Raw genomic sequence first — 56,453 nt, 5'->3', positions numbered from 1 at the left:
CTGGCGGAAGCTGAACCGGGCGCCGCGCACGCCGGCGTCATGCAGCTTGGCGAGATAAGAGTCGCTCGCTTCGGCGAACACCAAGGCATTGGCGCAGCCGCGATAGTTCGGGCCCATCGCTTTGAGCCCGTCGAGCACGACGGCGTGGTCGGCGCCGTAGGTCGTGGTCTGCACGATGATGCCGCGCTCGATGCCGAGCGCCTTGTGCATGCGCAGCGCCGCTTCCCAGGTCGCGGTCGGCATCCGATAGGCGGCGCCGGGACGCTCCGGATATTTGTCGATGGGACCCAGCACGTGGAACTGGCTGTCGATGGTCTTGGGCGGCGGCGCCTTCACCGGCCGGCGCGGATTGGGATCGAACGGCAGATAGGTCGGCATGCAAACGCTCCTTCAGTCGATCACGGCGGTGAAGTCGCACTGCACCAGCGCGCCGCCATCCATGTTGTCCATCGGCAGCGCATGGCGCGCGGGCCGGGAATGCTCGTCCGGAAACATCTTCAGCCATTCGACATTGATGGGCCCGCGGTTGCCGCGGTCCTTCAACCACACCGTCATCTTGATGATGTCGTCGGTGGTGCCGCCGGCGGCCTCCACCGTCGCCTTCATGTGCGCGAACATGTTGGCGCACTGGGCGTCGAGGCTCTCCGGCATCGCATTGGTCGCAGGATCGCGGCCGAGGATGACGCCCGACATCACGAGATTGCCGATGCGGCAGGCGTTCGGGATCGGATTGACGTGCTTGAAGCCGCCGATGTGAATGCTCTTGCGCCGCGTTTCACCCGTCATGGTGCGCTCCCTGCTTGTTGTTGCTTCAGACGAACTGGCACGACACCGAGCCGAAGGCACCGTAGTCGGCATGGAAGGTGTCGCCGCGGCGGATGTCGACCGGACGCGTGAACGATCCCGCCAGCACCACCTCGCCGGCGGCGAGATGTTCGTCGTGCGGCGCGAGGCGGTTGGCAAGCCAGGCGATGCCGTTGGCGGGGTGATTGAGCACGCCGGCGGCAAGCCCGGTCTCCTCGACCTCGCCGTTGCGGAACAGCAGCGCGCCGATCCAGCGCAGGTCCGCATCCATCGGGCGGATCGGCCGGCCGCCGAGCACCAGCGCGGCGTTGGCCGCATTGTCCGAGATCGTATCCATGACCTTTCGCGTCTTGCCCGTTTCAGGATCGACGCGATGCATGCGCGTCTCCAGAATCTCCAGCGCGGGCGTGACGTAATCGGTGGCGTTGAGTACGTCGAAGATGGTGCAATCGGGCCCGCGCAGCGGCGCCTTCAGCACGAACGCGAGCTCGACCTCGATGCGCGGCGCGTGGAAGCGGTCGAATGGAACAGGCGTGGCGTCGGCATAGAACATGTCGGCGAACAGCACGCCGTAATCGGGCTCATTGATGCCGACCGCATTCTGCATCGCCTTCGAGGTCAGGCCGATCTTGTGGCCCTTGATGACGCGGCCGCGGCCGAGCTGGAGCTTCGTCCAGGCGCGCTGGATGGCGTAGGCATCCTCGATGCTGAAGTCGGGGTACTCTTTCGAGAACATCGGGATCAGCGCCTTGGTGCGCTCGGCTTCGTCGAGGCGCGCGGCAAGGCGTTCGATCGTCGCAACATCCAGCATGATCTATTGCTCCGCGGCCACGGTGTTACGGAGCACGCCGATGCGGCTCGACTCGACCTCGACGACATCGCCGACCTTCAGCCAGCGCGGCGGATCGAAGCGCGCGCCCGCGCCGGTCGGCGTGCCCGTCACGATCATGTCGCCGGGCTTGAGCGTGGCGAAGGTGGAGAGATAGGAGATCAGGAAGTCGAACGGAAACATCAGCCGTTCCGTCGTGTCCTGCTGCCGCACCTCGCCGTTGACGCGCGTGACGATGTCGTGCGGACCGCGCGGATCGAGCTCGTCCGCCGTGACGATCCACGGGCCGATGCTGCCGGAACGGTCGAAGTTCTTGCCCTGCGTGACGTTGAACTTGCCGTGGCGCAGCCAGTCGCGAATCGTGCCCTCGTTGCACAGCGTCATGCCGAAGATGTGCGACCAGGCTTTCTCCCGCGGGATGTGGCGACCGCCCTGCCCGATCACGATGACCAGCTCGCCTTCATAGTCGAGCTGGTCCGAAACCTTGGGCTTCTCGATCGGCTGGCCGGAGCCGGTCATCGAGGACATGCTGCGGACGAACAGGCTGGGATATTTGGGCAGGTCCGAACTGTCTTTATATTCGGCATTGCGCTCGGCGTAGTTGACGCCGATGCACCAGAGCTTCTCCGGCGCCAGCACCGGCGGCAGCAGGACGAGCTTGTCCAGCGTATAGTCCGGCTTCTGTCCGGCGACGACCTCCTGCGCATCGGCGAGCGCATTCGCCGCGATCAGCGCCTTCACATCGGAAAAGTCGCGGCCGATGCGCTTGGTCAGATCGACCACGCCGCCTTCGACGGCCGCGCCGTAGCGCGGCTCGCCGTCCACGAGATAGCTCAGGAGTCGCATTGTATTTCCTCCAATGATCTTGAGGCAGCTGGGCCCGAGACAGACCCGCGCGCTCAGTCTTTCGATTTGGGCGTCTGGAAGACGGTGTTGAGCGTCACGATCTCGCCGAGGCGGGCGTAACGCGGGCCGCCGATGCGTGCGATCGGGTCGAGCGCCTTGGTCTCGACCTTGCCGTCATTCACGAGGCCGTCGCGGATGTGGAACATGACGACCTCGCCGACGATGAGCCGGCTCTTCGCATCACCGAATTCGAGGCACTGCCGGAAACGGCACTCCATCGCGACCGGCGCGGCGGCGAGCCGGCGCACCTTGATGCGCTCGCAGGGCAGCGTCTCCAGCCCGAGATGCTCGACCTCGCTGATCTCAGGCGGATGCTCGACGGAGCTGTCGTGCACCGCCGACATCAGCGGAGTGTCGGCGATGTGGATCACATATTCCTCGGTATCGAGGATGTTGTGCGCGGTGTCCTTGTAGTCGGCGCCCTTGCGGCCGACGCTGATGGCGAGCATCGGCGGCTTCTGCGAGACGAAGGTGAAGGCGCTGAAGGGGGCGAGGTTAAGCACGCCGCTGCGCGACAGGCTCGCCACCCAGGCGATCGGGCGCGGCACCACGATGCCGGTCATCAGCCGGTAGATGCGCTCGGCACCGAGCTCGGTGGGATCGATCCGCATCGATCAATCCGCCCTGATATTGGCCTTGCGCACCACCGGAATCCACTTGGCGTCCTCGCGCTCGAGATAGGCCTTGAATTCGCCCGGCGTCATCGGCGTGGCTTCGCCGCCGAGCTTTTCGAACTTGTCGATCACGGCGGGGTCCTTCAGGATCGCAACCAGCGTCTCGTGCAGCTTGTCGACGATCGGCGCCGGCGTGCCTGATGGCGCGAACAGGCCGGTAAAGGTCTGGCCGTCGAGATCCTTGTAGCCGAGCTCGGCGAAGGTCGGCACGTCCGGCAGCGACTTCAGGCGATGCGGTGAGGTGACGGCGAGCGCGCGGAACAGACCGGCCTTGATGTGCTGCAGGCTGACCGTGAGCTGGTCGAACGCGAACTGCACCTGGCCGCCCAGGAGATCGTTGATGGCCGGCGCATTGCCGCGGTAATGCGCCGTGACCCATTGCAGCTCGAGGCTGGACTGCATCAGCTCGCTGAGCAGATGATTGGTGGTGCCGGGGCCGGGCGAAGCCATGGTCAGCTTGCCGGGCTCGCGCTTGGCGAGATCGAGAAACTCCTTGAGCGTGGTCGCCTGCACCGACGGATGAACCTCGAGCACCAGCGGCGTCATCGAGATCGTCGAGATCGGCATGAAGTCCTTTTTCCAGTTATAGGCTTCGCGCTTGTTGATCTCGGTCGCGAACAGCACCGGGCCGTTGGCGCCGACGAACAGCGTGTAGCCGTCGGGCGCCGACTTCGCGAAGGCTTCGCCCGCGATCATGCCGCCGGCGCCCGCCTTGTTCTCGATGACGAAGGGTTGGCCGAGCTTTTCCTGGAGCTTGTCGGCGACGATGCGCGCGGCGCTGTCGACGTTGCCGCCGGCGGGATAGGGCACGATCAGCTTGACGTTGCGCGCCGGCCATTGCTGGCCCGACGCCGGCGCGGCCAGCATCGCAGTGACGGCAGCTATGGCAATCCAGATTAATCTCATGTTAACCTCCCGGCAGCGCTTCCAACTCACTTCGAACGCCCTGACGTCGCGCAAGACAGCTCAAAAGGCATTCCGATTCGAGCGCAATCTCCAGATGCGCGCTTGCCCTGTCGAGCTAATTGTGGCGTTCTTGTCCATATTATGGACAAGAGACGTTCAGCGAAATCCGCCCGCAGCGCCGTGGAACCGCGACAGGGCGCACAGGCGATCCGGCGCGCGCTCGCGGTGCTGCGCATCCTTGCTGCGGGTCGCGAAGACGGTGTGCCATTGGCCGAGGTGGTCCGGGCGACGGGCCTCACCCGCCCGACCGTACATCGGATCGTCCACGTGCTGATCGAGGAAGGCATCGTCGAGCGACATGGCAGGAGCGGCCGCTACGCGATCGGCAACCAGGTGCCGGAACTGGCGCTGGCACGGCCGCGGCCGTCGCGGCTGCAGATCGCCGCCAATCCGTCGCTGCAACGTGCCTCCACCGAAATCGGCGACACGCTGTTCCTGACGGTGCGCACCGGCAACGACACGCTCTGCGTCGATCGCCGGATCGGAATCTATCCGATCCAGGTGCTGTCGATCGAGATCGGCGCGCGCCGGCCGCTCGGCGTCTCCAGCGCCGGCGTCGCCATCCTCGCCGCGATGCCGGCGCCGGAGGCGCGCAAGATCGTCGCAGCGAACGAGAAGCGGTTCGAGGCTTACCGGACCGACGTCGCGACGGTGCTCGGCGAGGTCACCGCCGCGCGACGGCTGGGATACGGCATGAGAGAGATCGGCCTGGTGCAGGGGACGAAATCGATCTCGACCTGGATCAAGACTCCGGACGGGCAGCCCGCCGCGGCGATGACCGTCTCCGCCGTTCGCACGAGGCTTGGGCCAAGGCGCGAGCAGGAGGTGGCGGAGATTCTGCTGCGGGAGGCGCGGATCATCGAGCAGGCGATTGGGGGGTAATCACAGTCCAGCGCTCAGCCGGCGGTCCTTCGCCTCTCCCCGCAAGCGGGGCGAGGGGGCGCACCGCGAACGCGGCGCTGTCAATGGCTGACTTCATACGCATTTTTGTGGCACAACGCCCCCTCCGCCGACCGACCAACGAGGCCACGCATGCCCGCACCAAAACCGCCTGCCTTCGAGACCCTGAGCCTGCATGCGGGCCAGCATCCGGATCCCACGACCGGCGCCCGGGCGGTGCCGATCTACCAGACCACGTCCTACGTGTTCCAGGATTCCGACCACGCCGCCGCGCTGTTCAACCTGGAGCGCGCCGGCCACATCTATACCCGCATCTCCAATCCCACGACCGGCGTGCTGGAGGAGCGGCTCGCCGCGCTGGAAGGCGGCGTCGGTGCGATCTGCACCGCAAGCGGCCAGGCGGCGATGCACCTGGCCATCGCGACGCTGCTCAATGCCGGCGACCACATCGTGGCGTCGAGCTCGCTCTATGGCGGCACCATCAACCTCTTGGCGCACACGCTGCCGCGCTTCGGCATCACCACGACATTTGTGAAACCACGCGATCTCGACGCGTTCCGGTCGGCGATCAAGCCGAACACGAAGCTCGTGATCGGCGAGACCATCGGCAACCCCGGGCTCGAGGTGCTCGACATTCCCAAAGTCGCGGCGATCGCGCATGAGGCCAAGATTCCGCTGCTGATCGACAACACCTTTGCAACGCCCTATCTCAGCCGCCCGATCGAGCTGGGTGCCGACATCGTGATGCATTCGGCGACCAAATGGATTGGCGGCCACGGCATCGCGATCGGCGGCGCGATCATTGATGGCGGCCGCTTCGACTGGCGCGGCTCCGGCAAGTTCGGCGTGCTGACCGAGCCCTATGGCGGCTATCACGGCATCGTCTTCGACGAGCAGTTCGGCACGGCCGCCTTCATCATGCGCGCCCGCACCGAAGGCCTGCGCGATTTCGGCGCCTGCCTGTCGCCGACCAACGCATTCCAGCTATTGCAGGGCGTGGAAACGCTGGGCGTCCGCATGGATCGCCACATGCAGAACACGCACCTGGTGCTGGAGGCGCTGAAGTCCAACAAGGCTGTCGACTGGGTGCTGCATCCGTCGCTGGAGACCCATCCCGACTATCAGCTCGCCAAGACGCTGCTGCCGCGCGGCGCCGGTTCGATCGTCTCCTTCGGCATCAAGGGTGGCCGGCCCGCGGGGCGCAAGTTCATCGAACAGCTGCGCATGATCAGCCATCTCGCCAATGTCGGCGATGCCAAGACGCTGGTGATTCATCCCGCCTCGACCACGCATCAGCAGATGGACGCCGAGCAGCTCAAGGCCGCCGGCGTCGGCGAGGAGCTGGTGCGGCTCTCGGTCGGCATCGAGACGGCAAGCGATATCATCGACGACCTCAACCAAGCGCTGCGCATCTCGCAAAAGGCCTGACACCATGAAGCTTTCCGTCAACGGCACCGATGTGTTTGTCGCAACCGGCGGCCGCGACTTCGACAAGTCCCTGCCCGCGGTCGTCTTCATCCACGGCGCCGGGTTCGACCATTCGACCTGGGCGCTGCACACGCGCTGGTTCGCCCATCATGGTTTTTCCGTTCTCGCGCCCGATCTGCCCGGCCACGGCCGCTCGGCCGGACCTTCACTCGGCAGCATCGCCGAGATGGCCGATTGGACGGCGGCGCTACTCGATGCGGCGGGAGCTGCGAAGGCGCATCTGATCGGTCACTCCATGGGATCGCTGATCGCGCTGGAGACCGCGGCACGCCATCCCGACAAGGTCTCGGCGCTGAGCCTGATCGGCACCGCCGCGACCATGACGGTGGGTCCGGATCTCTTGAAAGCCGCCGAAGCCAACTCGCAGGATGCCAACGACATGGTCTCGATCTGGGGCCTCGGCTTCAACGCGGAACTCGGCGGCAGCCTCGCGCCGGGTCTGTGGATGCATGGCGGCGCGCAGGCGGTGCTGAAGGCTTGCGAGCCGGGCGTCCTGTTCAAGGATTTGTCCGCCTGCAACTCCTATACGAATGCGCTCACCGCTGCGGCGAGCGTGAAGGTGCCGACGACGCTGATCCTGGGCGAGCGGGACATGATGACACCGGCCAAGGCCGGCAAGGCGCTTGCGGCCGCGATCCCGCATGCAAAGACAGTCGTGGTGCCCGGCGCCGGCCACATGATCATGGCCGAGCGCCCGGATGAATTGCTGGCGGCGTTGAAGGGCTAGGCGCCGCTCACGACCCCGGCGTCCACTTCCAGACGATGTCGGAGACGTTGACCGGCTTCGGGATCAGGCCAAGCTTTGCGAAGCGATCGGCGACCGCCTGCTGGCTTGCGACAATTTCGGCATCCAGCGGCACGACGCGGAAGTTGGAGCGATCCACGAAACGCCTGACGGCCTCGATGTCGACGCCGGTCGCGTCTGCCTGCGCTTTGGCGACGTCCTCGTGGTGTTCGTTGGCCCAGATGCCTTCGGACGCGAAGGTGGTGTTGAGCTTCGCGACCAGCGAAGGATATTTATCAACGAAATCCGTGTTGGCGATGTAGAAGGCGTTCGGCTTGTGCACGTCCTTGTCGAAAGCGATCACCCGCGCGCCCTCCTTCAATTCGGCGAGCGCGAGATACGGATCCCAGATCGACCAGGCATCGACCGAGCCCTTGATGAAGGCGGCCGTCGCATCGGCAGGCGCGAGCGACGCCGGCGTGATGTCGGACCAGGACAGGCCGGCCTTTTCGAGCGCCGCGACCAGGAGATTATGCGCGCTCGATCCCTTGCCGAAGGCGACGCGCTTGCCCTTGAGATCGGCGAGCGTCTTGATGGCCGAATCCTTCGGCACGATGATCGCCTGGGTGTTGCCTTCCGATTTCACCGCGGCGACGTAGCGGATCTTTGCGCCGCCGGCTTGCGCGAAGATCGGCGGGGAGTCGCCGACATAGCCGAAATCGACGCTGCCGACATTGATGGCCTCCAGCAGCGGAGGGCCGAACTGGAAATCGACCCACTTGATCTCGATGCCGAGCGGCTTGAAGGCATTTTCCAGAGTCTGGCGCTGGCGCACTGCCGGGAAGAAACCGCCCTTTTGCGTGCCGATGCGGATTTCCGCCGGCGTGCCCTCGGCGTGCGCGGGGGTTGCCAGGGCCGTCGCGAACAGGAGCGTCGTTGCAAGGATGTGTCGTCGGTTGATCATAACGCGGGTCCTTTCGGTGGGATTCAGTTGGCGAAAAGTTGCGAGCTCGCGCGACGGCTCCGCTCGGAGAACACCGCACGGGCGGCGCGCTCGGCCTCGCGGGCCGACCGGAATTGGCGGCCTTCGAGGCTGTCGAACAGGCGCTCGGAGGAGAAGAAACGGAAGCCACGCTCATCTCTCGTGATGATGCCGGCGGCGCGGTCGTGGATCTCGATGATGAGGCGTTCGACTGGGTCTGGGACATGACTGCTCGTTCGCCGAAATGTCGGCGTTCCTGTCTTGGGATTTTCGGTGTGAGGTGCTGCTAGGAGACGGTCAGCAACAACAACAGGCGCCCGTTGCCGCCGAGAAACAGCGCCGCGTCATGCACACATGCATGTCGTTGGGATTGCGCTGGTGATCGGTTCTCATATCGCGGCTTCGAGTTCGAGGAGCAGTTTCGATGCTTCGAATATCGAGCGGTTGGCACGATTGGTCAATGAAATGGCTATCCATATTTGGCAACGGCACGCTGGGGCGCTTCTCCCGCCGCAAGCACGGGCAGACGGATTCATCTCGCGATGAGTTCAACGCGCGTGAGCAGCGGGCGTGATACGCTCCCAAGGCCAATGGTATTGGAGGTTCCAGGCATGGCGGATACTCTGAAGGGGCGCACGGCGCTCGTCACCGGCGGCTCGCGCGGAATCGGCGCGGCCGTCTGTCGCGCGCTGGCCGAAGCAGGCGCGGCGGTGGCGATCAACTGCCGCGAGAGAATCGGCCAGGCCGAGCAGCTGGCAGGCGAGATCGGCAAGCAGGGCGGCCGCGCCATCGTGGTCGCCGCCGACGTCTCGCAAGCCGAGGCCGTGGCCGGAATGGTCGAGCGCGTCACCGCCGGGCTCGGGCCGATCGACATCCTGGTCAACAATGCAGGCATTGCCATCACGCGCGGCGTCGACGATCTCACCGAGGACGATTTCGATCGCACCATCCTGGTCAACCTGAAATCCGCTTTCCTGTGCACGCAGGCGGTGCTGCCGTCGATGCGCGCGCGGACATGGGGCCGCATCGTCAACATCTCCTCCGGCGCGGCGCGCGGCGCCGGCTCGATCGGGCCGCACTACAATGCGTCCAAGGCCGGCATGGAGGGCCTGACGCGAGGCTATGCGGCGCGGCTGGTGAAGGACGGCATCACCGTCAACGCGGTGGCGCCGTCGCTGATCGAGACCGACATGATGAGCGGCCAGCCCGCGCTCGTCAGCCGCATCCCGCTCGGCCGCTTCGGCACAGCGGACGAGGTGGCGAAGGCCGTGATGCTGCTGGTCGACAACGCCTACATGACCGGGCAGACCATCGCGCTGAGCGGCGGGATGGCGTTTAACTGAGGGCGTGGCGCCGCGGCGTGCACCTTCGTCCAAGCTCGGGGAATACCGCAGGGTTGGCAAAGCGAAGCGTGCCCACCCTTTGCGTGTGATTGGTGAGAATTCGTGGGCACGGCGCAAGTGCGCCTTTGCCCACCCTACGATTCTGCTGTTCGCAGCAGCGAGTGCCCTCTTCACCTCTCCTCGCGAGCGCGGGGCGAGGGAGACGAGAGAGCGGGCTCACCACATCGTCGCCGCAGCCCGCTCGGGCCAGATGCGATCATACTCCTCACCGCCGACCTTGTTCTGACTCATCTCGGCGAGGATCTGGCCGGGCGTCGGCAGCGTCTTGGGATCGACGCGCTTGTCGGGGTTCCAGAGATCGGAGCGGACGATGGCGCGGGCGCACTGGAAATAGATTTCCTCCACGTTCATCACCATGACGCTGCGCGGCGCCTTGCCCTCGACCTTGAACGAGGCCAGCAGCTCCGGATCGATCGACAGATGCGCGCGGCCGTTGGCACGGACCGCATTGCCGGATCCGGGGATCAGGAACATCAGCGACACCCTGGGATCGCGCACGATGTTGCGCAGGGAATCGACCCGGTTGTTGCCGCGGCGGTCCGGCAGCATCAGCGTGTTGGGATCGTGGATGCGGACGAAGCCGGGCAGATCCCCGCGCGGCGAGCAATCGATGCCTTCGGGCCCGATGGTCGCGAGCGCGGCGAACGGCGCCTTCTCGATGAAGACGCGGTAGAGCGGGGTGACATGGTCGGCGACTTTCACGGTCGAGGCGTCATTGGTGGCGCCGTAGATGGCCTCCAGCTGTTCGACCGTTTCGATCACCGTCATTCCACCTCTCCTTCCTGTACTGGCAACTAGTCTTGCCAGCCTTCATTCCTGATCACGCGCACGAGCTGGCGGCCGTGATAGTCCGCGCTGCCCGCATTGAGGATGGTGACGTCGGCAGTGGCCGAAGCGTCGTCGACAATGCGCGCAAGGCGATCGGCAATATTGCCGTCGCTGTGCCGGGCGCGCGCGGCAAGTCGCTGCGCCAGCACCTCCGGCGGCGCCGTGATCGCGACCACCACGACATTGGCATAGGTCCGGCGCAAGGCGACGATCACGGTGCGTGAAACGTTGACGACGACCGCGCGACCCGCGCGAATGTCGTCGTTGATTTCGGTCGGCAGCGCATAGGCATGTCCATGCGCCTCCCAGTGCACGGCGAAATCGCCGTGCTCGCGCGCGCGGCGGAATTCGTCCTGGTTCACCGCGATATTGTCTTCATCGGCCGACGACGCGCGCGTCACGACGCGGCGCGGGAAGACGATGTCGGGATCGTCGATGCAGGCCGCCTGAGCCAGCCGCAGCAAGGTGTCCTTGCCGGCGCCGCTGGGACCGACCACGAGCACGAGCCGGCCGGGGCCGATCGCACCCGCCTCGTTCTCGGCCGTGGTCGAGGTTTCGCTCATGCGACGCGGTGTCCCTCGCGCCAGACGCTGCGGACGACGGGAACGTGGCCTGCGACATGGACGCGGATCAGGTCGGCGCGCTTGCCGGTCGCGACCTCGCCGCGGTCGGTGAGGCCGACTGCCTCGGCGGGCGCCTTCGTCACTGTGCGAACCGCCGCCGGAAGGCTGATCGCCGGCACATGCTCGGGCAATTGCAGCGCCGCCATCAGCAGACTGGACGGGATATAGTCCGACGACAGGATGTCGAGCAGGCCCTCGCGGGCGAGATCGACCGCGGCGATGTTGCCGGAGTGCGAGCCGCCGCGCACGACGTTCGGCGCGCCCATGAGGATGTCGATGCCGGCCTGGTGCAGGCCGCGCGCAGCCTCCAGCGTGGTCGGGAATTCCGCCACCGAAACACGGTCGCGCACGGCGTCCGCGACGTTCTCCTCGGTGGTGTCGTCATGGCTGGCCAGCGGGATCTCGTACTGATGCGCCAGCGCCACGATCTCGCGCATGTTGGCCGCGGCATAGAGCCTCTGATATTCGAAGCGCTTTGCGAACAGCTCGTCGAGCTCGGCATCGGTCTTGCCGCCGCCCTTGCCGCGGTAATAGTCGCGCAGCTTGACCTCGTCACGGAACTGGCGCTGGCCCGGCGTGTGGTCCATCAGCGACATCAGCTTGACGTCGGGACGGTCGATCAGCTCCTTGGCCTCCTCGACCACGCTCGGCATCGGGATTTCGCAGCGCAGATGCAGGAAATGGTCGGCGCGTAGCAGGCTGGCCTCGCGCGCGGTGGTGATCGCGGCGGCAAGCACGCCGGCGCGGCCATCGACCTCCTCGGCGCCGTCCTCGCGCCAGACCCGGAGCGAATCGAACACGGTGGTGATGCCCGAGGTGGCGAGCTGGCCGTCATAGGAGATGACGGCGGCGATCGGATTCCAGAACACTTTTGGGCGCGGCACGTAGTGCGCTTCGAGATGGTCGGTGTGGAGCTCGATCAGGCCGGGCATGATCAAGTCGCCGCCGGCATCCTCGGCACCCGCGGGCGCCCTGCCCTCGCCGATCTCGGCGATGCGTCCATCGGCAAGCGCGAGCCAGCCCTGCTCGATCACCCGGTCAGCCAGCACGATCCTGGCGTTGGCGATCACTGTGTCCTTCGGCTTCATTTCCAATGTCCTTCAGGCCGCGGCGGCAAAGCTGGTGACGTCGACGATGCGGTCGGCAATCAGATGGCGGATTTCGTCGTCATGGACAATGGCGACCATCGCGACGCCCTGACGCTTCTTCTCCGCGACCAGCTCGACCACCACGGCGCGGTTGGCGGCATCGAGCGAAGCGGTCGGCTCGTCCAGCAGCAGGATCGGCAGGTCCGAGATGAAGCCGCGCGCGATGTTGACGCGCTGCTGCTCACCGCCGGAGAAGGTCGCCGGCGGAAGCTGCCACAGACGCTCGGGGATGTTGAGACGATGCAGCAGCTCGCCGGCGCGCGCCTGTGCATCGGTCCGGCTCATGCCGTTCACGATCAGCGGCTCGGCGACGACGTCGATGGTGGCAACGCGCGGTACCGCGCGCAGGAACTGGCTGACATAGCCGATGGTGGCGCGGCGGATGTTGAGGACCTGCCGCGGCTCGGCGGCGGCGAGATCGACCACCGCGCCGCGATGGCGGATGCCGATGCGGCCGCTGTCGCAGCGGTAATTGCCGAAGATCATCTTCAGGATCGACGATTTGCCGGCGCCTGACGGGCCCGACAGAACGACGCATTCGCCCGGATTGACGTGGAAGGTCACGCCGCTGACGACGGGCAATTCGATGCCGCCCTGCAGGTGCATCGTGAAGGTCTTTTGCGCATCGGCGACGTCGATCATGGCGGTCATCGAAAAGCTCATGGCGGAAGAATGGAGGAAACGAGGAGTTGCGTATAGGGCTCACGGGGATCGTCGAGCACCTGGTCGGTGAGACCGGTCTCGATGACGCGGCCGCCCTTCATCACCATCACGCGATGCGACAACAGCCGAGCGACCGCGAGATCATGCGTGACGATGATGACGGCGAGATGCAGCTCGGCAACGAGACTGCGCACGAGATCGAGCAGGCGCGCCTGCACGGAAACGTCGAGGCCGCCGGTCGGCTCGTCCATGAACACCAGCCGCGGCTCGGTGACGAGATTGCGGGCGATCTGGAGCCGCTGGCGCATGCCGCCGGAATAGGTGCGCGGCGCATCGTCGATGCGCGCGATGTCGATCTCGACGCGGGTGAGCCAGTCCGACGCAGTCTCACGGATGCGGCCATAGTGGTTCCAGCCCACAGCCATCAGCCGCTCGCCGACATTGGCACCGGCCGAGACCGCCATGCGCAGGCCCTGCGCGGGGTCCTGATGCACGAAACCCCAATCGGTGCGGAACAGGAAACGTCGCTCGGCTTCACCGAGCGTCGTGAGATCGCGCGTGACGCCGTCGCGCATCCGGTAGGACACATGGCCGCCGCTCGGTGCGAGCTGGCCCGACAGCATTTGCAGCAGCGTCGACTTGCCCGAGCCCGATTCGCCGACGATCGCCAGCACCTCGCCGGGATAGAGCGAGAACGACACGTCGCGGCAGGCTTTGATGCGGCCGAAGGATTTGCTGAGGGATTTTGCGACCAGCAGCGGCTCGTCGTTCTCGACCAGATTCTGATCAGCCATTCGAGGCCTCCTGCGCCTTCTCCTTGTACGGCGCGGCGCTGAGGCTGCCGTGATGGCCGGCGGCCTGGCGGCCCTCGCAATAATCGGTGTCGGAGCAGACGAACATCCGGCCGCCCTTGTCGTCGGTGATGATCTCGTCGAGATAGGAATTCTCCGCCCCACACAGCGCGCAGGGCGCGTTGAAGCGGTAGGGTTCGAACGGGTGATCCTCGAAATCGAGCGAGACCACCTGGGTGTAGGGCGGAATCGCGTAGATGCGCTTCTCGCGGCCGGCGCCGAACAATTGCAGTGCCGGGGAATTGTCCATCTTGGGATTGTCGAATTTCGGCGTCGGCGACGGATCCATCACGTAGCGCGCGTTGACCTTGACCGGATAGGCGTAGGCGGTCGCGATGTGGCCGAAGCGGGCGATGTCCTCGTAGAGCTTCACATGCATCAGGCCGTATTCGGCCAGCGCATGCATGCGCCGCGTCTCGGTCTCGCGCGGCTCGAGGAAGCGCAACGGCTCGGGGATCGGCACCTGATAGACCAGCACCTGGTTCTCGTTGAGCGCCGTCTCCGGGATGCGATGACGGGTCTGGATCACCGTTGCCTCGTCCGTCGCGGTCGTCGTCGCAACGCCGGCGGTCTTGGCGAAGAACTTTCGGATCGAGATCGCATTGGTGGTGTCGTCGGAGCCCTGGTCGATCACCTTCAGCACGTCCTGCGGCCCCAGGATCGCGGCGGTGACCTGCACGCCGCCGGTGCCCCAGCCATAGGGCATCGGCATCTCGCGGCTGGCGAACGGCACCTGATAGCCGGGGATCGCGATCGCTTTGAGGATCGCGCGGCGGATCATCCGCTTGGTCTGCTCATCGAGATAGGCGAAATTGTAGGCGGGCGCGTTCATTCCGCGGCCTCCTTCATGGCGTCGGGCGCATTGGCATCGGCAAACTCCTGACGCAGCTTGCGCAAGAGGCCGAGCTCGGACTGGAAGTCGACATAGTGCGGCAGCTTCAGGTGCTCGACGAAGCCGGTCGCCTGGACGTTGTCCGAATGCGACATCACGAATTCTTCATCTTGCGCCGGGGCCAATGCCTCCTCGCCGAGCTCACGGGCGCGCAATGCGCGATCGACCAGCGCCATCGACATGGTCTTGCGCTCACTCTGGCCGAAGGCGAGGCCATAGCCGCGGGTGAAGCACGGCGCTTCGGTCGCAGAACCCTTGAACTGATTGACCATCTGGCACTCGGTCAGCTCGATCGCGCCGAGCGGCACGGCGAAGCCGGCGTCTTCCGCTGAGAACTCCACCTCGACCTCGCCGAATCGGATCTCGCCGGCAAAGGGATGGTTACGGCCATAACCGCGCTGGGTGGAATAGCCCATCGCCAGCAAGAACCCTTCATCGCCTCGCGCGAGGTTCTGCAGGCGCAGATCGCGGTCTGCCGGAAAATTCAGCGGCTCGCGGGTGAGATCGCCGACGCTGGCGCCGTCCTCGGCCTCTGGCGAGGATTCGATCAGGCCGTCGCGTCCAAGAATGTCGGTGACGCGGGGCGTCGGCGCGGTCGAGGCTTCAGCCGTCGCCGGTGTCTCCGGCACAAAACCTTCGGCGAGCGAGGGGTCGAGCAGGCGGTGTGTGTAGTCGAAGGTCGGCCCGAGGATCTGCCCGCCGGGGATGTCCTTGAAGGTCGAGGACACCCGCCGTTGCACCCGCATGGCGCCGGTATCGACCGGCTCGCTGGCGCCGAAGCGAGGCAGGGTGGCACGGAAGGCGCGAACCAGGAAGATCGCCTCGATCAGATCGCCGCGCGCCTGCTTGATCGCGAGCGCCGCGAGCTCGCGGTCATAGAGCGAGCCTTCGCTCATGACGCGGTCGACGGCGAGTCCAAGCTGCTCCGAGATCTGGTCGAGGGTGACCTCCGGAACGCTTTGGTCGCCGCGCCGCGCATTTGCGAGCAGGCGATGGGCGTTCTCGATGGCGCGTTCGCCGCCTTTGACTGCGACATACATGCTTCAGCTTCCCTTGCTCACGACGCGCGTGGTGCGGGGGATCGCAACCACGGCATCATCGGCGACCAGCACCACATCGATACCGCGCGGAAACAGCGCTTCGTTCATATGCAGGCGCTCGAACAGGTCGAAAGGCTTGACCGACGCCTGCAGCGTGGCGACCCCATCGATGCCGGGGCCGCGCAGCTCGAAGCCGCGCCCCGAGACCAGGCTATCGACCTGAACGATCACCGTAGTCGAACGGTCCGGATACTCGCTCGTGCCGAGCGCAAAGCGATCGAGCGGCGGAAGCGCCGCGCCGTCGCCGATCACCGCGAAGCTCGCGATCGAGCAATCCCGCACGACCGGCGCGCCGGTGTGAAACTTCAGCCATTTCACCACGTCCGAGCTCTCCGCCATCCGCGCATCGAGCCAGAGCGGCGTATCGTGGTCGAACAGCGTCAGCGCGATCGCGGCTGTGCCTCGCATCATCGGCCCTGGCGTCCCCGCCATCGGCACGATGCGCTGAACCGAGCCAGGCCGTGCCATCGCGTCCATGACCGAGCGAAAGGTCGATTGCGCCGACAACACCTTGTCGGCGAAACCCGGTGGCAGCTCCGCAATCGTGGTCATGATCTCACCCCTCACCACGCACCATGGTGTAGAAATCAACCTTCGTCGCGGCGGTCTCGGCCGCCGCCTGCTCGCGCTTGACCATAAGCCGCTCGCGCAACGGCGCGATAACACTACGCTCGACGAGCCCACCGAAATCGCGGGACTGCACCAGCGCATCGCACAGCGCGATCAGCCGCGCCTTCTCACCGTCACGGCCGAGCGTGTAGCCGAACCCGACCTCGCCGCTCGCAAGCCGCACCGCGGCGCGCGACACCGTGGCTTCGCCGAGATTGAACGGCGCGCCGTCGCCGCCGACCCGGCCGCGCAGCATGACGAGCCCGTTTTCGGGCGTGCGCAAATCCTGATGGGCCGGCAGAGTGAGATCGCGGAGGCGAGCGGCGATCTCGCCCGCCTCCGCGTGCGCCAGCACCGCCATCGCGGCCTTGCGCTGGGCTTGCTGGGTATTGTGCTGGGTCACCTGGTCCACCGAGCCTTCTACAGAACTTGCCGCATCGAAGTTGTCTATGATAATAGACAACTTCATACGGATGCGCCATGACTGTTTCGTGACAATGATGTGATTTTCGGGCTAGGCTGACCGACGACATGAGCATGCAGGACACAGCCTCTTCGGGCGTCGCGCTGTGGCGCCTCGTCGCCGACGGCATCGAGCGCGGCATCGCCGACGGCCGCTTTGCCGCGGGCGACAAGCTGCCGGGCGAGATGGAGATCGCCGAAACCTATCGCGTCAACCGCCACACCGTGCGGCGCGCGCTGGCAGCCCTTGCCGAGCGCGGCCTCGTGCGCGCCGAGCGCGGCAGCGGAACCTATGTCGAGGCGCAGAAGCTCGCCTATCCCTTGCGCTCGCGCACGCGTTTCTCCGAGATCGTCGGCGCTGAGGGCCGTGAGCCGCATGGCCGGCTGATCGAGGCGACCGGTGACGTCGCGACGCGCGAGCTCGCGCGGGAGCTGGGATTGAAGACCGGCGCGCCCTTGGTGCGGATCGAAGCGATCCGCCTCGCCGACCGCACGCCGATCTGTGTTTCCACCACATGGCTATCGGCGGACCTGTTTCCGGATGCGGGCGCCGTGTTCGCGGCGACGCGCTCGATGACGAAACTGCTCGCACATTATGGCGTGCGCGATTATCGCCGCGGCGCGACCCGAATCACCGCCGGCATCGTCGACGCCACCGACGCCGCACGGCTCGATCTGGCGCTGGGGCGGCCGATCCTGGTGGTGGACGCCACCGACCACGACCTCACGGGCAAGCCGCTGGTGACGAAGCACTCGCGGTTTGCCGCGGAGCGGGTGGAGTTTCTGGTGGAGTCGTAGGGGACCCTCTCCACAAAACCGGAGCCGTAGGGTGGGCAAAGGCGCACTTGCGCCGTGCCCACGATCTTTCTCGATCAGTAAAAGTGGTGGGCACGCTACGCTTTGCCCACCCTACGGCACCTGCGATCAGGCCGCCGCCCTGCGCCCGATGATCGCAAAGCGCAGCTTGCCGGAGATGAAATCGATCGCGGCGACCGCGACCAGGATCATCAGGATCAGGAACGATACCTTCTGCCATTCCAGCACGCGGATCTGCTCGGCGAGCTGAAGGCCGATGCCACCGGCGCCGACGATGCCGATGATGGTGGCCGAGCGGGTGTTGGATTCGATGAAATAGAGCACCTGCCCGGCGATCACGGGCAGCACCTGCGGCAGCAGGCCGAAGCGAATCTCGTGCAGCGCGCTGCCGCCGGAGGCGCGGATGCCCTCGACCTGCTTCTGGTCGGCACCTTCGATCGCCTCCGAGAACAGCTTGCCGAAGGCGCCGAAATCCGACACCGCGATGGCGAGCACGCCGGCGAACGGACCGAGGCCGACCACGTTGATCCACACCAGCGCCCAGATCAGCGTGTCGACGCCGCGGATCGAATCGAGGAAGCGGCGGATCGGGAAGCGCAGGATGTTCGACGGCACGATGTTGCGCGCGGCCAGCAGGCTGACAGGCAGCGCGAACACGGCAGCCAGCGTCGTGCCGAGCAGCGCGATCGACAGCGTCTCGCCGAGCGCCTTCAGATAGACCGGCAGCGACGAGCCGGGATCGGGCGGGATCATCATCAATGTGATCCAGCCGAGCTGGCTGAGGCCGGCGAAGAAGCGCGACGGCGAGAAGTCGAGATCGACGAGCCCGTAGATGAGGATCGCGAACGCCGCGACGATCATCGCCGGCGTCGCGAGCCGCGCCGAGGCCGGCCGGTCGAACACGTCGGGGTAGCGCGCGCGAATCTGCGCGGCATCGACTTCCTGCGGCTTCGTCACGCCCGCGCCTCCTTGCCGAACAGGCGGCCGCGCAGCCAGCCGGTGGTGATGTCGATGATGAAGACCGTGACGATGATGGTGAGCAGGATGGCGCTGACGTCCGAATAATAGAACTTGCGGATGGCGACGACGAGCTCCTGGCCGATGCCGCCGGCGCCGACAAAGCCCATCACGGAGGCTTCGCGGACATTGATCTCGAAGCGCAGCAGCGCATAGCTGGCATAGCCGGCGGTCACCTGCGGCACGATCGCAAAACGCATGCAGGACAGCCAGCTCGCTCCGGTCGAGCGGATACCCTCGACCGGCTTCATGTCGGCATTCTCGACGATCTCGGAGAACAGTTTTCCCAGTGCGCCGGTGGAGTGGATCGCGATCGCGAGCACGCCTGCCATCGGCCCGAGCCCGAATGCGATGACGAAGACCAGCGCGAAGACGATGCCCGGGACGGTGCGGGCGAATTCGAGCAGGCGCCGCACGGTAAAGCGCAGCCAGGGCGCCGGCGAGGTGTTCTCGGCCGCGAAAAAATTGAGGCAGAATGCGAAAGTCGCGCCGATCAGCGTGCCGACATAGGAGATCAGCAGCGTCTCACCCAGCATCTTCAGCCATTTGCGCCAACCCCAGAACCACTCGCCGACATCGGTCCAGACCCGCTGGCCGTTGTCGAGGGTGAGGATGCGGTCGAAATAGCTGATGAAGTTGCCGAAATAGGTGAACAGCGTGCGCAAATTCACTTCGGCGCCGATCGCGGCGAGAACCAGCGCGGCAGCAAAGATCGCGGCTCCCAACAGGAGACGAAGCCGCCTGCGCGAAACCGCCTGGCGATAGGCAGCGTTGAGCACGGCGAGCTGCTGCTCGGGGAGGATCGAAACCGCTGTCGTCATCGCTCGAAACAGGTCCCGTCAAAGAAAGAGCCGGGTCCTTGGGACCCGGCTCAGGTGCATCGTCCCGAAGACTCAGGACGCCTTCTTTTTACGCAGCGCGTCGACGAACTTGATCAGCTCGATCGTGCCATCCCAGTCCTTGGTGGTGGCGGGATGAAAACCCTTCTTCTGGCCGTCGGACAGACGATCGAACGCGGCCTTGTCCTTGGCCGGCGCGTCGAAGAACGCCTTGGCAATGGCGGCCTTGGCGTCTTCCGGCAGGTCGGAATTGTAGGCATAGGGCCCGTTGATGATCGGCGCCGACTTGTGGATGATGCGGAAATCGTCCTTCTTCATCGCCGAGCCGTCGGCGTTCTTCAGCATGCCCTTGGTCAGCATCTGCGCCAGCGTGGAATCGTCGTCGCTGGTCCACTGGTTGGCGGCGACGTCGACCGTGCCCTGCGCCAGCGCCAGCATCGCGTTCTCGTGGCTGCCGGTGAAGACGACCTTGCCGAAATAGCCGTCGGCATCGTGGATGCCCATCTTGTCGAGCTCGAAGCGCGGCACGTTGTTGCCGGAGGTCGAGTTCGGGTCGACGAGGCCGAGGTTCTTGCCCTTGAGGTCATCGACCTTCTTGTAGGCGTTGCTCGCCTTGACGAAGAACACCGAGTAATAGCCGGTCGAGCCGTCGGCGTTGATGTCGTTGGCGAAGGCGTCGGTCTTGACGCCGGTCAGGCGGGCGCGGGCGAACGAGGCCGAGCCGTAGCTCGCGATGTGGATATTGCCGGCGCGCTGGCCTTCGATGACGGCGGCATAATCGTTGGCGATGCGCAGCGTGACCTTCACGCCGAGCTCCTTGGAGAGATAGCTCACGAACGGCGCCCAGCGCTCGGTGACGCCGGAGGCGTTCTCGGCCGGGACGACCGCGAAGGTCAGCTCGGGATATTTGGCCTTCCAGTCCTCAGCGGAGGCCGAGGCGGTGAACGCGAGCGCGGCGGCGCCGGCAAGAACTAGTCTGCGAGTGAACATGATACCCTCTTCATCGGTTGGGGTCGGTTGACGCAATACTGGCAACAAAAGATGCGGCGCGGCTCAGGCGGCCGCGGCCGTTCCGAGCGCCGGCACGCCCTCGGGCGCGGGGACAGGCATGCCGCCCATGACGTCGGCGGCTTCGAGATCGTAGAGCTCGCGCGCGACGTGATCGGTCAGCGCGGACGGCGCGCCGTCGAACACCACGCGGCCGGCGGCCATGCCGATCAGGCGGTCGCAATAGGTCCGCGCCAGATCGAGCGAATGCAGGTTGCAGAGCACGGTGATGCCGAAATGCTTGTTGATGCGCAGCAGCGCATCCATCACGATCTTGGTGTTGCGCGGATCGAGCGAGGCGATCGGCTCGTCGGCGAGGATGATATCGGGCTGCTGCACCAATGCGCGGGCGATCGCCACGCGCTGCTGCTGACCGCCGGAGAGCTGGTCGGCGCGCTGGGCGGCGAGCGAAGCGATGTCGAACTGCTCGAGCGCCGACATTGCCAGCGCCTTGTCCTGCTCGGGCCAGGTTTGCGACAGCGAACGCCAGGCGGGCATCGTCGCAAGGCGCCCCATCAGGACGTTGGTGAGCACGTCGAGCCGGCCGACCAGGTTGAACTGCTGGAAGATCATCGCCGAGCGCGCGCGCCACTGCCGCAGCTCCTTGCCGCGCAGCAAGGTGACGTCGACGCCGTCGAACAGGATGCTGCCCCCGGTCGGGGTCACAAGGCGGTTGATGGTCCGCAGCAATGTCGACTTACCGGCGCCGGATCGCCCGATCACACCGACGAAGCCGCCGGGGGAAACTTGAAACGAAGCGTCGTCCACCGCGGCTTTTGCGCCGAAGCGACACGTCAGACCATCCACCACCAGCATGCAGGGCTCCAGAGTAGCTGGAGCCAACCGCTAACGTCCATGCTTAACACTTGTGTGACAGCGCCGCTGCAGTGCGGCGATCCTGCACACCTCATCCCCTGTCATCTCGGCGTCATGACATCGTCATCAAGCCGCTCGAAGAGAAACGCCCGCCCTCGCACTTCGGATGCAACATGGCCGCCAAAGCCCTCTCGGTTCAGCCGACCATCGATCCCTCGGCCAAGCTGCATGACACCAGGCTCGGCGCCTATACCGAGGTCGGCGCGCGCACGATCCTGCATGAAGTGACGATGGGCGACTACTCCTATGTCGTGAACAATTCGCAGATCACCTACAGCACCATCGGAAAGTTCTGCTCGATCGCGGCGATGACGCGCATCAATCCAGGCAACCATCCGATGCACCGCGCGACGCAGGCGCACTTCACCTATCGTTCCAGCGCCTATTTCGAAGGCGAGAGCGACGATGCCGAGTTCTTCGACTGGCGGCGCCAGCATCACGTCCATATCGGCCATGACGTCTGGATCGGCCATGGCGCGATCGTGCTGCCGGGCCGCAACATCGGCACCGGCGCGGTGATCGCCGCCGGCGCCATCGTCACCAAGGACGTGCCGGCCTACACCATCGTCGCCGGCAATCCGGCCCGCATCGTGCGGCGGCGGTTCTCGGAGGAGATCGCCGGGCGCCTCGCGAAGCTCGCCTGGTGGGACTGGGATCACGACAAATTGCGCGAGGCGCTGCCCGATTTCCGCAGGCTCGGGATTGAAGATTTTCTGTCGACATACGAAGCACGGACGAGCTTTCTCGCCAATTCTCCCAGCAAACGAAGCGCGGTCGCGTGACAGACATTTTTCTCGAAGGCGGCCGGGCCCTGATCGGCGCCGAGCTCGTCGAAGCCTCGCTTCTCGTGTCCGGAACGGACATTGCAGAGGTCGATGCTTCTTGCGGCCGTGCGCGGCTGGCGATCGATGCCCGCGACCTGCTGGTGCTGCCCGGCATCGTCGATCTGCATGGCGATGCCTTCGAGCGGCAGATGATGCCGCGCGCCGGCGTCGATTTCCCGATCGATGTCGCGCTCGCCGACAGCGACCGCCAGGCGATCAGCAACGGCATCACCACCGTCTTTCACGCCACGACCTGCTCCTGGGAGCCAGGCCTGCGCAGCGCCGACAATGCACGTGGCCTGATGGAGGCGATCGAGCGGCAGCGCCCGCAATTCGCTGCCGACACCCGCTTCCATCTGCGCCACGAGACCTACAATCTCGACGCCGAGGCCGAGATCGCCCAGTGGCTCGCCGAGGGCCGCGTCGACCTGTTCGCCTTCAACGACCACATGGACGGCACCGTCGCTGACATGGCCAAACCGCGCAAGCGCAACCGCATGGTGGAGCGCACCGGCCTGTCGAGCGAAGAATTCGACCGGCTGGTCGAACGCGTGATCTCGCGCGCCGACAAGGTTCCCGCTTCGGTGTCGCGCCTGGCCGCTTCTGCCCGCGCGGCGGAGGTGCGGATGCTCTCGCACGATGACGCGACGCCGGCGATGCGACGGGAGTTTCGCGAGCTCGGCGCTGACATCGCGGAGTTTCCGATCAACGAGGAGACGGCGCGGGCGGCAGCGAGCCACGGCGATGCCATCGTCTATGGCGCGCCGAACGTCGTGCGCGGCGGCAGCCACACCGGCTGGACCAGGGCCTCCGACATGATTGCCAAGGGGCTCTGCTCGGTGCTGGCGTCGGACTATTATTATCCGGCGCAGCTGCTCGCCGCGTTCCGCCTCGCGGCCGATGGCGTGGTGCCGCTGGCAGCGGCCTGGGATTTGGTCTCCGCCGGCCCGGCGCGCGCGACCGGCCTCACCGATCGCGGCCTGCTTGCGGAGGGACGCCGCGCTGACATTCTGCTCGTCGACGACAGCGTGAAGCTGCGGCCGCGGCTGATCGCGGTGATCTCAGGCGGCAAGCTCGTGCATCTCACCGATGCGACGCGGCTGCTCACAGCGATGGTCGCGCCGCGCGAGGCTGTCGTCGCGGCCTAAATTGGTTATGCTCGGGCGATGACAGGTTTTCCCCGCTACGCAATCTATTTTGCCGCAGGCCGCGACAGCGCCCTCTCCCGCTTCGGCGCCGGGCTGCTCGGCTACGACGCCTATTCCGGCGACGAGGCGCGGTTTCCGCACGAGGCGCTGCAGATTGCACCGGACTGGCACGACGTCAGCGCCGATCCCCGCAGATACGGTTTTCACGGCACGCTGAAGGCGCCCATGGCGCTGGCATCAGGCAAGACCGAGGCCGAACTGATCGCCGCCTGCACGATGTTCGCCGGCAGGGCGCGGCGCCTTCCAGTGATCCGCCCCGTCGTCGATACAATCAGCGGCTTCATCGCCGTCATTCCTGCCGAGCCGGTCGATGCGCTACAGGAGCTCGCCGCCGACAGCGTTCGGGATTTCGACGCCTTCCGTGCGCCGCTGACGGCGGAAGACCGCGCGCGGCGGAAGCCCGAAAAACTCAGCGAGCGACAACGCGACTATCTCGACCGCTGGGGCTATCCTTACGTCATGGAGGAGTTCCGCTTCCACATGACGCTGACGGGGCGGCTGGATGTGGAGCGGCGCGGGCCGATTCTGCAGATGCTGCGGGAGCAGTTTGCGGCGCTGAAGCTCGATGCGCTGACGGTCGACCGCATTGCGCTGTTCAAGCAGGATGATGCCAGGGCAAGATTTCGCATCATCGGCGAATGGACTTTGGCACTGTAGACCTCAGCGCCAGCTCGCAAGATTGAAGGCGAGCGCCACCGCACCGACCAGAACGAGGCTGATCGCCCAGACTACATCCAGATTGAACCAGCTTCGCGAGACGAACTTCAATCCCAGATAGCGGTAGACGAGCCAAGCCAGACATCCGCCGGCGCTGACCATGGCGGCAACGTGCACCAGGGACACCAGCACCGCCATCCCGACACTCGCCTTCATCAGCGCGCCCGCCGCCTTGTGTCCGGCGTCGAGCTCGAAGGCCTGGCAGAGCCCGAGATAGATCGGCACGAGCATCAAGGCGGCGCCGTGAGCAATGGCGACGGCAAACGACCAGAGCACCAATTGCGTCGGCGGAATTCGTGCCAGCGCGCGCGGATGGCGCCGGTCGATCAGCCGATAGACGCCAAAGCCGATGACGACAAGGCTCGCGACCAGCTGGATCGGACGCTGCCACTGCGCCAGCACGAGCAGGAATGCGAATGGCAGCAGCACGAGAAGCGTTGCGAGGAGATGTCCCGCCGCCAGAGCCCACAAGGCGCGGAAGAGCGCGCGCGGGCTCTTGTCCATGAGCCCGGCCGAAACGGCGAGCGGCCAGCCCATGCCCGGATTGACGCCGTGGTAGAGACCGCTCGCAACAAGCGCGAGCCAGAGCCAGCCGAGGGTCTGGCTCGCGTACATCCCATCTAGACCGACGGGTAGCAAAAGGAGTCCGTCGAACAATCGCCGCCCTCGAGCCTGATCTGGTGCGCACGATATCCGTCGGGGAAGCTCACGAAATAGTCCTTGTCGAGCTCGAGGCCGCCGTTGCGACCGACATTGGCCATGACCTCCGCGCCCGGAACCCCGTCGGGATAGAACTGGTCGTCCCAGGTGGAATAGAGCGAATTGGTCCAGTACACGCGCTTGCCGTCGCGGCTGATCTCGACCATCTGCGGACCGGCCGCAAATGCCTTGCCGTTCGGATGCGGCGTGCGGCGCGCGATGCCGCCGATGTGGACCGAGCCAGCATGCTGCGGCTTGCGCGGATCACTGACGTCGTACTGACGCATTTCACCGGTGCCCCAGCACGAGACATAGAGGAATCGGTCGTCCATCGACAGGTCGATGTCGGTCACCAGCGGCGGCACGGCGCCAAATCCCTGCAGCAGCGGCGGGAGCTTCTCCTTGGGCGCGGGCTCGGGAGGGATCGTCGCCGTCTTCTCGGCATGGAATTTCCCGCCGTCGCGCCACCAGGTCCAGATCGACGCTTCGAGATTGGTGGTGTCGACCACGACGCCGACGAAGCCGTATTCGCGAACCGGATCGTGCGCTGGCCGCACCTCCAGCGCCATCTGATGATTGGCGCCGAGGTCGATGGTCTGGACGTTGCGACGGGCGCGAAGGTCCCAGAAGTGGAGACGATGGCCATATTTGTTCGCAAGCAGATCTTCCGGAACGATCCCGTTCTCGAACTGCGGCGGCAACGCCCATTCGCTCGTCACCATGTAGTCGCGCGGCAGATTCCACCAGAAATCATAATGCAGCGTCTGCGGACCGCGGTCGATCTCCCATCGTCCAAGAACCTCGAACGTCTCGCAATCCATGATGAAAACACCTGGAGGTCCGTTGGTGCCGTCCTTGCCGCCGCCGCCCAGCGTGCTCACGTAAATGCCGTCCGGCCCGCAATGGATCGTATGCGGCCGCGAGTAGCCGGTCTTCTTGAAGACCTCCTCTGGTTCGATGATCTTGTGGATCTTGGCTTTCGTCGGATCGGGCTTGGTGTCGATGATGTAGATGCGCGACGAGCGCAGTCCGGGGATGATGAGATAGCGCCGCTCGATGAAGGCATGTCCGGCGAGCGGCGACAGGGCGGAGGAGCAGGCATTCCAGCCGAAGTGATGAAACTCGTCGCCCTTGTTGGGCATCGTCACGGTGTGGACGATCTGGCTATAGGTCGGCGATCCCGGCTTGACGTCGATGACCGCGAGAGCATCCGGCTTGGAGAAATCCGGACTGAGCAGCAATGTGTAGGCAAAGTTCTCCGCAGGTGCTTCCATCGCAAGCTTGGGCGATGCGTGAAAGGTGGGATCCGGCCTCATCGTCATGGCACTGCCTCCCTGTTCTGTCGGTTCGCGCCAACCTGACTCGGGATAACGGCATAATGAAGAGGTGTTCGACGTGTCGAGATTGCTCCGCAGGCCAGTTGGCGAGCGTACAATACGCCACCGCCGGGCTATGGGAAACTGGCGGAATCGCGCTAATTCGACGCCCTACAGCCGAAATGGGCAGACCCCGTCATTGCGAGCGAAGCGAAGCAATCCAGACTGTCTCCGCGGACACATTCCTGGATTGCTTCGCTTCGCTCGCAATGACGATGGAGAGACTTACTTCCCCCACCGCAGCGCCAGCGCGTCGCGCTCCTTGGCGAGCTCGAGCAGGCCCGCGCGCGTTGCCGGATGCAGCGGCTGGAGCGGATGCCGCACCGTCTCGGACTTGATCACACCGCCGGCCTGCATCATGACCTTGCAGGCGATCAGGCCGCATTGGCGGTTCTCGTAGTTGATCAGCGGCAGCCAGCGCTCATAGGCCGCCTTCGCCTCCTCGCGCTTGCCGGCGAAATAGGGATCGATGATCTGGCGGATGCCGTCGGGATAGCCGCCGCCGGTCATGGCGCCGGTGGCGCCGGCGTCGAGGTCGGCGAGCAGCGTGATCGCCTCCTCGCCGTCCCAAGGACCCTCGATGTCCTTGCCACCCGCCTCGATCAGGCTGCGGAGCTTTGAGGCCGCGCCGGGAACCTCGATCTTGAAATAGCGGATGTTGGAGAATTCGCGCGACAGCCGCGCCAGCAGCTCGACCGACAGCGGCGTGCCGGCCACCGGTGCGTCCTGGATCATGATGGGAATGTCGATCGCGCTGGAGAGCACGCGGAAGAATTCGACGATGCCCTTCTCCGGGACCCGGAAGGTCGCGCCGTGATAGGGCGGCATCACCATCACCATGGCGGCGCCAGCAGCCTCGGCCTGCTTGCTACGCGCGGCGCAGACGGCGGAGCTGAAATGGGTGGTGGTCACGATCACGGGAACCCGGCCCGCAACATGTTCCAGCACCGCATGCATCACGGTTTCGCGCTCGGCATCGGTCAGCACGAACTGCTCGGAGAAGTTGGCGAGAATGCAGAGACCGTTCGAGCCGGCATCGATCATGAAATCGACGCAGCGGCGCTGGCCCTCGAGGTCGAGCTCGCCGCGCTCATCGAAGATGGTCGGCGCGACCGGGAACACGCCGCGATAGGGGCGCTGGGCCTTGTGGTGTGGCGTGACCGGCATCGAACTCTCCATCCCTGATATATCTTACGTCTGTCTCAGCGCTCGCGGAGCGAGGCGCCACAGATTTACCCGCCACGCGGACCGGCGGCAATGCCCGCGCGACGTTGGATGGAGGGACCAAGCGAAGTTTATGCGGTCTTCACCGCTCCCAAAAAGCCTTCGACCGCGACGCGGAGACGGTCGGCGTCGGCGGACATCTTCTTGACGGACTCCGACAGCACCGTGCCGGCGTTACCAGTCTCCTGATTGAGCCTCGCGACGCTGCCGATGGTGTCGGTGACCTCGCGGGTGCCTTGGGCTGCCTGCTGGAAATTGCGCGAGATCTCGGTGGTGGCCGCGCGCTGCTGCTCGACGGCGGCGGCAATCGCCGTCATCTTCTCGTCGATGCCACCAATGGCGCCGCCGATCGAGCGGATCGCGGCGACGGCCTGGCCGGTGGCCCCCTGGATCTCCTCGACCTAGCGCGAGATCTCTTCCGTCGCTGTCGCCGTCTGGGATGCGAGGCTCTTGACCTCGCCCGCGACCACGGCGAAGCCGCGCCCGGCCTCGCCCGCCCGCGCGGCCTCAATGGTGGCATTCAGCGCCAGAAGGTTGGTCTGGGCGGCGATCGCATTGATCATCTTCACGACCTCGCCGATGCGGCTTGCGGTCTGATCGAGGATCTCGACCGTCGCGTTGGTCTGCTCGGCCTGTGCCACGGCCTCGCGGGCCTCGCGCGCGCTCGACTGTACCTGCGCGGAGATCTCCCCGACGGATGCAGAGAGCTCCTCGGTCGCGGCCGCGATGGTCTCGAGATTGTTGGTGGCTTGCTCGGCCGCGGAGGAGACCGCGGCGGTCTGGCTGCTTGATTCCAGCACCAGCGAGCGCACGCCGGTCGCGGTGGCGTCGAGCTCCCGCGTCGAGGCCACGACACTCTGGATGACCGCCTGCACGGCATCGTCGAAGCTGCGGCAGGCCGCATCGACGGTGCCGGACCGGGCGAGCTGAAGCGCCTGCTGCGATTCGCGTTCCCGGCCGAGCCGGTCCGCGGTCGCCGCGCTCTCGCGCAAGCTTTCGAGCGCAGCAGCCATGGTGCCGAACTCGTCGGGATGCCGGGATTGCGGAACCGGCGTCGCATAGTCGCGCGCGCTGATGCGCGCGATGGCATCGAGGATGGCGCGCACCGGGCGCATGAGGCGATTGCGCACCACGAACACGCCGGCCAGGGTCACCGCCAACGCAAGCAGGAACGCGAAGGACTGCACGATGAGATTAGTCAGGGCCTTCGCCTGCACGGTCTCGGCGCGCGCGATCGACAGGTCGAGCGCCTTGTTGGCGATCGCGACGATGGGTGCGAAGGGCGACTGGCACAGCGCGTTCCATTCGGAGGCGGGCATCGCCGGACGGCCGCTGCCGTCGAAGTTCTTGGTCAGATCGCCGATCTGCTTGAGCACGCCGTCAGTCTTGGCCTTCGCCTCCTTGGCCGTGTTGACGAGGTCGGCCGGCACGTCAGGCGCAGCCAGCAGTTCCTCCATGCCGGTCCAGCCGGCGGTGACGATGCCGTTCCAGCCGGCCACGGTCTGCTTCTGGGCCTCGTCGAGAGGCTTGGAGTTGTTGACGTTCGGGCGCAGGGTCGAGCACTGGATGCCGTAGCGATCACGCACCTGCCAGGCGAGGCGGCGGGCCTGGATCATGCGGGCGATGTAAGGATCGTTCATCCAGGCGCGGTTCGACACCGCGGTGGACGCGAGATTGGCGGTCTCGATCACCTTGGTGACCGCATCGTACCAGGGCGCGGTACGCTCCAGCTTGCGCTCGGCGCGCGGCAGCTTGGCCTCGTCATAGAACAACTGGAATTTTGGTGCGGCCTCACTCCAGCGCTGCTTCAGCGTGCTGGCGAACTCGTCGCGGCGGGCGAATTCGACGGTGGAGAGCGCGGCGCTGATGGCGTCAAAGCCGGCCTGCTCCGCCTTCTCGGCAACGCCGAGCTTGGCGCGCGGATCGTCCTCGCCGAGCAGGGCGCTCTGGGCATCGCCACGATTGCTGCGCAGGGCAACCACGCCATGGAAGATCGACTTGTCGGCATTCGCGAGCCGCTCGGTCTCCAGACTGTCGCTATAGCGGCCGAAAGCCCCGACCATCTGGATGGCCGTGCTGGTCAGTGCGCCGGCCGCCAGCAGCGTCATCAGGACCAGGAGGAGCGTGCTTACCGATTTCTTAAAAATGGACATGGGTCGAGGGACCTAACTCTCAGGAGAGGTCCACCTTGCACCGCCACGTGCCAATGTTTCGTTAAGGTTTGAGTTGAATCGAAGCGATCCAACCTGCACGCATTCGGAATACTATCCTATCCTGGTGAAATCCGGCGGGCGGCGTTCCGCAAACGCCGTAAACGCCTCGCGCGCCTCGGCTGTGCGCAGGCGCTGGGCGAACTGCTCACCCTCGGCCTGCATCTGCGCGACCAGCGCCTCTCCGTTGCGCATCAGCCGTTTGGTCGCGATGAGGGCACCGGCCGGCTGGCGGGCGAGACGCTGCGCGAGGGCAAGCGCCTCGGCTTCGAGCTTGTCGAGCGGCACCACGCGGTTGGCAAGGCCCCATTCCAGCGCCGATTTGGCAGGTACGGTCTCGCCGAGCGCGAACATCTCGTAGGCGCGGGCGTGGCCGATGCGCGCCGGCATCAGCAGGCTGGAGGCGGCCTCCGGCACCAGCGCGAGGCTGACGAACGGCGTCGACAATTGCGCGTCGTCGGCCAGCACGACGAGATCGCAATGCAGCAGCATCGTGGTGCCGACGCCGACGGCACGGCCCTGCACGGCTGCGACCAGCGGCCGGGTGCAGCGCGCCAGCGACTGGATGAAGCGCACGACGTTGCGGCTGCCTTCGGACTTGCCGGCTGCGACCGCAGCGAACTCGCCGACGTCGTTGCCGGCGGTGAACATGTCGCCCTCGCCGCGGATCAGGATCACGCGAGCGGACGGATCGAACTCGGCGGATTCGATTGCGTCGGCGAGCTTGCCGTACATCGCATCGGTCAACGCGTTCTTCTTGTCGGGACGCGCCAATGTCAGGGTGAGAATTCCGCCGTTGCTCTCGATCCGGACGTGCTCGGTCATTCGTCTGCTCCGTGTTATTCGTCTGAACTTCTTGGAAACTTGTCCTGAATGCTCGTCAGCCAGCGTGCGACGACGTCGATTTCCGCAGCCGTGAATCCTTCCGTCAGCGCCGCGTTGACCTCGGCCGCACCGGCTTTCGCCTGCGCCAGCGCGGTGCGCCCCTTCGGCGTCAGCCAGATGCGAAAGGCGCGGCCATCCTCGCGGTCGGCCCGCCGCTCGATCAGCTTGGCAGCCGCCGTGCGGTCGACGAGGCCGGAAATGCCGGCCGGGCCAAGATCGAGCGCCGCGCCGGCCTCGCCGATCAGGACGCCTTCCTGCTTGCCGAGGATGAACAGCAGTCCCGCCTGCGCCGGCGTCACCTCGCTCTCGGGCTGCGCCGCCATCCAGCGCTGCAACCGGCGGTGCGCGACGCTCAGCAGATAGATCAGCCGATGGTGTCTCGCGCCGGCCGCTTTATTTCGCATGCGAAATACATAACCGGGCGCGAGACGGTTGTCAAACGAGCGGTTTCGCTACGGCGCGCAGGTGAAACTCGACGCCTCCGTGACCGGCCCATTCTTGTAGTGCGGCCAGGCGGGCCAGCGGCAGAGCGGCATCGCGCGCGTCACTGCAAACGACGGCGCCTCGACCTTCTGCTCGCTGACGTCGAGGTCGCCGGGCGCCTTGCCGTTCTCCGCCCAGTCGACCAGCACGCTCAGCATGTCGACATTGGCGGGCGCGCCGGAGCCGACGTGGTCGACGCCGGGCGCGGTGTAGAGCCGCGCGAACTCCGCGGTCTCGGCCTTGCCCATCTTGCGCTCGACACTCTCGAAATAACGGATGCCGGCATAGGGACTCTGCGCGTAGTCGGCCATGTGCTCGAGCATGATCAGCCGGCCGCCCCGTGCGCGGAAACGGCTGAGATCGGGATCGGTCGAGTCCATCAGGCTGGAGACCTCGAGCAGCCGCGCCTTGTGGTCCTCCGCCTTGTAGGTGGTCACATCAAGCTTCGGATCGCGCGCGAACACATATTGAATGCCGCCGGCGCCGTAGATCCAGGCGATGCCGTTGTTCGGCGCAGGCGGCTGCGCCGGCGGTGCGGTGCCGAGCCACCACGAGACCCAGCCGCCGGTCGGCCCGATCGCCGGCGTGTCCTCGCCCGACACGCCCCAGCCCGGATAATCGTCGAGGCCATTGGCGAGCGTGAACGGGAATTTGTAGGTCGCGTGCAGCGTGTTGATCGCCTTGATCTGCGCATCGGTGAGACACTGATCGCCGCTCTTGCCCGCCGCGCAGCGCAGCGTCTCGACCTTGAACGCCGCCTTGCAGGCGACGGGATCCTGCACCAGCGCATCGTCGGAGCCGTCGGCCTTGTCGCAGGCCGCGCGCACAGCGTCGGCGACGAGCTTGACCTGCGCCGGGTTGATCCAGCCCTCGCCCATGGTGACGAGGCCCGAGCGCGTGCCGGCATGCTGCAAGCCGACCCAATTGATGACGGGCACGCGGGCGAAGATGCCGTCGAAATCGTCGGGATAGCGCTGCGCCATGGTCAGGCCTTCACGGCCGCCTTCGGACGAGCCCATGAAGTACAGCTTCTCGGGCTTCTTGCCGTAGGCGCGCTGCATCAGCGCAACGGCAGCGTCGCGCACCTTCTTGTAGGCGCGATGGGCGAAATTCTCGAAGGCCTCGTCGTTCAGCGCGAAAAGCTGCGGCGGCTCGCCCGGCCTGGATTCGTGGCCGGAGTCCGTGCCGTAGGTGACGAAGCCGCGCGCGAGCGGCGACGGCTTGTCGAAGGGATAGGCTGGCGGCAGCGCAAGGCCGGTGATCAGCACACCATTGAAACCGCCGCCGCCATACTGCAGCGAGCGGCCGTTCCATTCGACGGGAAGGTTGACCTGGAATTTGATCGGCGGCGCCTTGGGATCGGCGGGGTCGATATGGCCGAGCACCTTGCAGAAGCGCGGATTGGCCGGCGCGATGCGCCCGGACGGGGTCGGCCCACGTTCGGCGACGGCGAGTTGCGAGGATGCCTGCAGCGTCGCGGAATCGATCCTCACGGCATCGGCCCCGCCAACGAGGCCCTTGCAGACCGTGTCCGCATCCTCCGCCAATGTCACGGCGAACGCGGCGTCCGCGCTCAACGCAGCCGCCGTTCCCACGAGCCATGCGCACAGCTTCGCCCTCGTCAGAGTCATCGTTTCCACCCGGCTTTGTTGTTTGTTCGATCTGTCAGGAGGCCGCATTGAATGCGACCTCCCGACTGCCGTCAACAAGCCTCTAGTGCTCGAACACCAGCCGCGCGCCGACGGTGCCGTCGAGGGCGCGGATCTGCTGGAGCAGTTCGCCGGAGTCCTGACCACCGAGATCGGCGTCGAGGACGACATAACCGAGGTCGCCGGCGGTCTCCAGATATTGCGCGGCGATGTTGATATCGCGCTGGAGGAAGACCTCGTTGAGCCGCCGCAGCATGCCCGGCACGTTGCGATGGATATGGCTGAAGCGCGCGCCGGAGGGGCGAAGATGCAATTGCACTTCGGGGAAATTCACCGCGCCCATGGTCGAGCCGGTGATGAAATAGTCGACCAGCTTGCGCGCGACCTCGCCGCCGATCCGCTCCTGCGCCTCCTCGGTCGAGCCGCCGACATGCGGCGTGAGGATGACGTTCTCCAGGCCCTGCACCGGGCTCTTGAAGCGTTCCGCATTCGACGAAGGCTCGACCGGAAAGACGTCGATGGCCGCGCCGGCGAGATGACCGTCGCGCAAGGCGCGCGCGAGCGCGTCGAGATCGACCACGGTGCCGCGGCTGTTGTTGATCAGGAACGAGCCCGGCTTCATCGCCCGCAGCTCTTTCTCGCCGATCATGCCCGCGGTCTCCGGTGTCTCCGGCACGTGCAGGCTGACGACGTCGCTCTGCGCCAGCAGTTCCTCGAGCTTCTCGACCGGCTCGGTGTTGCCGTGGCGGAGCTTGTCGGTGCGGTCGAAATAGATCACGCGCATGCCCATGGCTTCGGCCAGGGTCGAAAGCTGCGAGCCGATATTGCCGTAGCCGACGATGCCGAGCGTGCGGCCGCGCACCTCGCGGCTGCCGGTCGCCGACTTGTCCCAGCCGCCCGCATGGGCCGACACCGAGCGCGGGAAGATGCGCCGCAGCAGCATCACGATCTCGCCGATCACGAGCTCGGCGACGCTGCGCGTGTTGGAGAACGGCGCGTTGAAGACGGGAATACCGCGCTTGCGCGCCGCCGAAAGATCGACCTGGTTGGTGCCGACGCTGAAGCAGCCGACCGCGAGAAGCTGGTCGGCGGCCCCGAGCACCTCATCGGTGATCTGGGTGCGCGAACGGATGCCGAGCAGCGACACGCCCTTGAGCGCGCGCCGCAGATCCTCGCCGTCCAGCGCCTTGGTCAACCGCTCGACATTGGTGAAACCCGCGCTCCTGAACAGGTCCACGGCACTGTCATTGACGCCTTCGAGCAGCAGCGCCTTGGCGCTTCGCTCAGGGCTTTGGCCTGGGGCTGACATGGAATCTCCGTAAGTCACAGCTTTGCCGCAGCTCATAGACCGTGGAGGATGTGCAGCACAATAGGGGTCGGATACGGGGAGAAGATGGCGGGGTAGATATGCTTGGCACCCCTGCTAGTTCCGTCATCCCTGCGCAGCGGCGAAGCCGCTGTCGCTGGAGGTGCGAGTGGCGCGATCCTTGGCATCGCGCCGGGAGCCTCGAAGGATGAACGGCCCCGATGCAGCCGGGCCGTCGCCCTTCGAGGGCCGCTAGACTAAGAAGCGGCCACCTCCAGCGACAACGGCTTCGCCGTTGCGCGGGGGTGACGGTGATGGAGTAGTGCTCGGTCCAGCGCGCGTTTAGCCCAGTCTCAAATCACATAAAACCCGTGCGTGCCGTCGCGGCGGAGCTGCTCGACGAGGCCGTATTCCCAGTCGAGATAGGCCTGCATCGCAGCTTCGGCCACATCGGTGCCTTCGTAGGGCCGGCGGTAGCGGTGTGCCGGATCCGGCTTCGGCAAGATTTGCGGCGGGCCGACCTCGCGCGCACCGTCATAGCCGCCTTCGAGCACATAGACCTCCCAGCCCATCTGCGCCAGCCAGGACGCCGTCATGTCGGCGCGGACGCATCTGTCGTCGGTCAGGAGGATGCGCGCACCGCGCACGGGGGCAGCCATGTCGGTTTCCTGGACGAGCTGCCCGCCGGGATAATGGCGGAAACCGGGGAGATGCCCGGCCGCATATTCCTCGGCATCGCGCACGTCGAAGCGATACAGCGTACGATGGGTCTGCGCGGCCAGCGCCGACATCTCGTTCGCTCCGATATGGCGAACACCGGCGCGATAGGCGACATCGCGGGCATTGGCCGGGCCGCCCTCGAACGGGCCGATCACGCCGCGCCTGTCGGCGCCGCGATCGAGCGCATGGCGCGCCAGCGTCCAGCCGATGGTGCCGTTGCGCAGCGCGCGGACCCTGTTGGGCACGCCGGCATTGATCAAGGACTGGGTGCCGATGATCGAGCGGGTGCGGCCGGCGCAATTGACGATGATGGTGGTGTCGGGATCGGGCGCGGCCTGGCCTGCCCGCAACACCAGCTCCGCGCCGGGCACGCTGACCGAGCCCGGGATGTTCATGGTCGCATATTCGTCGAAACGGCGGACGTCGAGGATGGCGATGTTGGCCTTGTCGGCGATGAGCTTTGCCACCTCGTCGGCGCTGAGCGAGGGCGTGTGGCGGCGCGACTCGACCAGCTCGCCAAACGCTTTCGAGTAGGAATTGACGTCCTCGAAGATCTCAAAGCCGGACGCGCGCCAAGCCGTCAGCCCGCCGTCGAGCGCGCTGATATTGGTGTAGCCGAGCGCAGCCAGGCGCTCGGCTCCGGTCGCGACCAGCCCCTCCCCGTCATCATAGAGCACGATCGCCACATCCTTGCGCGGCAGCCTGACCTCGGCCTCGACCGCGATCCGGTCCACCGCCATGTTGGCGGCGAACAGCGGATGGCCGGTCGCGAAGGCCGCCTCGTATCTGAGATCGAGCAGCGCGACTTCTTCGCGCAGGAGCAGTGCGCGGCGGATATCGGCGGGGGTGACGGTCGGGAGCTTCATGGCATGGACCCTGGGAAGGACAGGCCATGGGCTTTTGAACGATTGAGAGCGCGTTGGCTAGCCTTCCCGGCTCACCCGGTCCGGAACGAGCCGCCCGAGCGGCGGCTGCGCCGGGCGCCGCAACTTGCGGCGCGACAGATAGAGCAGGATTCCCGTGACCGAGAACAGTGGCATCAAGGCGGCGGCAATCATGAAGACAAGCTTGCCCGGCCAACCCAGGATCGCGCCGCGATGGATGTCGTATATGGCCGCAATGATCTTGTCGCCGAATGTCTTGTCGGCATAGCGCTCAGCGGAGACCAGCTGCCCGGTGACCGCGTCGATGCGGAATTCGTCGCGCGTGGTCTCGAGCGTGCTGTTCATCCCCCACGACCGGATCCGCATCACCGTGCCCGGGCCGGCCGGCAGCGTCAGCAGGGCCCTGGAGAAACGTCCGCCCTCCTCGCGCTGGAACGCCGTCCATGCCTGGTCGAATCCGATCGGCTGCGCCGGCTCGGCCCGGCCGGCCCCCCGCGGCGACTTTGCGGGCATCTTCGCGGCAGTGACTTGCGGACGCGACAGCAGCCAGGCCACTCCATCCCTGTACCACTCGAAGGAGAACCACAGCCCGGTGAGCGTCATCGCCAGATAGACCGGAAGTACCCAGGTGCCGATCACGGTGTGCAGCGACCGGTGCAGTCCGCGGCCGCTGAGCCCAAGATTCGGCTTCAGCCACAGCTTCACGCTGCCGGCGCGGCGCGGCCAGCGCAGCACGAGGCCCGAAACCAGCATGACGATCAGACTGAGCGCGACGGTGCCGGTGATCGGGCGTCCCCAGCCCTTGGCATCGCCGGGGAGCAGCAGCCAGCGGTGCAGCCTGCGCACGGTCGCGAAGAACGCCTCGCCGCGCGGCGAGCCCAGCACGCGCGCGTCGTAGGGATCGACATAGAGCGAGGTCGGCCGCGCGCCGCGCTCGTCGCGCGCGAAGCGGACATGGACCGCCGCCGCGGGATCGCTCGACAGGGTGACGGCCGAAACCTTGCCGACGTCCTGCGCCGCCTTCAGCCGGGCGATCAGGTCATCAGGCATCAGCGCCGGCGCTTGACGCGGCGTGACTTGCATGATGCCGGCGTTGAGATGATCGACGATCTCGTCCTCGAAACTCATGATCGCGCCGGTCAGCGCGATCAAGGCGAGCAGCAGCGCGAGCACCAGGCCCGCGATGGAATGGACCTGGAGCAGAGCGGCCTTGATGGTGTGCCCCAGCCGCGCTGCCATCGCTAGAACTTCACCGTTGCCGACAGCGAGAAGCGCCGTGCATCGCCGATCGCGACGTTCAAAGCGTTCCCGGTGCTGGACGTATAGTAGAGCTTGTCGAACAAATTCTTGACGTTGAACTGATAAGTCACCGGCAGATTGTCGATTTTCGTGTCGTAGGTCGCAAAGATGTCCGCGACGGTATAGGCCGGCAAGAAGAACTTGTTGGCGGAATCGCCCGGCCGGTCACCGACGTAGTGCGCGCCGCCGCCGAGTCGCAGGCGTCCGGGGAGCGCATCGCCGAAATCGTAGACGAGATAGAGCGAAGCCGTGTTCATCGCGGAGTTCAGCAACTTGGCGTTGCCGTTGATGGGATCGTCCTCCAGGCGGGCGTCGGTGTAGCCGTAACTTCCGATCATGCTCCATTGATCGGTCAGCCTGCCGGTCACGTCCAATTCCACGCCGCGCGACCGCGCCTTCGCGGACGTTCGTACCAAGACCGTGCCGCTAGCAAAAGGGTCGGAGACCAGCACGTTCTTCTTCTCGATGTCGTAGATCGCCAAAGTGCCGGACAGCCGCTTGTTGACGTCGAATTTGACGCCAGTCTCCCATTGGGTGCCCTCTTCGGGCACAATGGTGGAGTCGACGACGAAGCCGATGGGAGCACCGGTGAAGAGCGCGATGGTCGAGGTCGGCTTCAGCGACTGCGTGTAGCTCACGTAGTACGAGAGCTGATCGTTCAGCCTGAAGATGATGCCGCCGAGCGGCAGCACCTTGTCGCCCGCCAGATTTGTGTTCGTGATGAAGTTCGGCCGGCCCTTTCCAGCGAGCTGCTCATATTCCATCCAACGCACGCCGCCGACCACGGACAGCCAGTTAGTCACGTGGAATGTGTCTTGGGCGAAGAAGCTGCGGGTGCCGAGCTTGTCGGTCTGCTCGCTGTCGGTTGCAGAAACGGTCGTGCCCGGTGTGACCAGCCCGTAGACCGGGTTGTAAAAATTGAAACTCGGGGTCGCCTGGCGGATCAGGTCGTGACGATCGATTGTGCGATACAGCGCCTCGCCACCGAACAGGATCTCGTTGCGGAATCCGCCGACCCAGACATCACCCTGCAGATAAGAGGTGCCGTAGCTGGCGTTGCTCAGCGAGTTATGGGTGCCGTCGTTGCTGCGGGTCTCGACGCCGGTTTTGGCGTTGACGCTAGTGATGCGAAGCTGATTGGCGCTGTAGGTCTCGGTGTTGTAGCTGTAGGCTGCCGTGACCTTCCAATTGTCGTCGAGCTTCTGCTCGACCGAGCCCTGTATCAGGTCGGAGGTGCCCCACATGTTGTTGAAGGGCTCGTCGAGCCGGCGCGTCTTCGGGATTGCCAGCGGAGCGCCGTTGACGAAGGCCGTGCCGCGATCGAACGGAGAGATGAACTCGCGGTGCTCGTAGTTGAGCTGAACCGTGGTGTCCTGACCGTACCAGGCGAGCGACGGCGCGACCAGCATCTCGCGGTGGCGGCCGAAATTGCGCCAATAGTCCTCGCTGACACCGTAGCCGATGAAGCGATAGGCGAGACCGCCGTCGCCGATCGGACCGGTGATGTCGAGCGTGCCATCAGCGCCGTTCCGGTTGTTGGCGTAGGTCGAGCCCAGCAGCGTGACCGAACCGTGCTGATAGAGCTCCGGACGCTTGCTGATGGTGTTGACGATGCCGCCGGGATCCATGATGCCGTAGAGCAGCGAGGCCGGCCCCTTCAGCACCTCGACGCTTTCGACCGCGGCATTGAGGCTGCGGCCCTGCACCAGCGGCATGCCGTTGCGCATGATCGAGCCGTCGCGGTTGTCGCCGAAGCCGCGGCGAATGACGGCGTCCTGGGTGCCGGCGAGCGTATTGGTCTGGGTGATGCCGGAGATGTTGATGAGCGCATCGTCGATGTTGCGCGGGAGCTGATCCTTCAACACCTGCTCCGGCACGATGTTGACGGCCTGCGAGGTATCGAGCGGCGAGGCGCCGCTGCGCAACGTGGTCGCGCTCGGCATCGCGCGGTAGCCGAGCTTTGCGGCTTGCTGTGCGGCGGCTTCCGCAGCGGCGCGCTCCGAGAGCGTCGGCACCGCAGGCGCGGACGTGGCAGTGCGACTGCGCTGGCGTGCGGCGACTTGCGTGCGGCGTGAGGACTTGTCCGATGCCCGCGCCGGCTTCGGTCGCTGTGCGGGCGCTTCCACCGTCACCGGCGGCAATGCCGATTGCGCCTGCGCGGTCGTCATGTTGGAGGGACATTCGGCGAGCAGCACGACTGCTCCGATGAGAAGACCGGCACGGCTCTTGCCGGCACGAAGATGATGGCCGCTGACGCGTTGGCCATCCACGAAGGCACGCACTTTTATTCCACTTCAAGTCAAGAACGTTGAAGTGTGCGCCTGTAACAGTCGCTGCAATCGAAGAGAACCGTAGCCGCGCTTGAATCGCTCTAGTGTTGAATCGTTCTAAGCGTAGGGCAGCTCCGAACGTCAATCTCCGATTGATCTCGCAGCAATCGCGGCACGCTGCGCGAGAATTCGCAGCAGCATGTCGCTATGTTGCGTCATCTCACGCGAGAGCGGGAGCCATCAACGCGTCGAGCTTCTGCTTGAACGCGGTGCCGTCGGACAACGCGCGGAGCGGCGGGCGCACGCGCAACCAGCCTGTATCGCCGGTCTGCACCGCGAGGATCGCCTTCAGCGTCGCGACCAGAGACGGCGTCTTCACCACGACGTCGACCGCCGCCTGCATGCGCGCTTCGACGTCCTTGCCGTCGAGCATGCCCTTGACCAGCTCGGGCACGACATTGGCCATGCCGCAAATGGTGCCGGCGCCGCCCGCGGCGATCGCACGGGCGATGTCGGTTTCGTTGCCGACGGTGATGGCGAGCTCGGGCGCGGCATTGCGAAACGCCTGGAATTGCTTGAAGTCGCCGCTGGAGTCCTTCAGGCCGGCGACAATCTTGCCGTAGCGCTTGCGCAGGCTTGCGGCGACCGTCGTCGGGATCGCGACGCCCGAGACCTGCGGGATGTGATAGAGCGAGGCGCGCAGCCGATCGTCGGCGACACCATCGATGATCGCGGCAAAGGCATCCTCGATGCCTTCAGGCGTGACGCTGCGGTCGAAATAAGGCGGCAGCAACAGCACGTGGCGCAGGCCGAGGCCGAGCACGGCGCGCGTCAGCGCGATGCTGTCGGTGATGGCGGGAAAGCCGCCGCCGATTCCGATGCGGTCCGGCGCGACGCCGTTCTTGAGCAGAGCCTCGATGGTCGCGACGCGCTCGGCAGCATTGAACGAGGTGCCCTCGCCGGTGGTGCCGAACAGCACGACGCCGTCGACACCTTTGCTGAAGAGGTGCTCGGCATGGCCCGCGAGCCGGGCGTGATCCACGCCGCCATCGGCCGCCAGCGGCGTCGGCGACGCCACCCAGAACCCGCGAATTGCCTCCGTCATCACACCGCCCTTTGCTGCCGTCCCGAACTAAGCCGCTGATCTCTAACGATCTTTCGCGCTTACCGAGACCTTGTTTTTGCTTTACTTTTGGTCTTGTACCTTACATACAAGAGGGACGCAAACCCTTTCCACCGTCACGGCGCGCATGAGGCGCAGCCGAATCCAGAGGAGGTCTCGCATGAACATGGTGACCCCCATTGAAGGCCCGGACCAAGTGTTCGGCGCCCTGCGCGACAGGCTCGGCGCGGCCGCGGTGCTTGTTGGCACTGATGTGCCCGCCCGCAATTGCAACGACTGGAGCGCGAGCCTGCCGCAAACACCGCTGGCGGTGATCCGCCCGCTCGATGCGCAAGGCGTCGCCGATGCGATTGCGACCTGCCGGCAGGCGCATCTGCCGTTCGTGCCGCAGGGCGGCTTGACCGGGCTGTGCCGCGGCGCTTCGCCCGAAGTGGGCTGGGTCGCGATCTCGCTGGAGCGCATGACCGGCATCGAGGAGATCGATCGCGCCTCCGCGACGATGACGGTGAAGGCAGGCACGCCGCTGGAGACGATCCAGAAGACTGCGGACGAGGCCGGCTTCTTCTTTCCGCTCGACCTCGGCTCGCGCGGCTCCTGTGCGATCGGCGGCAATCTCTCGACCAATGCCGGCGGCAACCGCGTGATCCGCTACGGCATGACGCGCGAGCTCGTCCTCGGCCTGGAAGTGGTGCTGCCCGACGGCACCATCATCACCAGCCTCAACAAGCTGATGAAGAACAATGCCGGCTATGATCTGAAGCATCTGTTCATCGGCTCGGAAGGCACGCTCGGCATCATCACCCGCGTGGTGCTCAAGCTGTTCCCGAAACCGCGCTCGACCATGGCCGCGCTCTGTGCGCTGAAGGATTATGCCGCGGTGGTCGCGCTGCTCGATGCCGCGCGTTCGGGGCTTGGCCCGCTACTGTCGGCGTTCGAGGTGATGTGGCCGGACTATTGGGACGTCATCACGAATCGCGCCGGGGTGAAGCCGCCGGTCGCAGCAGGTCACGGCCTTTACGTGCTGGTGGAAGCGCAGGGCACCGACGAGAGCATCGATGCGCCGCGCTTCCAGAGCTGGCTCGAAGAGCTGATGGAGCGCGGGCTGCTGGCGGATGCTGCGGTGGCGCAGTCGCTGGCGCAGACGCAAGCCTTCTGGCGGGTGCGCGACATCTGCGCCGAGTTCGGCCAGGTGCTGGGGCCGCACATCTCCTACGACATCGGCCTTGCGGTTAAGCGCATGGACGAGTTCGTCACGCGCTGCAAGGCCGCGCTCGCCGACGGCATCAAAGGCTGCGAGAGCGTCTATTACGGCCATATCGGCGATGGCAACCTGCATCTCGTCTCCTGGGTCACCGGCCTTTCCGTCGCGCAGCAGCCGAAGGAGGAGATGGACGCGATCATCTACGGTCTGGTTCGCGAGATGGGCGGCAGCGTCTCCGCCGAGCACGGCATCGGCACGCTGAAGAAGCAGTGGCTGGGCCACGCCAGGAGCGAGGCCGAGATCGCGCTGATGCGGACGCTCAAGGCTGCGCTCGATCCCGATCACCTGCTCAATCCCGGCAAAGTGATCTGAGAGCGCCATGCGATCGCTCAAGCTCGATCCGCCGAAATCGCTGGCGCAGCGGGTGATGCAGCGGCTGCGCCAGGCCATCATCGACGGCGAGTTCGCACTGGGGGCTGCCATCTCCGAGGAGATGGTGGCCAGCTCCTTCGGCGTCAGCCGCACGCCGGTGCGCGAGGCGATGGGACAGTTGCAGGCGCAAGGCCTCGTCGTGATCCGGCCGCAGGTCGGCAGCTTCGTGTTCACGCCGAGCGCGGAGGACATCAATGCGCTCTGCACCTTCCGCATCGCGCTGGAGCCCAAGGCAGCCGAGCTCGCCTTCCGCCACGATCGCAACAGTGCGATTGCGACAATGAGCGCAGCGATCGCGGCGATGGAGCCCGCGGTCGCGGCGAAGGACAACATCGCCTACGGCCGCGCCGATGCCGCCTTCCACGAGGCGCTATTCATCCATTGCGGCAACCGCTATCTCGCCGAATCCTACCAGCTCGTGTCCGGCCGCGTCGCCGCGCTCCGCACCAATTTGACCTCGCCGATCGACGTGCGCACCCGCACGTCCTTCGACGAGCATCGCAAGCTGCTCGATTTGTTCGCACGCGGCGAGTTCGCCGCCTTCGAAGACCTGATGACGACGCACATCACCAAATCAGGCGTGGTCTATGCCAAAGCGCTGAAAGTAGAGGCGCTGAAGGTAGAGGCGCTGAAGTTCGACTGAGCGCCGTTACGTCCCGTCCCCCGGTCCCGGCCTGTCCAGGAAATCCAGCGCGGTGTTGATCTGTTCGAGTTCATGCTCGATCCTGTCGCGGTCCTCGACGGCTTGCGCCTGCTCGAGTTCCTCAACGAGCTTCTGCTTCCGCATCAGCAAGTTCTCTATGACCGTACCCACGGCTCCCCCCTCGGCCGAGGCTGGCGTCCCGGCGAATTTCGTTGCAAGCACGAGCGCCACGATCGCGAAGGCGCGCACAAGCCGGGCTCGTGTCGAACCCTCAATCAGAATGTCCCCGCGAGCAGTTGGTTCCTGGCAGCCGACATTCAGTCCGTCGCACGGATGGAACTCTCGGCTCACTGCGTCGAGGCGATGCCTGCGACCTCTACACAACCCGGGGGCGGGTGATGGAGACCGCCGAATCGGCGACGGTCGCCGAATCCGGCAGCCGTTCGCGGCGGCTGAAGGCGGGCTGCCAGGCGAGCGCAGATTGCGACGCCTGGCGAAATCGCACTATTTCTTGGTGATATTCCAGTAGACTGGGACCGCGCCTTTCACGATGCCATCGACATTGCCGCGCACGGCCCGCACCAGGTAAAGCTGTGCAGCCGGCCAATACGGCACATAGTCGACAGCGCGAAGCTGGAGGTCGGCCGCGATCTTCCTTTTCTGCTCGGGATCCGTCGCAAACGCGAATTCGTTGCGCAACTTCTCGATCTGCTCGTCGCAAGGCCAGCCAAACCAGGCCTTGTCACAATTTGCGCGCAGCCCAAGGTGGCCGACCGGCTCGAACATGTCGGCACCTGTCGGTCCCGACATGAACAGCGACCAGCCGCCCTTGTCGACGGTTTCCTTGGACGCGCGGCGTCCGACCAACGTGCCCCAGTCCATCGCCTGCGACTCGACCTTGAGGCCGATCTGCCGCATCAGCTGCTCGGCGACGAGGCTGAACGTATTTGTCGGCCCGCTTTCGGTCGCGTGCAGCACCACAACCGGCGTGCCGTCATAACCACTCTCGGCGATCAGCTTCTTGGCTTTTTCGATATCAGGCTTGGTCCAGCCGGCGGCGGTGAAATAGGGCGACGAGCACATGTAGAAGCTCGGGCAGTTCTTGTAGAGCTTGGGATCGCTGACATAGGCTCGCGCGAATTTCTCCTGGTCGATCATGTAGCTGATCGCCTGCCGGACCTTTGGATTGTTGAACGGCGGGACCGTCGTGTTCATGCGGAACACCATTTGCATGCCGAGCGTGTCCTGCGGCATGGTCTTGATGTCGGAGTTGCCGGCAAGTGTCGGCAGGAAGTCCGGCGGCACCTCCTCGAAAATGTCGATCTCGCCGGCCTGGAGCGCATTCAGCGCGGTCTGCGCGTCCGGAATGTAATGCCATTCGACGCGGTCGACCTTGGCGAGCTTGCCGCCGGCGAGCCCGTTCGCCGGCTCCGAGCGCGGTTTGTAGGACGGGTTCTTGACATAGACGACCTTGGAGCCCGGCACCCATTCGTCCTTCTTCATGATGAAGGGACCGGAGCCGGTCGCATCCGTGATGGCGGTATCCACCGGCGTCGCCGCGATCGCCTTCGGCATGATGAAGGGCACGTTGGAGCTCGGCTTGGAGAGCGCCTCGATCACCAGCCCCCACGGGCGCTTGAGCTTCAGTTCGAAGGATTTTTCGTCCTTGACCGTCAGGCTGTCGCTGACGGAGGCAAGCTGTTGGCCAAGGCCATCGCGCTGCCACCAGCGCTTCAGCGATACGACCGCATCCTCCGCGGTGACCGGCTGGCCGTTGCTGAAGGTCAGGCCGCCGCGCAGCGTGAAGGCATAGGTGAGTTGATCGCTGCCGACCGCAAAGGACTCGAGCATCTGCGGCTGCGCGACGAGCTTCTCATCCAGCGAGAACAGCGTGTCGTAGACCATATAGCCGTGGTTACGAACCATATAGTCGGACGTGATCACGGGATCGATCTGCTTGAGGTCGCCGAAGGGGCGGATCTTGAGCACCGCCTCTGCAGCGGCAGGCGACATTACACCCAGCAAACCTGCTGCGAGCATCACGGCAAATGTTCTGTTCGGCCAGTTCATTTTGCTACTCCTCCCGTTGACCGTTTCTGGTTGACTGCGTCGGCGGCCACGGCCAAGCCCGGACGCGAAGCGTCGCAGCGTGGCAGCGATCGTACGTGGTGACAGGCCGCGGCATGCCCGGGCGCGATCTCGGTCATCGTTGGCGCTTCCTTCGCGCAAATGTCCGTCGCGAACGGACAACGCGTGCGGAAGCGGCATCCGGACGGCAGCGAAGCGGCGCTCGGCACCTCGCCTTCGAGGGCCGGGCGGCGGCGCCGGTTGCGCGGGTGGATTGCGGGGACCGAATCGATCAACGCGCGCGTATAGGGATGCGCCGGTGCAGCGAACACGGCCTCCGCCGGCCCCTGCTCGACGATGGCGCCGAGATACATCACCGCTACGTCGTCCGCGAGATAACGCACCACAGCGAGATCATGCGAGATGAAGAGATAGGAGATTCCGATCTCTCGCTGCACCTCCTTCAAGAGGTTCAGGATTTGAGAACGGATCGACACGTCGAGCGCGGCGACCGCCTCGTCCGCGACGATCAGCGCAGGATCTGCAGCGAGCGCCCGCGCGATGCCTAGGCGCTGCCGCTGCCCTCCCGACAGATGATGCGGCAAACGTGAGCGAAAGTGCTGGGGCAGACCGACCTGGTCGAACAGCCGCGCGACCTTGCGCCGTCGCGACATGGCATCGCCGATGCCAAAATTCTGCAAGGGTTCTTCGACGATCTCCGCCGCCGTCATGCGCGAGTTGAGGCAGGCGTAGGGATCCTGGAACACCATCTGCACCTGCCGGCGTTTCTTGCGCAGCGTCTCGCCGGACAGATCGCCAAAATCCTCGCCATTGATGCGGACGGAGCCGGCCGTCGGCTGCAACAGGCGCACGACCATGCGACCGATCGTGGTCTTGCCGCAGCCGCTCTCGCCAACGAGGCAGAAGGTGCGTCCGCGCGCGACGGCGAAGCTGACGTCGTCGACCGCGCGAAGCTCGCGCCGGCCGAACAGGCCGAACGGCCCCTTCCGTGAGGTGAAGATCCGGGTCAGGCCGGAGACTTCGAGGACAGCACTCATGCGGGCCGCTCCGCGCCGACCCTGCCCAGCCAGCATGCCGCCAGGTGCTCGCCTGCGCCCGCTAACGACGGCAGCTCGGACTGACACACCGGCATTGCCTCGCGGCAGCGTTGGCGAAAGGCGCAGCCGGTGCCGAGCGAAGCCGGGTTCGGCACGCTGCCTGGAATCTCGGCGAGACGATCGCGGGTGCCGCTATTGAGTTGGCCGATCGCACCAAGCAGGCCGCGCGTATAGGGATGGGCCGCGGCATCGAAAATGTCGTCGACACCGGCCTGCTCGACGATGCTGCCGGCATAGAGCACGACGACACGGTCGGCCATTTCCGCGACCACCCCGAGATCGTGCGTGATCAGCAGCACCGACGTGCCGAACTCGCGGCGCAGATCGTCGATCAAGGTCAGGACCTGGGCCTGGATGGTGACGTCGAGTGCGGTGGTCGGCTCGTCGGCGATCAGCAATGCGGGGCGCAGAGCGAGCGCCATCGCAATCATCACCCGCTGCCGCATCCCACCGGAGAGCTGGTGCGGAAATTCGGAGGCCCGCCGTTGCGCATCCGGAATGCGGACGAGATCGAGCAGCCCGATCACCTGCCGCCGCGCGTCCGACTCGGACACGCCACGATGCTCGACGATCACCTCGGCGATCTGCTGGCCAACCCGCAGCAGCGGATTGAGCGACGTCATCGGCTCCTGGAATACCATGGCGAGACGATCGCCTCGAAGCTTGCGCATCTCCTCCGCGCCGAGCGTGACGAGGTCGCGCCCTTCGAACAGGATGCGGCCGGAAGCGACCTGCATGACGTTGCGGTTGAGCAGGCCAATGATGGAGAGCGCGGTCAGGCTCTTGCCGCAACCGCTCTCGCCGACGAGGCACAGTGTTTCACCCGGATCGATCGCGAATGAGACGTCGCGAACGAGCGGCACCGAAGCACCTCGCGCCTTGAGAGCAATAGAGAGGTTCTCGACGGAGAGCAGCGGCGCACTCATCGCACCTCGCCTCCCCCAAGGCTCGGATCGAGCAGATCGCGAAGGGCATCACCGAGCAGGTTGGCGGCGAGCACCGTGATCGCCAACATCAGAGCGGGAAAGCCGAGGATCCAGGGCGCGATCTGGAGGAACTGCCGGCCCTCCGACATCATGTTGCCCCAGCTCGGCACATCGGGCGGCGTGCCCGCGCCGAGAAACGACAGGATCGATTCCAGGATCATCGCGGATGCAAAGACGTAGGTCGACTGCACCATGATCGGCCCGGCGGCGCCGGGCAGGATGTGACGGCGCAGGATGGTCGCGGCGCGTCCGCCGCAGGTGATGGCGGCCTCGACATAAACGCGTTCACGCAACGTGAGGACGCTGGCGCGCACCACACGCGCCATACGGGGAATTTCGGGCAGGCTGATCGCCGTGACGATCACGAGCGGCGAAGCGCCGATCAGGGCCACGAGTGCGATCGCGAGCAGGATCGCTGGGATCGCCATGACCGCATCCATCGCGCGCATCACGACCTTGTCGACGCTGCGGAAGTAGCCGGCGATGACACCGATGCTCACGCCGATCAGGGTGGTGAGACTCGCGACGGCAATACCGACCAACAGCGAGACGCGCGTTCCCCACAGCGCGCGGGCGAGCACGGACCGACCGACCTGATCGGTGCCGAACAGCTGCGCGAGCGAGGGCGATTGAAGCCGGCTCAGCGGGTCTAGCGCGGCGGGATCCGCGGCGACCCACGGGCTGACCACGGCCAGCGCGCCAAAGGCGAGGAGCAGCGCGCAACTTAGAGCCAGCATCGGATGACGAACCGGCAGGCTCGCGATCCGCGCGAACCGGTTGACCCGGATGTCCGGCGTATCGAGCCCTTCTGCTGTGGAGGTGATCGTCATCGGCTCGTCCCGCATCAGTACCGGATCCTCGGATCGACGACGGCGTAGAGAATGTCGACCACGAGATTGACGACGACATAGACGAAGGCGAACAGCAGGATCAGGGCTTGCACCACCGGGTAGTCGCGCCGGAGAATGGAGTCGGCCGTCAGCCGGCCGAGGCCGGGGATCGAAAACACGGTCTCGGTGACGACGACGCCGCCAAGCAGCGCGGCGAATCCGATGCCGACGACCGTGATGATCGGGACCGCGGCATTGCTGAGCACGTGCCGCGCGATGATCTTGCGAGGCGAGAGCCCCTTGGCATGGGCGGTGCGGACATAATCTTCGCGCAGCACCTCCAGCACCGCGGCGCGCGTCACCCGCGCGATCAGGGCGATATAGAGGTAGGAGAGCGAGATCGCGGGCAGCACCAGCGAATGCAGGCAGGCCAATACGCCCTGCGACAGCGGCTTGTAGCCCTGCACCGGAAACCAGTGCAGCCCGAGCGCGAGCGTATAGACGAGCGCGAAAGCGACGACGAAGACCGGCAGTGAAAAGCCGAGCACCGCCCCCGCCATCGTCATGCGCGCTACGAGTCCCCTGGGACGATAGGCCGCGACGAGGCCAAGCGGCACCGCGACGACGACCGCAATCGTGATCGTCATGAGAGAGAGAAGCAGCGTGGGCTCGATGCGCTGCGCGACAAGCTGCGAGACCGGAATGCGGCTGAACAGCGACAGACCGAAATCGCCGCTCAGCATACGTCCTGCCCATGCGAGAAAACGCTGCAGCAGCGGCAGATTGAGTCCCAGCGCCTGGCGCACCGCCTCGACCTGCTGCGGTGAGGCGAAGTCGCCGGCGATCAGCACGGCGGGATCGCCCGGCACGAGGCTCAGCAGCAGGAAGACGAATACCGCGACCGCGAGGAGCACGGGTACCGCCGCGAACAGCCGGCCTAGCACATAGCCGGTCATGCCGCGCCTTCCGGCCCGCGAATGCGGTCCGGCGGTTGCCGAACGCAATCCACGCTCCGCACCGTTGCCTCCCCCGAGATTGTTAAACGTTTTTCTAATGAAGCACGAAGGCCCGCCATCCGCAACAGTTCAGAAATCAATAATAGGCATTTTTGCTTGCATAGGGCCGATCGCAACGATACAGAAATCGTTTAACAGGAGGAGCTGATGTCGGGAGGGCCGCTGCCCACCATCCACGAGGTCGCGCGGCTGGCCGGCGTTTCCGTCGCCACCGTGTCGAAGACGCTCAACCGGTCGGGCAAGGTCAGCGAACTGCTCCAGGAGCGCGTCAATGCGGCGGCACAAAAGCTCGGCTATGCGCCGCATGCCAGCGCCCGCAGCCTGCGCAGCGGCGCCACGCGCATCCTCGGGCTGCTGGTGGCGGATCTCGCCAATCCCTATTTCCTGAAGCTGGTCGAGAGCATCGAGCGGCTGTCGAGCGCCGCGGGCTATTCCGTCATTCTCTGCAACAGTGCCGAAGACCCCGAGCGCGAGGAGCGGCATCTTGCAATGCTGCTGTCGCAGCGCGCCGACGGCGCCATCGTCATCCCGACCCGGCGCGGCTGGAGCGGACGCCAGGCCGCGCTTGCGAACCTGCCGATGCCGGGCATCTTGGTGGACCGACGCATCGAGGGGCTCGACCTCGATTCGGTCACGACCGACAATGTCGCGCTGGGACGGCTCGCGGCCGAACATCTCGACGATCTCGGCCATCGCCGCATCGCCGTGATCATGGGTTCGCCCGAGCATCAGATCGCGCGTCACCGGCTCGACGGACTGAGAAGCGGCTTGGCCTCGCGCGGCGTCACGCTCGACGAACGGCTGATCGAGAAGGACAATTTTTCGGAGGCCGCCGGTCATGCCGCAGCAATGCGGCTGCTCGGCCATGCGCAGCGGCCAACCGCGATCTTCGCCACCAACAATCATCTCTCGCTCGGATTGCTTCGTGCCATTGCCGAGCGCGGGCTCTCGATTCCCGACGACCTCTCCGTCATCGCGGTGGACGAGCTTCCATGGGCCGGGCTGGTGCGGCCGGGCATGACCGTCGTAACGCAGCCGTCCGAGGCGATCGCCGAGACCACGATCTCGACCTTGCTGTCGCGCATTTCGGAGGGACGCGCCGAGGACGCAGCGAGGTCGATCCAGCTTCAGCCGGCGCTCGTGGTGCGCGGGTCCACCGCCGCGGTCCGGACATAGACATGAGTGCTGCATCCGGCCTTGCGCCTCGCACTGGCCCTCTTGCGCTGTCCGCCGTCGCTGCCATCGCCGAGATTCGCGGAGGCCATCTGTCACCGCTCGATGTCGTCGATGCCGCAATCGACAGGATCGAGGCGACGGATGCGGCGATCAACGCGATTCCGGTTCGCTGCTTCGAGGCCGCACGCAGTGAAGCGCGGCGGCTGATGGAGAGAAGGGCTGGGGGTGAAGACTGGCCGCTTCTCTGCGGCCTTCCGCTCGCGGTCAAGGACAATACCGACGTCGCGGGCGTGCCGACCAGCGGCGGCAGCGCGCTGGCGGCCCGCCCTGCGCCGGACGTTTCGAATCCGGCCGTCGACCGCCTGCAGCGCAACGGTGCGATCGTTGTCGGCAAGAGCAATCTGTCGGAGCTCGGCGGCGCCAACACCACCAACGCGCTGTTCGGCGCGACGCGCAATCCGTTCTTTCCCGCCCTGACGTCGGGAGGCTCCTCCGGCGGCTCGGCGGCAGCGCTGGCCGCGCATCAGGTCCATCTGGGCCATGGCAACGATGTCGGCGGCAGCCTGCGCACGCCGGCCGCGTTCTGCGGCGTTGCCGGACTGAGGCCCACACCGGGCCTGGTACCGAGAAAGCCGCTTTCGGATCCCTTCGACACCGTCTTCGTCGAAGGGCCGATGGCGCGGACGATTCCCGATCTTGCCCTGATGCTGGATGCGATGGCTGGCTTTCATCCGCCTGATCTGCTGTCACGCGAGCAACCCGCGTCATTTCGAAATGCCGCCGCGCAGCCGGGATGGGCGGGACGAATCGCGGTGTCCGAGGACCTCGACCTGTTGCCGGTCGATCCGGAGATTCGTTCCGGCTTCCGCGGCGCGATCGATCGGCTGCAGCGCGCCGGCTGCCAAATGAGCGAGACCGCACCCGATATCACCGGGCTGCCGCGCGTGATCCGCGCTCTGCGCGGTCTGGCTTATCTTGCCAGCTGGGGCAGACTTTGGCCGCAGTCGCGCGACCGCTTCACGCCCGAGGTTGCGAGCGACATGGCACATGGCGAAAGCCTGTCTGCGAGAGACATCGCGGCCGCGATGGAGCAGCGGGCGGCAATCTACCGGCGCATGCAGGACTTCTTCACGGACTTCGACATCCTGATCTGTCCGACCACGCAGGTCGCGCCGTTCCCCGTCGAGATCATGTGGCCGGCCGAGATCGAGGGCACCGCATCCGAGAGCTACATCGACTGGATCATGATCACCTATGTCTGGTCGATCCTCGGCTGCCCCGCGCTCGCGGTGCCCGCCGGCCGCGACCAGGCCGGCATGCCCGTCTCCTTGCAGCTCGTCGGCCCGCCCCACAGCGAGGGGCGCCTGATCTCTTTCGCTGCAAGGATCGAGCAGGCGCTCTCCTCGCGGCCCTGAGGAACCCCGGAGCCCGGAACCCGGATCTTTCACGCGGCCGTCGGTTGTATTCGGGGCCCCGGGGTCTTATCCGTAATCCCCATGGACACCCAGATGATCACCGCCGAAAAGCCGCTGATGGCCCGGGCGCAGCCGCGCAAGCCGGCGCCGTTCCTGCCGATGAGCCGCGTCGAGATGAATGCACTCGGCTGGGACGCCTGCGACATCGTGCTGGTGACGGGGGATGCCTATGTCGACCATCCGAGCTTCGGTATGGCGATCATCGGCCGGCTGCTGGAGGCGCAGGGTTTCCGGGTCGGCATCATCGCGCAGCCGGACTGGCACTCGGCCGAGCCATTCAAGGCGCTGGGCAAGCCACGCGTGTTCTTCGGCGTCACCGGCGGCAACATGGATTCCATGGTGAACCGCTACACCGCCGATCGCCGCCTGCGCCACGACGACGCCTATACGGCCGGCGGCGAAGGCGGCAAGCGGCCGGACCGCTGCACTATCGTCTACGCCCAGCGCTGCCGCGAGGCATTCAAGGACACCCCGATCGTGCTCGGCGGCATCGAGGCCTCGCTGCGCCGGATCGCGCATTACGATTACTGGTCGGACAAGGTGCGCCGCTCGGTGCTGGCCGATGCCAAGGCGGACCTGCTGCTTTACGGCAATGCCGAGCGCGCCGTCGTGGAGGTGGCGCAGCGCCTTGCCGCAGGCGAGGCACCGCGCGAGCTCGACGACATCAGGGGCGTCGCGCTGTTCCGCAAGGTCCCTGCTGATTACGCGGAGCTGCACGCCGACGATCTCGATTCCGCCGACGAGGGCGCATCGCGTCAGCGCGGGGCCACCGTGATCCGCCTGCCGGCGCTGGAGCAGGTCGAGCAAGACCGCGAGGCCTATGCGCGCGCCTCACGCGTGCTGCACCGGGAGAGCAATCCCGGCAATGCGCGGCCGCTGGTGCAGCGTCACGGCGATCGCGACCTCTGGCTCAACCCGCCGCCGATCCCGCTCACCACCGAGGAGATGGACGCGGTCTACGATCTGCCTTACGCGCGCGCCCCGCACCCGTCCTATGGCGACGCACGGATCCCCGCCTGGGACATGATAAAATTTTCGGTGACGATCATGCGCGGCTGCTTTGGCGGCTGCACCTTCTGCTCGATCACCGAGCACGAGGGGCGCATCATCCAGAACCGTTCGGAAGGCTCGATCCTGCGCGAGATCGAAAAGATCCGCGACAGGACGCCGGGCTTCACCGGCGTGATCTCCGACATCGGCGGCCCCACCGCCAACATGTACCGGATGGCGTGCAAGGACCCGAAGGTCGAGGCGGCGTGCCGGCGGCCGTCCTGCGTCTTCCCCGAGATCTGCCCGAACCTCAACACCTCGCATGACGATTTGATCCGGCTCTATCGCAAGGTGCGCGAGACCAAAGGCATCAAGAAGGTGATGGTCGCCTCCGGCGTACGCTACGACCTTGCGGTCGAGAGCCCCGAATACATCAAGGAGCTCGTCACCCATCACGTCGGCGGCTACTTGAAGATCGCGCCTGAGCATACCGAGCGCGGCCCGCTCGACAAGATGATGAAGCCGGGCATCGGCGCCTACAACAAGTTCAAGCGGATGTTCGATGAAGCGGCCGAGCGCGCCGGCAAGAAATATTATCTGATCCCCTATTTCATCGCGGCGCATCCGGGCACGACCGACGAGGACATGATGAACCTCGCGCTGTGGCTGAAGAAGAACCGCTATCGCGCCGATCAGGTGCAGACCTTCCTGCCCTCGCCGATGGCGACCGCGACCGCGATGTACCACACCGGCGTCAACCCCTTGCGCGGCGTGCGCCACGGCGGCAGCGACAAGGTCGAGGCGATCAAGGGCCTGCGCCAGCGCCGCCTGCACAAGGCCTTCCTGCGCTATCACGACCCCGACAATTGGCCGGTGCTGCGTGAGGCCTTGATCGAGATGGGCCGCCGCGACCTGATCGGATCGCAGCCGCACCAGCTCGTGCCCGCGCACCAGCCGCCCGGCACCGGCAAGGCCGCCGGCACCAAGCGCCCCGTTCGCCCCGGCGGCAAGACGCAGCGGTTCACGACCAAGGGCCTGCGGGTGATGAAGTAGCGGGCGGGAGGCGGATCAGGTCCGGCTCGGCCGTGGCGCTTTCTCACCTCCAAGACAAAAAGCTCGAAAACAACCCCATGCACAGTAGCCGGGGGCAGCAAAATCAACGGCTTAGAGCGCGATGAGATGGGGATGGATCGTCACCGCGCCTCAGCTCGTTGATTGGGCACGATCTTTTCGAAGGACCGCTGCGCACTCTGCTGATTTTACGAAACTGTTGCACCGTCGGGCAAAACAGGAGCAGGATGGCAGCATCGGAGAACCAGGATAGGGCGAGCCCTTCCGCTGCTCCGTATCAACATCCTCAAGCTTCACACCAAGACGCGCGCGCAAGCCGTTCCGCTGTTCGACGCGTTGCAAAAGCTGGTGTCCCTGATCGCCTGATCGCCTGCTCACCTGGCAGCCCAGCAACGTCTGCGAAATAACCGCCGCAGACTCTGCCTTGCCCGCACCGCGCTCCAAGTGCTTCCTATCATGGTTCGCGGTGCTCATAGATGTCGGGTTTCCAACGCAAGGCGGAAGTGCGCCGTCTTGAGCGGGATAGGCGGCTTGTGACCCGTGGCTGACCTCCGAGCCCTGCATTGCGCGATATCACCCTAACCGGAGTCCCGCCGCCTTCGTTACTGCAAGCCATTCCTCGAGTGTGAATGACCAGGGACGTCGCGACGGACTCGAGTAGAGATCGATGTAACGGTTGAAGGTGCAATAGCTCCTTACCGGTGTTGAACGCGGCGCGGCTCGCCAATGCGAAATCAAGAGACATTTTGGCGCAGGTTACGGTCAGCAATCTTAAATTGCACTACTGGGTGATGCTAGTATGCTCGATCGAAACATTCAGGAGCATCAAATATCGAAACATTCAGGAGCATCCAATCATGCAGTCGTTAGCGACGTCCCTGGAAACGATATTCCGCGACCAGAACGCAGCCGTATCACGCCTCTCAGCTATTCTTGACGGCCTCGCCGCCGCAAACAGTACCGAGAAGCCAAACTGGCGCGATTCGATCATCGATTTGCTGAAGCTTCTTGGCATGGATAGCAGCCTACACCAGCGCCAGAATCTGGCCGGCACGCTAGGCTTTGCTGGTGACGTCAGCGGCAGCGCGATGATGAATATTTTTCTTCATAATCGGATCATCATGGCGATCGTGCAGAACCATGCGGTTGAAGTGGTTGCAACTCTTGACGACCTCGTTGCCAGGAATTCTGAGAGGCTAGACTGGCGTGATTCCATCGTCGATCTGATGAAGCTCTTTGGCTTAAAGAGCCACATTGACGAGCGCAAGAAACTCGCGACAGGGCTCGGCTTTACAGGTGAGCTCAGCGGTTCAGGCACGATGAACATGTGGCTGCACACACGTTTGGTCATTGCCATCGTGGACAATGGCGGTAAGCTTCCCGCAAAATTGCCCAAGAAGTCGGCTGCAAGTAGGGTACAGGCTCTCTGCCGCGCGACTAAGATCAAAGAAGGCATACTACCGGCCATAGCGGCGGTTTGGGATCGCCACAACACAGGGAAACCGAGCAGGAACGAATTCGAAGCCGGAATATACGCAGTCTTCGCTAGTCTAGAGCCTGAGCAGCGCAAGAGTATGGCGTTTGCGTTTGCCGGATACGGCGAATTGCGAAAGGACGGCACAGCCGAGTGCTTTTTCGATGACGGGCTTGCCAAGAAAGTAAGGGATCGCCCGCTCGAGAAGGCTGAATTCGTCGCCGAGTTCATGCGTGAGGGCGTTGCGTTTGCAGGCCAGCAACTGTTCAGCGGTTCAGGCGGTGTTATAGGACCTGGTCAGGTGCGCCCCTGGAGGCCTCCAGGAGGTGTTCCGGGCGAGAGTACGACGCCTCTAGCTCCGTGGCCTTGGCTCACGGCCATTCGAACGGATGCCTCAAGCACCAATGAGTTCGGCAATCTCGAAAGCGTTAGAGCGGTTCCCCCAGAGACGGGAGCGGTGACGCCGCTCGATTATCAGTTCGCTCAAGCGTGTAGGTTCGATCCCGACGCCTCAGGCGGAATCGTCGCGCATTGCGAGAGAATGCATCCTCCGCCGGCCCCTCCGGGCGGGCTTTTTGGCGGCAATTGCGAGGGAGGACCAAACTATACGTTTGGCAACGACTGCCTTCGGATACCCACACAGCGTGCCGGGGGCTCAATACGGCTAAGGGGTTTCAATTTCATAACCCCTACCGTCAAAGTGCATCTTCAACTCAAAGACCACCCACCCCTACCACCCCAGGAATGCGTCATTTGGGGCGATCGCGAAACAGCTGTGAATGACGAGCAAGGCAGGGTGATCACCGATCTTCGAGTGAGAGACTGGGTCGATGTACCAATTCCCTCTGAAGATCCCGCTCGACCAGGTGCACCTCTCGCAGCAGGCCTATACGACGTTTGGATCAGCGTGATTGACCCCGGTACCTCGGGCATCCCGATCGTTCGTGAATCGAATAGATTGCTGCTCAGGATCCTGCCGAATGAGAACATCCACTTCCTGTTCCGAAGTGATCGTGGCCGTTGCATCAAGGAAACTCCTGGGGGTGGCGACGACGAGATTTGGTGGGATGCTTTCGTCGGTCATCTGGTCGCCAATAAGGTACCGCTAGACGTGGAGGGTTCCATTCCTTTCCACGTGAAGGACATCAGTCGAAAGCCGTTTCCGCGCGCACCGTGGGAAGATATGGACGACGGCAAACCGGCCACATACGTTTGCGATGTCTTTGGCCCTGGTCCATTTGAGCTCAATGGTGTCGTGGCATTCGCAATCGTGGGCTTTGAAATTGACAGCGAGGCGGCCGCACGCGATCAGCTTCAAGGGTTTTGGAACGCCTTCTTCGAAGCCTTTAAGAAAATTGCGGACCTCGCCGGTGCTTTCGGGGGGCCTAGTGCAGTTGCAGGACTTGCCGAAGTGTTTGCGAAGTCTGGAATTCAGGCGCTTGCAACGCAAGCACTTAGCGCTGCAATTGTAGCCGTATTTTATCTCGCAGTTATTACGCTCGTCACGGCGGGATTCTGGGCTGTCTGGGCGCCCGCCGACCTTATCGCTCTGGACATCTTTTGCCTGGATGCCGAGTCGGCATGGGACATGACGGATTCGAAGAGGCCGCTACCGGGCCTCACCAAGCGTGAATTTGGCGGTGAATTCGA

General features: G+C 65.3%; 51 protein-coding genes and 2 pseudogenes (2 of these 53 only partly in view). 14 read left to right on the top strand and 39 right to left on the bottom strand.

Annotated elements, in window-relative coordinates:
- The 6 genes in view from JQ566_RS29160 to JQ566_RS29135 are tightly spaced (at most 53 nt apart) and all read right to left on the bottom strand, a layout consistent with a single transcriptional unit that may run on beyond the window.
- Window positions 1–378, bottom strand: partial view of an amidohydrolase family protein gene (locus tag JQ566_RS29160; protein WP_212378818.1) — the beginning only. 498 nt of this gene lie to the left of the window's left edge; only the first 378 of its 876 coding nucleotides appear in the window; the start codon lies at window positions 376–378; its stop codon lies off the left edge, out of view.
- A 12-nt stretch (window positions 379–390) separates the two neighbouring features.
- A complete protein-coding gene (locus JQ566_RS29155; protein WP_212378816.1) occupies window positions 391–786 on the bottom strand; it encodes a RidA family protein in 396 nt (131 codons plus the stop codon).
- A 25-nt stretch (window positions 787–811) separates the two neighbouring features.
- Window positions 812–1,615: a 2-oxo-hept-4-ene-1,7-dioate hydratase gene (gene hpaH / locus JQ566_RS29150; protein WP_212378815.1), complete on the bottom strand. Its 804-nt coding sequence runs from the start codon at window positions 1,613–1,615 to the stop codon at window positions 812–814.
- Window positions 1,616–1,618: 3 nt separating this feature from the next.
- Entirely contained in the window at window positions 1,619–2,479 is an 861-nt protein-coding gene (locus tag JQ566_RS29145) for a fumarylacetoacetate hydrolase family protein (RefSeq protein WP_212378813.1), read from the bottom strand.
- 53 nt (window positions 2,480–2,532) lie between these two features.
- On the bottom strand, window positions 2,533–3,150 hold the full coding sequence (locus JQ566_RS29140; RefSeq protein WP_212378811.1) for a flavin reductase family protein: 618 nt from the start codon (window positions 3,148–3,150) through the stop codon (window positions 2,533–2,535).
- Between the two features lie 3 nt (window positions 3,151–3,153).
- Window positions 3,154–4,119 carry a Bug family tripartite tricarboxylate transporter substrate binding protein gene (locus JQ566_RS29135; protein WP_212378809.1) on the bottom strand — a complete coding sequence of 322 codons (966 nt, stop codon included), beginning with the start codon at window positions 4,117–4,119 and terminating at the stop codon, window positions 3,154–3,156.
- Between the two features lie 141 nt (window positions 4,120–4,260).
- Between JQ566_RS29135 and JQ566_RS29130 the strand changes: the two genes are divergently transcribed.
- The 3 genes from JQ566_RS29130 to JQ566_RS29120 all read left to right on the top strand — a co-directional run bounded on the left by JQ566_RS29130 (window position 4,261) and on the right by JQ566_RS29120 (window position 7,294).
- Window positions 4,261–5,061 (top strand): IclR family transcriptional regulator, encoded by an 801-nt coding sequence (locus tag JQ566_RS29130; protein WP_212378806.1) that lies wholly within the window; start codon window positions 4,261–4,263, stop codon window positions 5,059–5,061.
- A 150-nt stretch (window positions 5,062–5,211) separates the two neighbouring features.
- Window positions 5,212–6,507: an O-acetylhomoserine aminocarboxypropyltransferase gene (locus JQ566_RS29125; RefSeq protein WP_212378804.1), complete on the top strand. Its 1,296-nt coding sequence runs from the start codon at window positions 5,212–5,214 to the stop codon at window positions 6,505–6,507.
- A 4-nt stretch (window positions 6,508–6,511) separates the two neighbouring features.
- Window positions 6,512–7,294: an alpha/beta fold hydrolase gene (locus JQ566_RS29120; protein ID WP_212378802.1), complete on the top strand. Its 783-nt coding sequence runs from the start codon at window positions 6,512–6,514 to the stop codon at window positions 7,292–7,294.
- A gap of 7 nt (window positions 7,295–7,301) precedes the next feature.
- On the opposite strand, the gene JQ566_RS29115 is transcribed toward JQ566_RS29120, so the two are convergent.
- Window positions 7,302–8,255 (bottom strand): aliphatic sulfonate ABC transporter substrate-binding protein, encoded by a 954-nt coding sequence (locus JQ566_RS29115; RefSeq protein ID WP_212378800.1) that lies wholly within the window; start codon window positions 8,253–8,255, stop codon window positions 7,302–7,304.
- 23 nt (window positions 8,256–8,278) lie between these two features.
- A pseudogene (locus JQ566_RS34745) lies at window positions 8,279–8,499 on the bottom strand (hypothetical protein).
- Between the two features lie 385 nt (window positions 8,500–8,884).
- On the opposite strand from JQ566_RS34745, the gene JQ566_RS29110 reads away from it, so the two are divergent.
- Window positions 8,885–9,616, top strand: coding sequence for an SDR family NAD(P)-dependent oxidoreductase (locus tag JQ566_RS29110; protein ID WP_212378797.1), 732 nt, complete (start codon window positions 8,885–8,887; stop codon window positions 9,614–9,616).
- Between the two features lie 216 nt (window positions 9,617–9,832).
- Here the strand turns inward: JQ566_RS29110 and JQ566_RS29105 are convergent, their stop codons facing one another.
- From JQ566_RS29105 to phnG, 9 genes are read right to left on the bottom strand one after another with little or no spacing between them, the layout of a single operon-like run.
- The gene (locus JQ566_RS29105) at window positions 9,833–10,444 is read right to left on the bottom strand and encodes a pyridoxamine 5'-phosphate oxidase family protein (RefSeq protein WP_212378795.1); all 612 of its coding nucleotides are present in this window, start codon (window positions 10,442–10,444) and stop codon (window positions 9,833–9,835) included.
- A 26-nt stretch (window positions 10,445–10,470) separates the two neighbouring features.
- Window positions 10,471–11,067: a phosphonate metabolism protein/1,5-bisphosphokinase (PRPP-forming) PhnN gene (gene phnN, locus JQ566_RS29100; protein ID WP_212378793.1), complete on the bottom strand. Its 597-nt coding sequence runs from the start codon at window positions 11,065–11,067 to the stop codon at window positions 10,471–10,473.
- Window positions 11,064–12,221, bottom strand: a complete 1,158-nt coding sequence (locus JQ566_RS29095; RefSeq protein WP_212378791.1) for an alpha-D-ribose 1-methylphosphonate 5-triphosphate diphosphatase — start codon at window positions 12,219–12,221, stop codon at window positions 11,064–11,066. Before JQ566_RS29095 ends, phnN begins: the two co-directional genes overlap by 4 nt.
- A gap of 6 nt (window positions 12,222–12,227) precedes the next feature.
- Window positions 12,228–12,926 (bottom strand): phosphonate C-P lyase system protein PhnL, encoded by a 699-nt coding sequence (gene phnL / locus JQ566_RS29090; RefSeq protein WP_212378789.1) that lies wholly within the window; start codon window positions 12,924–12,926, stop codon window positions 12,228–12,230.
- 8 nt (window positions 12,927–12,934) lie between these two features.
- Window positions 12,935–13,732, bottom strand: coding sequence for a phosphonate C-P lyase system protein PhnK (gene phnK, locus JQ566_RS29085; RefSeq protein ID WP_212378787.1), 798 nt, complete (start codon window positions 13,730–13,732; stop codon window positions 12,935–12,937).
- A complete protein-coding gene (locus tag JQ566_RS29080; RefSeq protein ID WP_212378785.1) occupies window positions 13,725–14,621 on the bottom strand; it encodes an alpha-D-ribose 1-methylphosphonate 5-phosphate C-P-lyase PhnJ in 897 nt (298 codons plus the stop codon). Before JQ566_RS29080 ends, phnK begins: the two co-directional genes overlap by 8 nt.
- Window positions 14,618–15,721, bottom strand: a complete 1,104-nt coding sequence (locus tag JQ566_RS29075; protein WP_212378783.1) for a carbon-phosphorus lyase complex subunit — start codon at window positions 15,719–15,721, stop codon at window positions 14,618–14,620. The genes JQ566_RS29080 and JQ566_RS29075 overlap by 4 nt, the downstream gene beginning before the upstream one ends.
- Before the next feature lie 3 nt (window positions 15,722–15,724).
- A complete protein-coding gene (gene phnH / locus JQ566_RS29070; protein WP_212378781.1) occupies window positions 15,725–16,333 on the bottom strand; it encodes a phosphonate C-P lyase system protein PhnH in 609 nt (202 codons plus the stop codon).
- 4 nt (window positions 16,334–16,337) lie between these two features.
- Window positions 16,338–16,802 carry a phosphonate C-P lyase system protein PhnG gene (gene phnG, locus JQ566_RS29065; RefSeq protein WP_212378779.1) on the bottom strand — a complete coding sequence of 155 codons (465 nt, stop codon included), beginning with the start codon at window positions 16,800–16,802 and terminating at the stop codon, window positions 16,338–16,340.
- A gap of 119 nt (window positions 16,803–16,921) precedes the next feature.
- On the opposite strand from phnG, the gene phnF reads away from it, so the two are divergent.
- Entirely contained in the window at window positions 16,922–17,650 is a 729-nt protein-coding gene (gene phnF / locus JQ566_RS29060) for a phosphonate metabolism transcriptional regulator PhnF (RefSeq protein ID WP_212378777.1), read from the top strand.
- Between the two features lie 126 nt (window positions 17,651–17,776).
- Here phnF and phnE (JQ566_RS29055) read toward each other — a convergent pair whose 3' ends face one another.
- From phnE (JQ566_RS29055) to phnC, 4 genes are all read right to left on the bottom strand, one after another.
- Window positions 17,777–18,625, bottom strand: a complete 849-nt coding sequence (gene phnE / locus JQ566_RS29055) for a phosphonate ABC transporter, permease protein PhnE (RefSeq protein WP_212378775.1) — start codon at window positions 18,623–18,625, stop codon at window positions 17,777–17,779.
- Complete coding sequence (gene phnE / locus JQ566_RS29050) at window positions 18,622–19,506, bottom strand: phosphonate ABC transporter, permease protein PhnE (protein ID WP_212378773.1); 885 nt, start codon at window positions 19,504–19,506, stop codon at window positions 18,622–18,624. The genes phnE (JQ566_RS29055) and phnE (JQ566_RS29050) overlap by 4 nt, the downstream gene beginning before the upstream one ends.
- A gap of 72 nt (window positions 19,507–19,578) precedes the next feature.
- On the bottom strand, window positions 19,579–20,514 hold the full coding sequence (gene phnD / locus JQ566_RS29045; RefSeq protein WP_212378771.1) for a phosphonate ABC transporter substrate-binding protein: 936 nt from the start codon (window positions 20,512–20,514) through the stop codon (window positions 19,579–19,581).
- Between the two features lie 63 nt (window positions 20,515–20,577).
- Window positions 20,578–21,387, bottom strand: a complete 810-nt coding sequence (phnC, locus tag JQ566_RS29040; protein WP_212378769.1) for a phosphonate ABC transporter ATP-binding protein — start codon at window positions 21,385–21,387, stop codon at window positions 20,578–20,580.
- A 173-nt stretch (window positions 21,388–21,560) separates the two neighbouring features.
- Here phnC and JQ566_RS29035 point away from each other — a divergent pair, with 173 nt between their 5' ends.
- The 3 genes from JQ566_RS29035 to JQ566_RS29025 are packed head-to-tail and all read left to right on the top strand — an operon-like array spanning window position 21,561 to window position 24,136.
- Window positions 21,561–22,229, top strand: a complete 669-nt coding sequence (locus JQ566_RS29035; protein ID WP_212378767.1) for a transferase hexapeptide repeat family protein — start codon at window positions 21,561–21,563, stop codon at window positions 22,227–22,229.
- Window positions 22,226–23,419, top strand: a complete 1,194-nt coding sequence (locus tag JQ566_RS29030) for an alpha-D-ribose 1-methylphosphonate 5-triphosphate diphosphatase (RefSeq protein WP_212378765.1) — start codon at window positions 22,226–22,228, stop codon at window positions 23,417–23,419. Before JQ566_RS29035 ends, JQ566_RS29030 begins: the two co-directional genes overlap by 4 nt.
- 18 nt (window positions 23,420–23,437) lie before the next feature.
- Window positions 23,438–24,136, top strand: a complete 699-nt coding sequence (locus JQ566_RS29025; protein ID WP_212378763.1) for a DUF1045 domain-containing protein — start codon at window positions 23,438–23,440, stop codon at window positions 24,134–24,136.
- 3 nt (window positions 24,137–24,139) lie between these two features.
- Here the strand turns inward: JQ566_RS29025 and JQ566_RS29020 are convergent, their stop codons facing one another.
- From JQ566_RS29020 to JQ566_RS28965, 12 genes and pseudogenes are all read right to left on the bottom strand, one after another.
- Entirely contained in the window at window positions 24,140–24,811 is a 672-nt protein-coding gene (locus tag JQ566_RS29020; RefSeq protein WP_212378762.1) for a hypothetical protein, read from the bottom strand.
- A 5-nt stretch (window positions 24,812–24,816) separates the two neighbouring features.
- Window positions 24,817–26,217 carry a selenium-binding family protein gene (locus JQ566_RS29015; protein ID WP_212378760.1) on the bottom strand — a complete coding sequence of 467 codons (1,401 nt, stop codon included), beginning with the start codon at window positions 26,215–26,217 and terminating at the stop codon, window positions 24,817–24,819.
- Window positions 26,218–26,496: 279 nt separating this feature from the next.
- On the bottom strand, window positions 26,497–27,438 hold the full coding sequence (locus JQ566_RS29010; protein ID WP_212378758.1) for a dihydrodipicolinate synthase family protein: 942 nt from the start codon (window positions 27,436–27,438) through the stop codon (window positions 26,497–26,499).
- 128 nt (window positions 27,439–27,566) lie between these two features.
- Window positions 27,567–29,648, bottom strand: a pseudogene (locus JQ566_RS29005) (methyl-accepting chemotaxis protein).
- Window positions 29,649–29,759: 111 nt separating this feature from the next.
- Window positions 29,760–30,530, bottom strand: coding sequence for an enoyl-CoA hydratase (locus tag JQ566_RS29000; RefSeq protein WP_212378756.1), 771 nt, complete (start codon window positions 30,528–30,530; stop codon window positions 29,760–29,762).
- Window positions 30,531–30,544: 14 nt separating this feature from the next.
- Complete coding sequence (locus tag JQ566_RS28995; RefSeq protein WP_212378754.1) at window positions 30,545–30,994, bottom strand: MarR family winged helix-turn-helix transcriptional regulator; 450 nt, start codon at window positions 30,992–30,994, stop codon at window positions 30,545–30,547.
- 48 nt (window positions 30,995–31,042) lie between these two features.
- Entirely contained in the window at window positions 31,043–32,704 is a 1,662-nt protein-coding gene (locus tag JQ566_RS28990) for a tannase/feruloyl esterase family alpha/beta hydrolase (protein ID WP_212378752.1), read from the bottom strand.
- A gap of 82 nt (window positions 32,705–32,786) precedes the next feature.
- A complete protein-coding gene (gene serA / locus JQ566_RS28985) occupies window positions 32,787–34,031 on the bottom strand; it encodes a phosphoglycerate dehydrogenase (RefSeq protein WP_212378750.1) in 1,245 nt (414 codons plus the stop codon).
- Between the two features lie 350 nt (window positions 34,032–34,381).
- On the bottom strand, window positions 34,382–35,614 hold the full coding sequence (locus JQ566_RS28980) for a rhodanese-like domain-containing protein (protein WP_212378748.1): 1,233 nt from the start codon (window positions 35,612–35,614) through the stop codon (window positions 34,382–34,384).
- 57 nt (window positions 35,615–35,671) lie between these two features.
- Window positions 35,672–36,871 carry a PepSY-associated TM helix domain-containing protein gene (locus tag JQ566_RS28975; protein WP_212378746.1) on the bottom strand — a complete coding sequence of 400 codons (1,200 nt, stop codon included), beginning with the start codon at window positions 36,869–36,871 and terminating at the stop codon, window positions 35,672–35,674.
- Window positions 36,872–36,873: 2 nt separating this feature from the next.
- The gene (locus tag JQ566_RS28970) at window positions 36,874–39,213 is read right to left on the bottom strand and encodes a TonB-dependent siderophore receptor (protein ID WP_349643364.1); all 2,340 of its coding nucleotides are present in this window, start codon (window positions 39,211–39,213) and stop codon (window positions 36,874–36,876) included.
- A gap of 208 nt (window positions 39,214–39,421) precedes the next feature.
- On the bottom strand, window positions 39,422–40,306 hold the full coding sequence (locus JQ566_RS28965; RefSeq protein ID WP_212378744.1) for a dihydrodipicolinate synthase family protein: 885 nt from the start codon (window positions 40,304–40,306) through the stop codon (window positions 39,422–39,424).
- A gap of 178 nt (window positions 40,307–40,484) precedes the next feature.
- Here JQ566_RS28965 and JQ566_RS28960 point away from each other — a divergent pair, with 178 nt between their 5' ends.
- Together JQ566_RS28960 and JQ566_RS28955 are read left to right on the top strand one after the other, a co-directional pair.
- Window positions 40,485–41,897, top strand: coding sequence for an FAD-binding oxidoreductase (locus JQ566_RS28960; RefSeq protein ID WP_212378742.1), 1,413 nt, complete (start codon window positions 40,485–40,487; stop codon window positions 41,895–41,897).
- Window positions 41,898–41,904: 7 nt separating this feature from the next.
- On the top strand, window positions 41,905–42,600 hold the full coding sequence (locus JQ566_RS28955; protein ID WP_212378740.1) for a GntR family transcriptional regulator: 696 nt from the start codon (window positions 41,905–41,907) through the stop codon (window positions 42,598–42,600).
- A 6-nt stretch (window positions 42,601–42,606) separates the two neighbouring features.
- Here the strand turns inward: JQ566_RS28955 and JQ566_RS28950 are convergent, their stop codons facing one another.
- The 6 genes from JQ566_RS28950 to JQ566_RS28925 all read right to left on the bottom strand — a co-directional run bounded on the left by JQ566_RS28950 (window position 42,607) and on the right by JQ566_RS28925 (window position 48,557).
- The gene (locus JQ566_RS28950) at window positions 42,607–42,849 is read right to left on the bottom strand and encodes a hypothetical protein (protein ID WP_212378844.1); all 243 of its coding nucleotides are present in this window, start codon (window positions 42,847–42,849) and stop codon (window positions 42,607–42,609) included.
- 255 nt (window positions 42,850–43,104) lie between these two features.
- On the bottom strand, window positions 43,105–44,670 hold the full coding sequence (locus JQ566_RS28945) for an ABC transporter substrate-binding protein (protein WP_212378738.1): 1,566 nt from the start codon (window positions 44,668–44,670) through the stop codon (window positions 43,105–43,107).
- Entirely contained in the window at window positions 44,667–45,725 is a 1,059-nt protein-coding gene (locus JQ566_RS28940; protein ID WP_212378736.1) for an ABC transporter ATP-binding protein, read from the bottom strand. Before JQ566_RS28940 ends, JQ566_RS28945 begins: the two co-directional genes overlap by 4 nt.
- The gene (locus JQ566_RS28935) at window positions 45,722–46,711 is read right to left on the bottom strand and encodes an ABC transporter ATP-binding protein (RefSeq protein WP_212378734.1); all 990 of its coding nucleotides are present in this window, start codon (window positions 46,709–46,711) and stop codon (window positions 45,722–45,724) included. Before JQ566_RS28935 ends, JQ566_RS28940 begins: the two co-directional genes overlap by 4 nt.
- Window positions 46,708–47,601 (bottom strand): ABC transporter permease, encoded by an 894-nt coding sequence (locus JQ566_RS28930; protein ID WP_212378732.1) that lies wholly within the window; start codon window positions 47,599–47,601, stop codon window positions 46,708–46,710. Before JQ566_RS28930 ends, JQ566_RS28935 begins: the two co-directional genes overlap by 4 nt.
- A gap of 14 nt (window positions 47,602–47,615) precedes the next feature.
- The gene (locus JQ566_RS28925) at window positions 47,616–48,557 is read right to left on the bottom strand and encodes an ABC transporter permease (protein WP_212378730.1); all 942 of its coding nucleotides are present in this window, start codon (window positions 48,555–48,557) and stop codon (window positions 47,616–47,618) included.
- A 207-nt stretch (window positions 48,558–48,764) separates the two neighbouring features.
- Here JQ566_RS28925 and JQ566_RS28920 point away from each other — a divergent pair, with 207 nt between their 5' ends.
- The 4 genes from JQ566_RS28920 to JQ566_RS28905 all read left to right on the top strand — a co-directional run.
- Window positions 48,765–49,793 carry a LacI family DNA-binding transcriptional regulator gene (locus JQ566_RS28920; protein ID WP_212378728.1) on the top strand — a complete coding sequence of 343 codons (1,029 nt, stop codon included), beginning with the start codon at window positions 48,765–48,767 and terminating at the stop codon, window positions 49,791–49,793.
- 2 nt (window positions 49,794–49,795) lie between these two features.
- Complete coding sequence (locus JQ566_RS28915) at window positions 49,796–51,208, top strand: amidase (protein WP_212378726.1); 1,413 nt, start codon at window positions 49,796–49,798, stop codon at window positions 51,206–51,208.
- A gap of 81 nt (window positions 51,209–51,289) precedes the next feature.
- On the top strand, window positions 51,290–53,311 hold the full coding sequence (locus JQ566_RS28910) for a YgiQ family radical SAM protein (protein ID WP_212378724.1): 2,022 nt from the start codon (window positions 51,290–51,292) through the stop codon (window positions 53,309–53,311).
- A gap of 764 nt (window positions 53,312–54,075) precedes the next feature.
- Window positions 54,076–56,453: the 5' portion of a DUF3597 family protein gene (locus tag JQ566_RS28905; RefSeq protein ID WP_212378723.1), read on the top strand. It continues 169 nt past the right edge of the window; 2,378 of the gene's 2,547 nt are visible here — the first part of the coding sequence; its start codon is at window positions 54,076–54,078; the stop codon falls past the right edge of the window.

It is taken from the genome of Bradyrhizobium sp. SZCCT0231, from assembly GCF_018130245.1.
Classification (GTDB): Bacteria; Pseudomonadota; Alphaproteobacteria; order Rhizobiales; family Xanthobacteraceae; genus Bradyrhizobium; species Bradyrhizobium japonicum_F.
The sequence above is the reverse complement of the archived record's forward strand: the minus strand, read 5'-3'. Positions and strand labels throughout refer to the sequence as shown.

Bases quoted from the DNA above. Each gene is read 5' to 3' on its own strand.
- JQ566_RS28920 (WP_212378728.1), top strand. From the start codon at position 48,765: ATGTCGGGAGGGCCGCTGCCCACCATCCACGAGGTCGCGCGGCTGGCC.
- JQ566_RS29000 (WP_212378756.1), bottom strand. From the start codon at position 30,530: ATGACCGAGCACGTCCGGATCGAGAGCAACGGCGGAATTCTCACCCTG.
- JQ566_RS29115 (WP_212378800.1), bottom strand. From the start codon at position 8,255: ATGATCAACCGACGACACATCCTTGCAACGACGCTCCTGTTCGCGACG.
- JQ566_RS28965 (WP_212378744.1), bottom strand. From the start codon at position 40,306: ATGACGGAGGCAATTCGCGGGTTCTGGGTGGCGTCGCCGACGCCGCTG.
- JQ566_RS28945 (WP_212378738.1), bottom strand. From the start codon at position 44,670: ATGAACTGGCCGAACAGAACATTTGCCGTGATGCTCGCAGCAGGTTTG.
- JQ566_RS29125 (WP_212378804.1), top strand. From the start codon at position 5,212: ATGCCCGCACCAAAACCGCCTGCCTTCGAGACCCTGAGCCTGCATGCG.
- JQ566_RS28930 (WP_212378732.1), bottom strand. From the start codon at position 47,601: ATGACGATCACCTCCACAGCAGAAGGGCTCGATACGCCGGACATCCGG.
- phnH (WP_212378781.1), bottom strand. From the start codon at position 16,333: ATGACCACGATTGCGGAGCTGCCACCGGGTTTCGCCGACAAGGTGTTG.
- JQ566_RS29075 (WP_212378783.1), bottom strand. From the start codon at position 15,721: ATGTATGTCGCAGTCAAAGGCGGCGAACGCGCCATCGAGAACGCCCAT.
- JQ566_RS29010 (WP_212378758.1), bottom strand. From the start codon at position 27,438: ATGCCGGTCACGCCACACCACAAGGCCCAGCGCCCCTATCGCGGCGTG.
- JQ566_RS29110 (WP_212378797.1), top strand. From the start codon at position 8,885: ATGGCGGATACTCTGAAGGGGCGCACGGCGCTCGTCACCGGCGGCTCG.
- JQ566_RS28910 (WP_212378724.1), top strand. From the start codon at position 51,290: ATGGACACCCAGATGATCACCGCCGAAAAGCCGCTGATGGCCCGGGCG.
- phnC (WP_212378769.1), bottom strand. From the start codon at position 21,387: ATGCTGGTGGTGGATGGTCTGACGTGTCGCTTCGGCGCAAAAGCCGCG.
- JQ566_RS28915 (WP_212378726.1), top strand. From the start codon at position 49,796: ATGAGTGCTGCATCCGGCCTTGCGCCTCGCACTGGCCCTCTTGCGCTG.
- JQ566_RS29080 (WP_212378785.1), bottom strand. From the start codon at position 14,621: ATGAACGCGCCCGCCTACAATTTCGCCTATCTCGATGAGCAGACCAAG.
- JQ566_RS29025 (WP_212378763.1), top strand. From the start codon at position 23,438: ATGACAGGTTTTCCCCGCTACGCAATCTATTTTGCCGCAGGCCGCGAC.
- phnF (WP_212378777.1), top strand. From the start codon at position 16,922: ATGAGCATGCAGGACACAGCCTCTTCGGGCGTCGCGCTGTGGCGCCTC.
- JQ566_RS29035 (WP_212378767.1), top strand. From the start codon at position 21,561: ATGGCCGCCAAAGCCCTCTCGGTTCAGCCGACCATCGATCCCTCGGCC.
- JQ566_RS28925 (WP_212378730.1), bottom strand. From the start codon at position 48,557: ATGACCGGCTATGTGCTAGGCCGGCTGTTCGCGGCGGTACCCGTGCTC.
- phnE (WP_212378773.1), bottom strand. From the start codon at position 19,506: ATGACGACAGCGGTTTCGATCCTCCCCGAGCAGCAGCTCGCCGTGCTC.
- JQ566_RS28995 (WP_212378754.1), bottom strand. From the start codon at position 30,994: ATGCGAAATAAAGCGGCCGGCGCGAGACACCATCGGCTGATCTATCTG.
- JQ566_RS28940 (WP_212378736.1), bottom strand. From the start codon at position 45,725: ATGAGTGCTGTCCTCGAAGTCTCCGGCCTGACCCGGATCTTCACCTCA.
- JQ566_RS28980 (WP_212378748.1), bottom strand. From the start codon at position 35,614: ATGAAGCTCCCGACCGTCACCCCCGCCGATATCCGCCGCGCACTGCTC.
- hpaH (WP_212378815.1), bottom strand. From the start codon at position 1,615: ATGCTGGATGTTGCGACGATCGAACGCCTTGCCGCGCGCCTCGACGAA.
- JQ566_RS29105 (WP_212378795.1), bottom strand. From the start codon at position 10,444: ATGACGGTGATCGAAACGGTCGAACAGCTGGAGGCCATCTACGGCGCC.
- JQ566_RS28935 (WP_212378734.1), bottom strand. From the start codon at position 46,711: ATGAGTGCGCCGCTGCTCTCCGTCGAGAACCTCTCTATTGCTCTCAAG.
- JQ566_RS28960 (WP_212378742.1), top strand. From the start codon at position 40,485: ATGAACATGGTGACCCCCATTGAAGGCCCGGACCAAGTGTTCGGCGCC.
- JQ566_RS29120 (WP_212378802.1), top strand. From the start codon at position 6,512: ATGAAGCTTTCCGTCAACGGCACCGATGTGTTTGTCGCAACCGGCGGC.
- JQ566_RS28975 (WP_212378746.1), bottom strand. From the start codon at position 36,871: ATGGCAGCGCGGCTGGGGCACACCATCAAGGCCGCTCTGCTCCAGGTC.
- phnK (WP_212378787.1), bottom strand. From the start codon at position 13,732: ATGGCTGATCAGAATCTGGTCGAGAACGACGAGCCGCTGCTGGTCGCA.
- JQ566_RS29140 (WP_212378811.1), bottom strand. From the start codon at position 3,150: ATGCGGATCGATCCCACCGAGCTCGGTGCCGAGCGCATCTACCGGCTG.
- phnN (WP_212378793.1), bottom strand. From the start codon at position 11,067: ATGAGCGAAACCTCGACCACGGCCGAGAACGAGGCGGGTGCGATCGGC.
- serA (WP_212378750.1), bottom strand. From the start codon at position 34,031: ATGTCAGCCCCAGGCCAAAGCCCTGAGCGAAGCGCCAAGGCGCTGCTG.
- JQ566_RS29155 (WP_212378816.1), bottom strand. From the start codon at position 786: ATGACGGGTGAAACGCGGCGCAAGAGCATTCACATCGGCGGCTTCAAG.
- JQ566_RS28990 (WP_212378752.1), bottom strand. From the start codon at position 32,704: ATGACTCTGACGAGGGCGAAGCTGTGCGCATGGCTCGTGGGAACGGCG.
- JQ566_RS29020 (WP_212378762.1), bottom strand. From the start codon at position 24,811: ATGTACGCGAGCCAGACCCTCGGCTGGCTCTGGCTCGCGCTTGTTGCG.
- JQ566_RS29135 (WP_212378809.1), bottom strand. From the start codon at position 4,119: ATGAGATTAATCTGGATTGCCATAGCTGCCGTCACTGCGATGCTGGCC.
- phnL (WP_212378789.1), bottom strand. From the start codon at position 12,926: ATGACCGCCATGATCGACGTCGCCGATGCGCAAAAGACCTTCACGATG.
- JQ566_RS29130 (WP_212378806.1), top strand. From the start codon at position 4,261: ATGGACAAGAGACGTTCAGCGAAATCCGCCCGCAGCGCCGTGGAACCG.
- JQ566_RS28955 (WP_212378740.1), top strand. From the start codon at position 41,905: ATGCGATCGCTCAAGCTCGATCCGCCGAAATCGCTGGCGCAGCGGGTG.
- JQ566_RS29015 (WP_212378760.1), bottom strand. From the start codon at position 26,217: ATGACGATGAGGCCGGATCCCACCTTTCACGCATCGCCCAAGCTTGCG.
- phnD (WP_212378771.1), bottom strand. From the start codon at position 20,514: ATGTTCACTCGCAGACTAGTTCTTGCCGGCGCCGCCGCGCTCGCGTTC.
- JQ566_RS29145 (WP_212378813.1), bottom strand. From the start codon at position 2,479: ATGCGACTCCTGAGCTATCTCGTGGACGGCGAGCCGCGCTACGGCGCG.